This is a genomic window from Falsiroseomonas sp. (genome assembly GCF_041690465.1).
Classification (GTDB): Bacteria; Pseudomonadota; Alphaproteobacteria; order Acetobacterales; family Acetobacteraceae; genus Falsiroseomonas.
Genome location: NZ_JAWLHG010000002.1, coordinates 1 through 53,045, shown reverse-complemented (window position 1 = coordinate 53,045; position 53,045 = coordinate 1). Strand labels below are relative to the sequence as shown.

48 protein-coding genes are annotated in these 53,045 nt (G+C 71.8%); 20 read left to right on the top strand and 28 right to left on the bottom strand.

Going from position 1 to position 53,045, the window contains the following annotated elements:
• Positions 1 to 158: 158 nt before the first annotated feature.
• From ACESM1_RS02465 to ACESM1_RS02435, 7 genes are all read right to left on the bottom strand, one after another.
• On the bottom strand, positions 159 to 1,439 hold the full coding sequence (locus ACESM1_RS02465) for an MFS transporter (protein ID WP_372617410.1): 1,281 nt from the start codon (positions 1,437 to 1,439) through the stop codon (positions 159 to 161).
• A 374-nt stretch (positions 1,440 to 1,813) separates the two neighbouring features.
• Positions 1,814 to 2,929: a YeeE/YedE thiosulfate transporter family protein gene (locus ACESM1_RS02460; protein ID WP_372617409.1), complete on the bottom strand. Its 1,116-nt coding sequence runs from the start codon at positions 2,927 to 2,929 to the stop codon at positions 1,814 to 1,816.
• 262 nt (positions 2,930 to 3,191) lie between these two features.
• Complete coding sequence (locus tag ACESM1_RS02455; RefSeq protein WP_372617407.1) at positions 3,192 to 4,751, bottom strand: Na+/H+ antiporter; 1,560 nt, start codon at positions 4,749 to 4,751, stop codon at positions 3,192 to 3,194.
• 49 nt (positions 4,752 to 4,800) lie between these two features.
• Positions 4,801 to 6,555 (bottom strand): cation:proton antiporter, encoded by a 1,755-nt coding sequence (locus tag ACESM1_RS02450; RefSeq protein WP_372617405.1) that lies wholly within the window; start codon positions 6,553 to 6,555, stop codon positions 4,801 to 4,803.
• Positions 6,556 to 6,608: 53 nt separating this feature from the next.
• The gene (locus ACESM1_RS02445) at positions 6,609 to 7,124 is read right to left on the bottom strand and encodes a VOC family protein (RefSeq protein ID WP_372617403.1); all 516 of its coding nucleotides are present in this window, start codon (positions 7,122 to 7,124) and stop codon (positions 6,609 to 6,611) included.
• A gap of 199 nt (positions 7,125 to 7,323) precedes the next feature.
• Positions 7,324 to 8,208, bottom strand: a complete 885-nt coding sequence (gene rpoH, locus ACESM1_RS02440; protein WP_372617402.1) for an RNA polymerase sigma factor RpoH — start codon at positions 8,206 to 8,208, stop codon at positions 7,324 to 7,326.
• 275 nt (positions 8,209 to 8,483) lie between these two features.
• Positions 8,484 to 9,500 (bottom strand): RluA family pseudouridine synthase, encoded by a 1,017-nt coding sequence (locus tag ACESM1_RS02435; RefSeq protein ID WP_372617400.1) that lies wholly within the window; start codon positions 9,498 to 9,500, stop codon positions 8,484 to 8,486.
• On the opposite strand from ACESM1_RS02435, the gene ACESM1_RS02430 reads away from it, so the two are divergent.
• Together ACESM1_RS02430 and ACESM1_RS02425 are read left to right on the top strand one after the other, a co-directional pair.
• Positions 9,487 to 9,774 carry a DUF6476 family protein gene (locus tag ACESM1_RS02430; protein ID WP_372617399.1) on the top strand — a complete coding sequence of 96 codons (288 nt, stop codon included), beginning with the start codon at positions 9,487 to 9,489 and terminating at the stop codon, positions 9,772 to 9,774. The two genes, ACESM1_RS02435 and ACESM1_RS02430, sit on opposite strands and share 14 nt — an antisense overlap.
• A gap of 876 nt (positions 9,775 to 10,650) precedes the next feature.
• The gene (locus ACESM1_RS02425) at positions 10,651 to 11,187 is read left to right on the top strand and encodes a fasciclin domain-containing protein (RefSeq protein ID WP_372617372.1); all 537 of its coding nucleotides are present in this window, start codon (positions 10,651 to 10,653) and stop codon (positions 11,185 to 11,187) included.
• 266 nt (positions 11,188 to 11,453) lie between these two features.
• Here the strand turns inward: ACESM1_RS02425 and ACESM1_RS02420 are convergent, their stop codons facing one another.
• The 8 genes from ACESM1_RS02420 to ACESM1_RS02385 form a co-directional block, all read right to left on the bottom strand.
• Positions 11,454 to 11,729 (bottom strand): glycine zipper domain-containing protein, encoded by a 276-nt coding sequence (locus tag ACESM1_RS02420; RefSeq protein ID WP_372617397.1) that lies wholly within the window; start codon positions 11,727 to 11,729, stop codon positions 11,454 to 11,456.
• Complete coding sequence (locus ACESM1_RS02415; protein WP_372617396.1) at positions 11,726 to 12,115, bottom strand: Rap1a/Tai family immunity protein; 390 nt, start codon at positions 12,113 to 12,115, stop codon at positions 11,726 to 11,728. The genes ACESM1_RS02420 and ACESM1_RS02415 overlap by 4 nt, the downstream gene beginning before the upstream one ends.
• A 123-nt stretch (positions 12,116 to 12,238) precedes the next feature.
• Positions 12,239 to 13,246, bottom strand: a complete 1,008-nt coding sequence (locus ACESM1_RS02410) for a lipid A deacylase LpxR family protein (protein WP_372617394.1) — start codon at positions 13,244 to 13,246, stop codon at positions 12,239 to 12,241.
• A 3-nt stretch (positions 13,247 to 13,249) separates the two neighbouring features.
• Positions 13,250 to 15,064: an SLC13 family permease gene (locus ACESM1_RS02405; RefSeq protein ID WP_372617393.1), complete on the bottom strand. Its 1,815-nt coding sequence runs from the start codon at positions 15,062 to 15,064 to the stop codon at positions 13,250 to 13,252.
• A gap of 3 nt (positions 15,065 to 15,067) precedes the next feature.
• Entirely contained in the window at positions 15,068 to 16,618 is a 1,551-nt protein-coding gene (locus ACESM1_RS02400; protein WP_372617392.1) for an AbgT family transporter, read from the bottom strand.
• On the bottom strand, positions 16,615 to 17,997 hold the full coding sequence (locus ACESM1_RS02395; RefSeq protein WP_372617390.1) for a M20/M25/M40 family metallo-hydrolase: 1,383 nt from the start codon (positions 17,995 to 17,997) through the stop codon (positions 16,615 to 16,617). Before ACESM1_RS02395 ends, ACESM1_RS02400 begins: the two co-directional genes overlap by 4 nt.
• Positions 17,998 to 18,378: 381 nt before the next feature.
• Positions 18,379 to 18,885 (bottom strand): DUF1269 domain-containing protein, encoded by a 507-nt coding sequence (locus ACESM1_RS02390; protein ID WP_372617388.1) that lies wholly within the window; start codon positions 18,883 to 18,885, stop codon positions 18,379 to 18,381.
• Positions 18,886 to 19,012: 127 nt separating this feature from the next.
• Positions 19,013 to 19,357 carry a hypothetical protein gene (locus ACESM1_RS02385; RefSeq protein WP_372617386.1) on the bottom strand — a complete coding sequence of 115 codons (345 nt, stop codon included), beginning with the start codon at positions 19,355 to 19,357 and terminating at the stop codon, positions 19,013 to 19,015.
• Between the two features lie 189 nt (positions 19,358 to 19,546).
• Between ACESM1_RS02385 and ACESM1_RS02380 the strand changes: the two genes are divergently transcribed.
• Entirely contained in the window at positions 19,547 to 20,569 is a 1,023-nt protein-coding gene (locus tag ACESM1_RS02380) for a helix-turn-helix domain-containing protein (RefSeq protein ID WP_372617385.1), read from the top strand.
• On the opposite strand, the gene ACESM1_RS02375 is transcribed toward ACESM1_RS02380, so the two are convergent.
• From ACESM1_RS02375 to ACESM1_RS02360, 4 genes are all read right to left on the bottom strand, one after another.
• A complete protein-coding gene (locus ACESM1_RS02375) occupies positions 20,556 to 23,642 on the bottom strand; it encodes an efflux RND transporter permease subunit (RefSeq protein WP_372617383.1) in 3,087 nt (1,028 codons plus the stop codon). The genes ACESM1_RS02380 and ACESM1_RS02375 overlap by 14 nt on opposite strands.
• A complete protein-coding gene (locus tag ACESM1_RS02370) occupies positions 23,639 to 24,727 on the bottom strand; it encodes an efflux RND transporter periplasmic adaptor subunit (RefSeq protein WP_372617381.1) in 1,089 nt (362 codons plus the stop codon). Before ACESM1_RS02370 ends, ACESM1_RS02375 begins: the two co-directional genes overlap by 4 nt.
• Positions 24,728 to 24,840: 113 nt before the next feature.
• Complete coding sequence (locus ACESM1_RS02365; RefSeq protein WP_372617379.1) at positions 24,841 to 25,863, bottom strand: patatin-like phospholipase family protein; 1,023 nt, start codon at positions 25,861 to 25,863, stop codon at positions 24,841 to 24,843.
• Positions 25,864 to 25,884: 21 nt separating this feature from the next.
• Positions 25,885 to 26,475, bottom strand: coding sequence for a hypothetical protein (locus ACESM1_RS02360; RefSeq protein ID WP_372617377.1), 591 nt, complete (start codon positions 26,473 to 26,475; stop codon positions 25,885 to 25,887).
• 190 nt (positions 26,476 to 26,665) lie between these two features.
• On the opposite strand from ACESM1_RS02360, the gene ACESM1_RS02355 reads away from it, so the two are divergent.
• Entirely contained in the window at positions 26,666 to 27,844 is a 1,179-nt protein-coding gene (locus ACESM1_RS02355; protein WP_372617375.1) for an AraC family transcriptional regulator, read from the top strand.
• Positions 27,845 to 27,955: 111 nt separating this feature from the next.
• Here the strand turns inward: ACESM1_RS02355 and ACESM1_RS02350 are convergent, their stop codons facing one another.
• Both ACESM1_RS02350 and ACESM1_RS02345 read right to left on the bottom strand, forming a co-directional pair.
• Complete coding sequence (locus tag ACESM1_RS02350; protein ID WP_372617373.1) at positions 27,956 to 28,579, bottom strand: MarC family protein; 624 nt, start codon at positions 28,577 to 28,579, stop codon at positions 27,956 to 27,958.
• A gap of 340 nt (positions 28,580 to 28,919) precedes the next feature.
• Positions 28,920 to 29,456 (bottom strand): fasciclin domain-containing protein, encoded by a 537-nt coding sequence (locus ACESM1_RS02345; protein WP_372617372.1) that lies wholly within the window; start codon positions 29,454 to 29,456, stop codon positions 28,920 to 28,922.
• A gap of 572 nt (positions 29,457 to 30,028) precedes the next feature.
• On the opposite strand from ACESM1_RS02345, the gene ACESM1_RS02340 reads away from it, so the two are divergent.
• The gene (locus ACESM1_RS02340) at positions 30,029 to 30,805 is read left to right on the top strand and encodes a MipA/OmpV family protein (RefSeq protein ID WP_372617370.1); all 777 of its coding nucleotides are present in this window, start codon (positions 30,029 to 30,031) and stop codon (positions 30,803 to 30,805) included.
• A 44-nt stretch (positions 30,806 to 30,849) separates the two neighbouring features.
• On the opposite strand, the gene ACESM1_RS02335 is transcribed toward ACESM1_RS02340, so the two are convergent.
• Complete coding sequence (locus tag ACESM1_RS02335) at positions 30,850 to 32,436, bottom strand: ABC transporter substrate-binding protein (RefSeq protein WP_372617369.1); 1,587 nt, start codon at positions 32,434 to 32,436, stop codon at positions 30,850 to 30,852.
• A gap of 185 nt (positions 32,437 to 32,621) precedes the next feature.
• Complete coding sequence (locus tag ACESM1_RS02330; protein WP_372617367.1) at positions 32,622 to 33,719, bottom strand: helix-turn-helix domain-containing protein; 1,098 nt, start codon at positions 33,717 to 33,719, stop codon at positions 32,622 to 32,624.
• A 301-nt stretch (positions 33,720 to 34,020) separates the two neighbouring features.
• On the opposite strand from ACESM1_RS02330, the gene ACESM1_RS02325 reads away from it, so the two are divergent.
• From ACESM1_RS02325 to ACESM1_RS02305, 5 genes are all read left to right on the top strand, one after another.
• A complete protein-coding gene (locus ACESM1_RS02325; RefSeq protein WP_372617365.1) occupies positions 34,021 to 34,404 on the top strand; it encodes a hypothetical protein in 384 nt (127 codons plus the stop codon).
• A gap of 346 nt (positions 34,405 to 34,750) precedes the next feature.
• Positions 34,751 to 35,722: an asparaginase domain-containing protein gene (locus ACESM1_RS02320; protein ID WP_372617364.1), complete on the top strand. Its 972-nt coding sequence runs from the start codon at positions 34,751 to 34,753 to the stop codon at positions 35,720 to 35,722.
• A 66-nt stretch (positions 35,723 to 35,788) separates the two neighbouring features.
• The gene (locus ACESM1_RS02315) at positions 35,789 to 36,283 is read left to right on the top strand and encodes a DUF1269 domain-containing protein (RefSeq protein WP_372617362.1); all 495 of its coding nucleotides are present in this window, start codon (positions 35,789 to 35,791) and stop codon (positions 36,281 to 36,283) included.
• Positions 36,284 to 36,392: 109 nt separating this feature from the next.
• Positions 36,393 to 37,469 (top strand): AI-2E family transporter, encoded by a 1,077-nt coding sequence (locus ACESM1_RS02310; protein ID WP_372617361.1) that lies wholly within the window; start codon positions 36,393 to 36,395, stop codon positions 37,467 to 37,469.
• A 300-nt stretch (positions 37,470 to 37,769) separates the two neighbouring features.
• Positions 37,770 to 38,999, top strand: coding sequence for a helix-turn-helix domain-containing protein (locus tag ACESM1_RS02305; protein WP_372617359.1), 1,230 nt, complete (start codon positions 37,770 to 37,772; stop codon positions 38,997 to 38,999).
• Positions 39,000 to 39,017: 18 nt separating this feature from the next.
• Here ACESM1_RS02305 and ACESM1_RS02300 read toward each other — a convergent pair whose 3' ends face one another.
• From ACESM1_RS02300 to ACESM1_RS02285, 4 genes are all read right to left on the bottom strand, one after another.
• Positions 39,018 to 40,529 (bottom strand): alpha/beta hydrolase, encoded by a 1,512-nt coding sequence (locus ACESM1_RS02300; protein WP_372617358.1) that lies wholly within the window; start codon positions 40,527 to 40,529, stop codon positions 39,018 to 39,020.
• 101 nt (positions 40,530 to 40,630) lie between these two features.
• On the bottom strand, positions 40,631 to 41,155 hold the full coding sequence (locus tag ACESM1_RS02295; RefSeq protein ID WP_372617356.1) for a hypothetical protein: 525 nt from the start codon (positions 41,153 to 41,155) through the stop codon (positions 40,631 to 40,633).
• Positions 41,156 to 41,465: 310 nt separating this feature from the next.
• On the bottom strand, positions 41,466 to 42,704 hold the full coding sequence (locus ACESM1_RS02290; RefSeq protein ID WP_372617354.1) for a patatin-like phospholipase family protein: 1,239 nt from the start codon (positions 42,702 to 42,704) through the stop codon (positions 41,466 to 41,468).
• 218 nt (positions 42,705 to 42,922) lie between these two features.
• Complete coding sequence (locus ACESM1_RS02285) at positions 42,923 to 43,369, bottom strand: Rap1a/Tai family immunity protein (RefSeq protein WP_372617352.1); 447 nt, start codon at positions 43,367 to 43,369, stop codon at positions 42,923 to 42,925.
• 793 nt (positions 43,370 to 44,162) lie between these two features.
• Here ACESM1_RS02285 and ACESM1_RS02280 point away from each other — a divergent pair.
• The 8 genes from ACESM1_RS02280 to ACESM1_RS02245 all read left to right on the top strand — a co-directional run bounded on the left by ACESM1_RS02280 (position 44,163) and on the right by ACESM1_RS02245 (position 50,254).
• Positions 44,163 to 44,696: a sigma-70 family RNA polymerase sigma factor gene (locus ACESM1_RS02280; protein WP_372617350.1), complete on the top strand. Its 534-nt coding sequence runs from the start codon at positions 44,163 to 44,165 to the stop codon at positions 44,694 to 44,696.
• A 3-nt stretch (positions 44,697 to 44,699) separates the two neighbouring features.
• Positions 44,700 to 45,539: an anti-sigma factor family protein gene (locus tag ACESM1_RS02275; protein WP_372617348.1), complete on the top strand. Its 840-nt coding sequence runs from the start codon at positions 44,700 to 44,702 to the stop codon at positions 45,537 to 45,539.
• 174 nt (positions 45,540 to 45,713) lie between these two features.
• Positions 45,714 to 46,178: a sulfur oxidation c-type cytochrome SoxX gene (soxX, locus tag ACESM1_RS02270; RefSeq protein WP_372617346.1), complete on the top strand. Its 465-nt coding sequence runs from the start codon at positions 45,714 to 45,716 to the stop codon at positions 46,176 to 46,178.
• Between the two features lie 26 nt (positions 46,179 to 46,204).
• Positions 46,205 to 46,663, top strand: a complete 459-nt coding sequence (gene soxY / locus ACESM1_RS02265) for a thiosulfate oxidation carrier protein SoxY (protein WP_372617344.1) — start codon at positions 46,205 to 46,207, stop codon at positions 46,661 to 46,663.
• Between the two features lie 16 nt (positions 46,664 to 46,679).
• On the top strand, positions 46,680 to 47,015 hold the full coding sequence (soxZ, locus tag ACESM1_RS02260) for a thiosulfate oxidation carrier complex protein SoxZ (protein ID WP_372617342.1): 336 nt from the start codon (positions 46,680 to 46,682) through the stop codon (positions 47,013 to 47,015).
• 7 nt (positions 47,016 to 47,022) lie between these two features.
• Positions 47,023 to 47,832 (top strand): sulfur oxidation c-type cytochrome SoxA, encoded by an 810-nt coding sequence (soxA, locus tag ACESM1_RS02255; RefSeq protein ID WP_372617340.1) that lies wholly within the window; start codon positions 47,023 to 47,025, stop codon positions 47,830 to 47,832.
• 13 nt (positions 47,833 to 47,845) lie between these two features.
• A complete protein-coding gene (soxB, locus tag ACESM1_RS02250; RefSeq protein ID WP_372617338.1) occupies positions 47,846 to 49,519 on the top strand; it encodes a thiosulfohydrolase SoxB in 1,674 nt (557 codons plus the stop codon).
• Positions 49,520 to 50,254: a cytochrome c biogenesis CcdA family protein gene (locus ACESM1_RS02245; RefSeq protein WP_372617337.1), complete on the top strand. Its 735-nt coding sequence runs from the start codon at positions 49,520 to 49,522 to the stop codon at positions 50,252 to 50,254.
• A 17-nt stretch (positions 50,255 to 50,271) separates the two neighbouring features.
• Here ACESM1_RS02245 and ACESM1_RS02240 read toward each other — a convergent pair whose 3' ends face one another.
• Positions 50,272 to 50,820: a SoxW family protein gene (locus ACESM1_RS02240; protein ID WP_372617335.1), complete on the bottom strand. Its 549-nt coding sequence runs from the start codon at positions 50,818 to 50,820 to the stop codon at positions 50,272 to 50,274.
• Positions 50,821 to 50,870: 50 nt separating this feature from the next.
• Between ACESM1_RS02240 and ACESM1_RS02235 the strand changes: the two genes are divergently transcribed.
• Positions 50,871 to 52,412 (top strand): fused MFS/spermidine synthase, encoded by a 1,542-nt coding sequence (locus ACESM1_RS02235; protein ID WP_372617334.1) that lies wholly within the window; start codon positions 50,871 to 50,873, stop codon positions 52,410 to 52,412.
• Positions 52,409 to 52,855 (top strand): DsrE family protein, encoded by a 447-nt coding sequence (locus ACESM1_RS02230; RefSeq protein ID WP_372617332.1) that lies wholly within the window; start codon positions 52,409 to 52,411, stop codon positions 52,853 to 52,855. The genes ACESM1_RS02235 and ACESM1_RS02230 overlap by 4 nt, the downstream gene beginning before the upstream one ends.
• The last annotated feature ends 190 nt before the right edge of the window (positions 52,856 to 53,045 follow it).

Below are 53,045 nucleotides of genomic sequence, written 5' to 3'. Positions count from 1 at the left end.
CGGGGGCATAGTGCCCCGGGGGGCGTCGCGCCTGCCCCCCCCCCGGGGCCGCGAAGGCGGCCGGCCGCAAGTGCGTCATGCGGAACGCATGCCGGCGGCATGGTGCAGCCAGGCCGGCGGAGCCGGCGCCCGAGGGCCAGGAAGGCTCATGCCATCGGTCAACGAGGTTGGCCGTCGGTATGGGAGTGGCGCGCATTCGCGGGCGCGTCCTTCGGCCACAGGTGATCGCGCCAGCCGAGCGCGATCGCCAGCGTGACGAGCAGGCCGCTGCCGGCATAGAGCGCCACGGTCCCGGCGAAGCCGATCCAGGCGACCAGCGGCCCGCTCGCCAGCAGGCCGAGCGGCAGGCCGTAGACCGCGAGCATGCGCAGCCCCATCACCCGCCCGCGGAAGCCGGGCCGCGAGACGCGCATCAGCAGCACCGACATCGGCACCATGCAGAAGCTCTGCACCGTTCCGATGAGGAACAGGATCGCCATGCCGGCCACGGGCGAGCGCACCACGGCGAAGGCCAGCAGCAGCGCGAACCAGGCCAGCGCCGCAGCCAGCATCGTCCGCGCCGCGTACAGCTGGCCGCCGCGCGCACCGAGGAAGATCGAGCCGAGCAGCGCCCCGGTGGCGAAGCTCGCCGCCAGCCTGCCGAGCCCGGTCTGGTCCAGCCCGTACACGTCGCGCGCGACATGCGGCAGCAGCCCGCCGGTCAGCGGGTAGGCGACGAGGTTGGCGAAGAAGGCCAGGCACATCGCCGCCAGCAGCGGCGGCGTGCCACGCACATAGGAGACGCCGTCCTTCAGGTCGAACCAGACCGAGCCGATGGGCTGCCCGCCGGCGGCCGCGCGGGACGGGCGGGCATCCTCGACGCCGAGCATCAGGAGCAGGCTGGTGGCGTAGAGCCCGACCACCACGAGGTAGGCGTGGCCGACGCCGAGCCAGGCGACCAGCGCCGTGCCGGTCAGCGCGCCGACGATGCGCGCGGTGTCGGCGCTGGTGCGCTCGATCCCCATCGCGCCGGTCAGGTAGGGCGCGGGCATGGTGGCGCCGATCAGCGCGTTGCGCATGCCGATGTCGGAGGGCCTGACCAGGCCGGAGAGCAGCGCGAGGGCGAAGACCGCGGCGATGCCGAGCGTGCCGGTGAGCGCCAGCGTCGCCATCACCGCCGCCAGCGCCGCGTAGATCGCCCGCATGCCGACCAGCAGGCGGCGATGCCCTAGACGATCGCCGACCACGCCGAACATCGGCGAGATCAGCGTGCCGCCGAATTGCAAGGCGGCGAAGCTGGTGAGCCAGACGACCGAGCCGGTCTCGGTCAGGACGTACCAGCCGAGGATGAGCGTCTCCATCTCGAACGCCCAGGAGGTCGCGAGGTCCGCCGGCCATTGGAACCTGAAGCTGCGCTGGCGGAACGGCCCGAGGACTTGGACGCGCGGTGTCGGACTCAAGCGGCGTGGTCGCCGGCCATGGACTTCATCCCCCCGCGGCGTCGCGCGCCGCCTCTCCGGGGGAGACTAGGACGGCCCGCGCGGGCCGTCATCCGGCACGCGACGGGTTCCGGCAGAGGTCAGCGGGCGCCGCGCATGTAGCGCCGTTCCGGGCGGTAGGCGAACCATGCCGACACGTCACGAAGCCGGAGCCGGACCACGGCCGCCAGACGCCGCATCGCCCCGCCATCGCTCCTCCTGCTGTCCATGACACGCTGCTCCCTCGCCAAGTTGTCGCGACAGAGCTAGCAGCGGCGTGTTTCGGCGTGGTGTCGCCGCGGGTTTCGAGCGTATCGCCGCGCCGAGTCGTCGGGCGGACGGCGGCAGGCGCCTCGTCAGCGCGGCAGGCCGAAGACCGGCCGCAGGCGGATGCCGAGCCAGCAGCCCGGCAGGACCGCCAGGAACCACACCAGCCCGTGCAGGCTCGCCGAGGAGGCACCGCCGAGGAAGGCGCCGACATTGCAGCCGAAGGAGAGCCGCGCGCCGACCCCCATCAGCAGGCCGCCCAGCACCGCCCCCGCCGCGCCACGCCGGCCGAGCGACGTGCCGTGCCGCAGTTGCCCCTTCGCCGCCGCGGCGATCAGCGCACCCAGCAGCAGCCCGACATTCGAGAGCGAGGAATGCGAGGCGAGGACCGGACCATCGAGCGCCGCGCGCGCCCAGGCCTCGGCCCAGAAGGGCTGCGTCGCGAGGTCGAAGCCCACCCCCTGCACCACCTTCGCGGCCCAGAGCGTCAGCCCGGCGGTGATGCCCCACGGCATGCCCGAAGCGAGGAACAGCAGCGCCGCCAGGGCGCCGATCGCGGCCGCGTTGCGCAGCGCGGACCAGGCGGGCCACGCGCCCCGCAGCACGACGAGCGCCGCGACCAGGAGCAGCGCCTCGATCGCCAGCAGCGCGCCCCAGGGCCCCAGCCACGCCACCAGATCGGCCTCGCCGAGGCTCGGCAGGGCCATCGCCGATGGCAGCAGCAGGCTGCCGATCACGCCGCCGACGCAGAAGAAGGGCAGCGTCACCCACATGCGGCGCGAGCCCTGCCCGGCGGCGACGAGCACGCCGGAGCCGCAGCCATTCGCGATCTGCATCCCCAGGCCGAACATCGCCGCGCCGACGACCAGCGACGTCCCGACCGGCGCCACGAAGCGCCCATAGCCCTCCAGCAGGCTGCCCATCGGCACGATCGCCAGGGCGGCGACCGCCGGCATCAGGAAGCTGGCGCCGACCGCACGCCCGTCGCCCCGCTCCAGCAGCGCGCGGAAGCCGCCGACGAAGCCGAAATCAAGCAGCACGAAGGCAGCGCCGAGCAGGAGCGACGCCAGCAGCACGCCGGGCAGCGCGGTGTCCGGCAGTGCAAGGACGGCCAGCAGCGCAAGGCCGGCGCCACCCGAGCCGACCAGCAGCGCCGCGACATGCGGCCGCGGCGCGGCGGGGAGCGAGGCGCCGGCCAGCAACACGCTACTGCGCTGCCTGGCGGACCAGCCGGTCCGGCAGCGCCCCGATGGCGCGACGCTGCTCGGGCGGGAACTCAGGCGGCACGGGCTTGCCTCCGCGATGTGATGCGACTGCGAGGATGTTCGTCCGTCCGCGGGATCGGGTTACGCGCTTCAGCCGGGAAACCGGCCTTGCCGAACGCTCGCTTGCGCCTGCGCCTCGCCTGCGCCCCAGGCGGAGCTGTCGCGGATCGGCGCCTGGAAGCGCGGCAGCGCCTGCCGGTCGTCAGCGCAGCAGGCGCAGGATGCGCAGCTCCTCCAGGTCCAGCTCCTCCTGCAGGCCGGCGAGCACCTCGTCGCCCAGCGCGCCGTCGCGATGGTGGTCGAGCAGCGCCGCCCGCCCGGCACGCAGCGCGGCCAGGCGGATGCGCAGCCGCGCCTCCAGCTCCGCCCGTCCGCCGCCATCGGCGACGCCGAGGAAGACCCGCGCCTTGTCGCGGTACTCGCCGACCAGATCGCGGGCGACGGCGCCCTCCAGCACGTCCTCGGCGCGGCGCTCGACCTCGGCGAGGGTGGCGTGGGCAACCGCGTGGCGCGCGGCGGATTCCTCCGGCGGCATCGCGGCGGCGCGCTTCTCCTCCACGCCCAGCCGGCGGATCACCCAGGCCAGCGTCGTGCCCTGCAACACCAGCGTCGCCAGGATCGCGCAGAAGGAGAGGAACACCAGCAAGTCGCGCTGCGGGAAATCGAGCGGCAGCGCCAGCGCGGCGGCGAGCGAGACCACGCCGCGCATCCCCGACCAGGAGATCACCACCAGGTGCCGCCAGGGCTCCATCGGCTCGCGCCGCCGCACCGAAGGCAGCAGGCAGGAGAGCCAGGCGACCGGGAACACCCAGACGAAGCGCGAGAGGATCAGCACCGCGGAGATGGCGAGCGCCAGCCCCGCCAGCTCCAGCGCGCCCTGCCCGGCCAGGCGCTCCAGTATCCCTTCGAGCTGCAGCCCGACCAGGATGAACACCAGGCTGGTCAGCAGGAATTCGCAGAACTGCCAGACCGCGCGGGCCTCCACCCGCGTGCGGGAGGTCAGCACGCGGTGCTGCAGCTGGCCCATGGTCAGGCCCGTGGTCACCACCGCCACCACGCCGGAAACCTCCAGCGCCTCGGCCAGGAAGAAGGAGGCGAAGCAGGCGATGAAGGAGGCGGCGATCTCCAGCAGGGTGTCGCGCAGCCGCCCGATCGCCCAGATCGCCGCGTGCCCGATCGCCCAGCCGATTGCCGCCGCGCCCGCCGCGACCAGCAGGAAGGAGGCGCCCGCCATGCCCCAGGAGACGGTGCCCGCTGCCGCGGCGGCGATGGCGAAGCGGTAGAGCACCAGGGCCGTCGCATCGTTCACCAGGCTCTCGCCCAGCAGCACCACGACGATGCGGCGGGGGATGGAGAGCGTGTTCAGCACCGCTGCCGCCGCCGGCGCATCGGGCGCGGCGACGATGGCGCCGAGCGCGATCGCCGCCGCCCAGGGCAGGTCCGGCACCAGCCACTTCGCTACCACGCCGACCGCGAAGGCGGAGAACAGCACTGCACCCACCGCCAGCAGCAGGATGGGGCGGAGATTGGCCCTGAAGGCGCGCCAATCCGTCCGCCAGGCGCTGGCCTGCAGCAGTGGCGGGACGAAGAAGGCGAGCGCCAGCTCGGGGTCGAGGGTCACGCTCGGCACGCCCGGCACGAAGGCCAGCGCACTGCCGCCGACCACCAGGATCACCGCATAGGGGAGCTTGAACCGCCGGGCGAGCAGCGCGAAGGCGATGCAGGCCGCGACGAGGGCCAATACGGCCTGCACGATCGCCATGGCGATACCTTACCCGCAACGTCCCGTGGCCCGGCAAGGCCCTCGGGTGTCAGCCCTCGGCTGGCATGGCGGCGGGCGGGAAGGCGTGCTCGATCATCCGATGGGCGATCTCCCGCTCGCCGAGGACGGTCAGCGTGGCGCCGAGGCCGTCCAGATGACGGACGCAATCCTCGGAATGCGCGCGGGCCAGGATCTCGAGGCCGGGATTGATGGCGCGCGCCTGCTCCACCACCTGGCCGGCCTCGAACACCTCCGGGATGGTGACGAAGAGGCGGCGGGCCGCGGCCAGATTGGCCAGCGCCAGCACCTCGGGATCGGCGGCATTGCCGACCACCACCTCGGCGCCGTCGTGCCGCGCCGCCTCAACCGCCTCGTCGCGTTCCTCGAAGACCAGCATGCGCCGGCCGGCGGCGGCGAGGCGCGCGCCGACCAGCGAGCCGACACGGCCATAGCCGACCAGCACGTCGTGGTCGGTGAGGCTCGTCATCACCAGCTCCTGCTCCGGCTCGGGCGGGGCCGGCTCCGCCGGCGCTGCCGGGCCCGCGACCGGTGCCGGCGCGGGTCCCGGTGGCGGCGTCGCGGCGGCGGGCGGGGGCGGCGGGTGCTGCGCCGCCGGGATGGTCCGCGCGCGCCGCCGCTCCACCAGCGCGAAGGCCAGCGGGTTGAGCAGGATCGACAGGATCGCACCGGCCAGCACCAGGTCGCTGCCCTCCGGCGGCAGCATGCCCAGCGCGCCGCCCAGGCCGACCAGGATGAAGGAGAACTCGCCGATCTGCGCCAGGCTCGCCGAGACCGTCAGCGCGGTGCCGGAGGGATGACCGAAGGCGCGGACGATCGCGTAGGCCACGGCCGACTTGCCGACGGTGATGATCAGCACCGTCGCCAGCACCGCCAGCGGCTGCTCCACCAGCACCGCCGGGTCGAGCAGCATGCCGACGGAGACGAAGAACAGCACCGCGAAGGCGTCGCGCAGCGGCATCGCCTCCTCCGTCGCGCGCTGGCTGAGCCGCGTCTCGCCGAGCACCACGCCGGCGAAGAAGGCACCGAGCGCGAAGGATGCGTCGAACAGCTTCGCCGCGGCGAAGGCGACGCCGAGCGCCATCGCGTAGACGGCGAGGCGGAACAGCTCGCGCGAGCCGGTATGCGCGGCATAGTGCATCACCCAGGGGATCAGCCGCCGCCCGGCCAGCAGCATCACCGCGACGAAAGCGGCGACCTTCGCGAGCGTCAGGCCGAGCTTGAGCAGGATCTGCTGCGTCGAGGCGCCTTCCGCCGAGCTCGCCGCCGCGATCGCGGGCAGCAGCACCAGCGCGAGCACCATCGCCAGGTCCTCGACCACCAGCCAACCCACGGCGATGCGGCCGCGATCGGTCTCCAGGATGCGGCGGTCCTGCAGGGCTCGCACCAGCACGACCGTGCTGGCGACCGACAGCGCGAGGCCGAAGACCAGCGCCGCCGGCAACTCCCACCCCATTGCCAGGGCGAGCGCGCCGCCCATCAGGGTCGCCGCGGCGATCTGCCCGACCGCGCCCGGCACCGCGATCCGTGCAACCGAAACCAGGTCCTTGATCGAGAAGTGCAGCCCGACACCGAACATCAGCAGGATCACGCCGATCTCCGCCAGCTCGGCCGCCAGCGCCTGGTCGGCGACGAAGCCCGGCGTGAAGGGGCCGACCGCCACACCCGCCAGCAGGTAGCCGACCAGCGGCTGGATGCGGATCCGGTGCGCCAGCAACCCGAAGATGAAGGCGAGCACGAGGCCGGCGGCGATGGTGGCGATCAGCGGGGTCTGATGGTCGGGCATGCTGCTCCCTTGTTGGTACCTGCAGCCCGGCCATGCAAGCGCCGAAGCGCGCGTCAGTCCGCTTCGGCGAGCAGCGCCTGGAGATCGAGGCGGCGCGTCACCATGGCCAGCTCTCCGGCAGCGTCGCGCGGCCATTCCTCGCGCGGGTGGTCATGATAGAGCTCGACGCCATTGCCGTCCGGATCGCGCAGGTAGAGCGCCTCGGAGACGCCGTGGTCGGAGGCACCCTCGAGCGGATGGCCGGCCTCGACCAGGCGCTTCAGGGCCTGCGCGAGGCTGCGACGGTCGGGATAGAGCAGCGCGACGTGGAACAGCCCCGTGGTGCCGAAGGGGGGTGGGCTGCCGCCGGCGCTCTCCCAGGTGTTGAGGGCGATGTGGTGGTGGTAGCCGCCGGCGGAGAGGAACACCGCCTGGCTGCCCATGCGCTGCTGGACCTCCAGCCCGATCACGTCGCGCCAGAAGGCCAGCGCGCGATCGAGGTCGGCGACCTTGAGATGGACATGGCCGATGCGCAGGCCGGGCGGCGCGGCCGCATGGTCCCGGCGGTCGGCTTCGAGGGTGGCTGACATGGCTGCGGTCTCCCTTTGCTGCCCGCAAGATGGCAGCGAGGGAGGCTTGGTTCCAATCGGCAGGCGCGATGGACGCCATGGGTGCGGCGGATGAGGCGGCGGTCTCCTCCATCCCGACCAGCCCCGGCGTGGCGGCAGTGCCCCCCGCGCAAGCGCGGGGGGGGGGGAGAGCAATCAGCCGGCCGCGAGCCTTCGCCGGTTAGCCGACCGCGAGCCGCCGCTCGACGATCTGCGTCTTCATGCTCTTCTGCAGCTTCTCGAAGGCCCGGACCTCGATCTGGCGGACGCGCTCGCGGCTGATGTTGTACTGCTGCGAGAGCTCCTCCAGCGTCGTCGGCTCGTCCTTCAGGCGCCGTTCGATCAGGATATGGCGCTCACGGTCGTTGAGCGTCTTCAGCGCCTCGCCCAGCAGCTGGCGACGGTTGGACATGTCCTGCCGCTCGGCGAGCTCGCTCTCCTGGCTCTCGCTCTCGTCCACCAGCCAATCCTGCCACTCGCCCTCGCTGTCGGCGCGGACGGGGGCGTTCAGGCTGTTGTCGGGCGAGGCGAGGCGGCGGTTCATGCTCACCACGTCCTGCTCGGGCACCTGCAGCGCCTTGGCGATCTTCTCCACCTGCTCGGGCTTGAGGTCGCCCTCCTCTAGGGCCGACATCTGGCCCTTCAGGCGGCGCAGGTTGAAGAACAGCTTCTTCTGCGCGGCGGTGGTGCCCATCTTCACCAGCGACCAGCTGTGCAGGATGTATTCCTGGATGGCGGCACGGATCCACCACATGGCGTAGGTCGCCAGGCGGAAGCCGCGGTCCGGGTCGAACCGCTTGACCGCCTGCATCATGCCGACATTGCCTTCCGAGATCAGCTCACCGACCGGCAGGCCGTAGCCGCGGTAGCCCATGGCGATCTTGGCGACGAGACGCAGGTGCGACGTGACCAGCTTGTGCGCGGCCTGCTCGTCGCCTTCATCCTTCCACCGCTTCGAGAGGTTGTATTCCTCCTCGGCGGTGAGCATCGGGAATTTCCGAATCTCCTGTAGATAGCGGGCAAGGTTGCCCTCAGGAGCCATCGGGATGGACATGCTGGAAGCCATAAGGGGATCTGCCTCCTGCGCCGCCCTTCACCCCCCGTGACGGCGGGGTCAGGTGCGGCCTTGGTGGTCCGCCAACGCCTTCCGGGCCCTCCCGTGCGCTCTCTGCCCCGGTCACGACGGGGAGAGCGCCACGGGTCCTGGCTTGTCCGCAGGACCGTTTCGGTCCCGGGTCCGCGAGGTGCAAGCGGCACCCGGCCGGCGTCGTCACACGGCTTGTAGCGGATTCGGGGGGCGGGGTCCAGAAAAACCGACCTGCAAAGTCGGTTTACGTCCGGTTACCGTCTTGCAACATGGGCCTCCAGCCGCGCGAGCAGGTCGGCCATGTCGGGCGGCGGCGGGGCGCGGAAGGAAAGCGCCTCGCCCGTCACGGGATGGCGGAATCCCAGGGTCTCCGCGTGCAGGGCCTGGCGCGGGAAGGTCAGCAGCGCGCTGCGCAGGTTCTCCGGCAACAGCCGGGCGGTGGCCGGGATCCGGCGGAGATAGACGGGATCACCAACCACCGGGTGGTTGATATGCGCCAGATGCACGCGGATTTGATGGGTGCGGCCGGTCGCCAGCCGGCAGCGCAGCAGGCCGGCGGCAGCGCCGTAGCCGCGCTCCAGCCGCCAATGCGTGAGCGCGGGCTTGCCGCCGCGGCCGACCACCGCCATCCGCTTGCGGTCGATCGGATGGCGCCCGATCGGCGCCTCCACGGCGCCGCTGGCGGTGGCCGGCAGGCCCCAGACGAGCGCCAGGTACTCCCGGTCCAGGTCCCGGGTGGCGAAGGCGGCCGAGAGCGCCGTATGCGCCCGCTCCGTCTTCGCCACGACCATGACGCCCGAGGTGTCCTTGTCGAGCCGATGCACGATGCCGGGCCGCGCCTGCCCGCCGATGCCCGAGAGGTCGTCACCGGCATGCGCCAGCACGGCGTTGACCAGCGTCCCCTGCTGGTTGCCGGGTGCGGGGTGGACCACCAGGCCTGCCGGCTTGTCGAGCACGATCAGGTCGCGATCCTCGAAGAGGATGGTGAGGGGGATGGCCTCCGCTGCCGGCGTCGCCGGGACCGGCGGTGGGATGGCGAGCGCATAGCGGGCACCGGCGCGCACCGATTCGGCCGGGTCGGTGAGCGGCACGCCATCCCGGCTGGCATGGCCTGCCTCGATCAGCGCCTTGACCCGGGAGCGCGACAGGCCCTCTAGAGCGCTGGCGAGAAAGCGGTCGGCGCGCGTGCCGGCGGCCTCGGGCGGCGCCGTGGCTTCCTGGCTGAGGGGCGACGGCGCGGGATCGGCGGGGGTTTGCGTGGCTGCGCTCAAATGGCTTGTCGTTGTGATGGGGGTGCTGATCGTCGTCGGCACCCTGGGGCTGGCGGTGGCGATCGTCCAGCGTCTGAATGCAGGCGACCCGACGGCGACGGTCGGACCGGCGCATCTCGGCCAACCCGCGGGAACGCGGATCGTCTCGGTGGCCGGCGTTGCCGGGGTGGATGGCCGGCTTGCGGTTCTGGTGACACGCCCGGACGGCGACCGGCTGCTTCTGGTGGATGCCCGCACGGGGCGCGTGGTCGGCGAGTTGCGGGCGGCGGAATGAGCGGCCGCAGCGGACATCGCAGGCCGTTCCTCCCCGGCAAGGCGTGTCGGGTGGGCGCGCAGCTGGGACCGGGTGTTGTCCTGTTCTGAATAGGTCCGGCATCGCTTGCCGGGTGGCCTCGGCGGCGGCCCGGGCATAGCCGGCGTTCCAGGCCGCAGATCAGAGTGCCGTAGCGCCGATCGCGTCGCCACGCCCTGCGGCCGAGGGTGCGGCGGAAGCGGCGCAGTCGCACGCGCAGTGGGCGTTGTGGGCACCCTCGGAACGTTCACCGCAGGCCGGGCAATGCGCAAAGCCCTGCCCATGATGGCAGGCGATGACGATCGTCTCGTCACCGACTCGGCCGCCGCGACCACCAGGCCGGGCGGCGGCAAGGCTTGCGGGTCGAGGCGGGACATCGCTGGCGCTCCGCCGGGATGAGTGTGCGCCACAAGCGTCGATCAAGCACGCAACAGGCGACAGAGCCCCTCCTCGACGGCGAAACACAACCAGGGACGTGACGGCATTCGGCGAGATCGGGCGCATCCCTGGCGATGCTGCCGACAGCCCGCTGGTCGATCTCCGCGGCCGTGCGACCGTGGCGTTGTCCGGCGTCACCCTTGGCTGGCAATCGCTGCCCCTGCGGGCCAGCAGAACGCGCTCCCATGGGGAGCGGGCACGCACCACGTGCACCGCAGCCGTTGCCGGCGCGAGTGGCACCTGCGGGCTGCGCGGCATGACCGCGAAGCGCGTCGGCCGAGGATGGGACGGTTGGCATAGGCATGAGACCCATGCCCATGCCGCCGGCACAGGCGCCGCACTACGGTGGTGTCCGGCGATCCGGCCGAGGCCCTCGCCATCTGCATGCGGGGCTCCGGCCCGTCACAAGGAGAAAATGCCATGACCATCCGATCTTCAAGCCTGCGCGTTGCGGCGCTGGCCGCTCTTGCCGTTGCCGCGGGTGCCGTCGGCGCGCCCGGCGCCTCGGCGCAGCAGCGCAACTGCATCGACACCCTGGCCGGCATGAGCGAATTCTCCCGCTTCGTGAACGGCGTGGTGCGCGCTCGCGCCGTCGGCGACTTCCGCAACGCCAACAGCATCACGATCTTCGCGCCGACCAATGATGCGCTGTCCGGCGGCGCGCGCAGCGCGCTCATCGACCGGCTCTTCCCGCTGGTGGACGGCAACCGCGAGGCCGACCCCGTCCTCGCACCGGCCGCGTTCCAGGCGCATGTGGTGCAGGGGCGCCATGACAGCGCGGCGCTCCGCCAGGGCGGCGAGTTGACGACGGTCGCCGGCACGACGCTGCGGGTCAGCACGGCGAATGGCGCGCTGACGGTGGCGGAGAAGGGCGACGTGATGGCGCGCGTCACACGCGCCGACATCCCCTGCTCCAATGGCGTGATCCATGCCATCGACGCGCCGCTGATCCGCTGAGTGCGGCTGCCGGCAGCGAGCCCGGGCACGGCGTCATCTGCACCGTCGCCGTGACCCCGGGCCCGCAGCGCCGGCTCCCGAACTGCTGGACCGGCATGGTCCTGCGCACACCCGGGGCTATCAGCGCGCACATGGCCGTCGGCGGCCGACAGTTCACCAGCTTCGCCGGCAGACCGCCGCCGGCCGCGTCGCTGGAGCGCACGGCGATATAAGGGCCTCCCGAAGGCGTTCGGGAGGCCCTTGCCGTTTCGGGCCGCAAGCCTGGCTCAGCGCTGTGCGCGGCCCGCCTGCACGCCCTCCTCGAAGGCACGGTCGCGCGCGCGGACGTGACGGTCGTAGACGAAGCCGCCGCCAGCGCCGAGCCCCGCCCCGATCGCAGCGCCAAGCCCCGCATTTCCCGAGAAGGAGCCGACCAGCGCACCAGCGCCGGCTCCGGCCAGGCCACCGGTCATGGCGCGCTGCGTGCCGGGATCGAGATCGGCGCAAGCCGTGAGGGCGAGGAGTGCGGCGCCGCTCAGCGCCAGGGGAAGCTTGCGGATCATCGGGAATTCCTCCGTGCGGCGGGTTGCGAGCTCGCAGGCGTCGGGCAGGGATAGGCGGTGACGGCCCACCGCATCACGCCATCGATCGCGCGCTCCCCGGCATGTTGCGGATTGGCGCGCGCCCAGGCGACGAAGGCGGCCTGCGCCTGTTCCACGGTCGGCATCGGGTCGCTCAGGCAGAACATGGGCGAAAGACCGCCGCGCGCGGTGCTGGCCGCGTGGTACTGCCCGGCGCCGACGAGGAAGCCACGGCAATAGGCGATCGCCGCCGCCTCGGACGACGCGCACAGCTCGGCCAGCGGGCCGGTGCTGACCGGCCCCGTCTGCGCGGCGGCGGCCCCGCCAAGCGCTGACGCCACCATCAATCCTGCGATCAAGCTTCTCATCGAACTCCTGCCCTCCGCCCCCCACGCTTCCCGTGGGCGGTGCGGCCAAGCTTCGCCGCACCGCGCCGACCGGCGCATCGGCAGCTTGTCGCCGGAGTTTGCGCGGCGTCCCGGTCTCTGCGCTCAGAAACGGACGGCAAGGCTGAGCGAACCGAACTGCGAGCCTTCGCGCTGCGTCTCGAACTCCTTGCTGCGCATCGTGTAGGTGAAGGTCAGGCGTGCGCGCGGGAACACCACGGCGATGCCGAGGCTCGCATCGCCGACCAGCGGCTCGCGCTCCACGCTGCGGCTGTCGCGCCAGGTGTTGCCGTCCAAGGTGATGTCCCGGGCGATGGCCCGGCCTTCGACGGCGACGAAGCCGTACCAGCCCCAGCGCTCGGTCGGCTGGAAGAACACCGATCCGGCCGAAACCGGCCGGGCGCGCGGTGGGCCGAAATCCGCTTCCAGCTCCGTGCCGACGCGCAGCATGAGCCCGGCGGCCGCGTAGGTCTGCACATTGCCGAGGCTCGCCGCCAGGCTCGGCACGAACCCGTACTGCAGCCCGCCCTCGCCGAGCGGCCGGTTCAGCCGCCACTGCCGGTTCAGCACGAGGTTGAGCCCCGGCTCGTCCTCGATCTGTGCGTCCCAGCCGAGCGCGCGGTCGATGTTGAGCAGGTCGTGCGTGTTGTTCTGCACCTGCTCGCCGAGCGCGGAGGGTCCGACCACGCCGATCTGCAACTCGAGGCTGCCGAACTCCCGCGGCGTGTAGGAGATCAGCGTCACCGCGCCGTAGAGCCATCCGGCATAGGGCCGGTCGTTCGGGTCGGGGTTGCGCGCCAGCGTGTCCTCGGGCGTGAACTTCTTCTGGCCGAAGGCGAGGCCCCAGCGGGCGATCCCGCCGGCAGGGAACAGCAGCCCGGGCCGGTCCGTCACTGCCGCCAGCCAGTCCGGCGGGTTGTAGGAAGGCGAGCCCCAGGCGAACAGGAACCCGTTGGTGTAGAAGCGATCCCGGCCCGAGAAGGTGTCGTTCTCCAGCAGGAAGACGAAGGTGCCGGCCGGGTCGGCCGGGCGCGCCGGCGGCGTCTGGGCCGCGGCCGGCAGGATCGCCAGCGCCGCGGCGGCGCCAAGAGCGGCACGGGCGATCCGCGACACCGCTCAGAAGCGCCAGACCAGGGGCACGAGGAAGACGCCCACGATGAAGAACCAGATCATCATCGGCAGGCCGAACTTCCAGTACTCGCCGAAGGCGTAGCCGCCGGGGCGCATCACCATCAGGTTGGTCGGCGTCGCGATCGGCGTCAGGAAGGCGGCCGCGGCGGCAATCGCGACGGTCATCAGCACCGGCAACGGCGACACGCCCATCGCCGTCGCGGCCGCGACGCCGACCGGGATGATGATCAGCGCGGTGGCCGTGTTGCTGATCAACTGGCCGAGCACCGCGGTCAACACGAACAGCCCCGCGAGCAGGATGGTGGGGCTGCCGCCGGCGGCCATCGCGACGAGCCCATCCGCCAACAGCTCCGCCGCGCCGGTCTGCACCATGGCGGTGGACAGCGGCATCATGGCCGCGACGAGGATCACCGTGGTCCAGTCCACGGCGCGGTAGCACTGGTCCACGGTCATCACGCGGGTCAGCACCAGCGCGAAGGAGCCGAGAATCCCGACGACCGCCGCCGGCAGCAGGCCGGTGGCCAGGAAGAGGACCATCACGCCGAGCACCGCCAGCGCGCTCCACGCCCCCGCGCCGAGCGGCACCGCCTGGCGGCGCACCAGGTCCGGGGAGTTCACCACCAGCACCTGCGGATCCGCGAGCCGCACGTCGAGCGCCCGCCAGCTGCCCTGCAGCAGCAGCGTGTCGCCAGCCTGCAGCGCCACCGGCTCCGCCCCGACATCCGCTCCGCCACGCTGGATCGCGATGACGACGAGATCCCCGCTGTCGGTGACCATGCCCTGGTAGGCGGTCTGGCCGATCATCGCCGAGCGCGGCGGGATCATCACCTCCGCGAGGCCGGAGCTGCGGTTGAACAGGCTGTCGCGCAGGTCGTCGTCGCTGTTCTCGAGCCGGAATGCCAGGTGCTGCGCGGCGGCGAGGCGCGCAGCCTCCTCGCCCTGGCCGGAGACGAGCAGGAAGTCACCTTCCGCCATGGTCTCGCGCTTCAGGCGCTCGCCGGTCTCGCCGTCATGGATGGCGACCAGCCGCAGTCCCTCCCAGGAAGGGACGTCGAGGGCTGAGGGGGGCTGGCCGATCAGCGGGGAGGTCGCCCGTAGGCGCAGGCGGAACAGGCCCTCCTTCAGTCCGTACTGCTCGACCAGTGTGGTGGCGTGGCGGCTGAAATCCGCGCTCATCGTCTCGCCGGCGCGGTGCGGCAGCAGCTTCTCGCCGAACAGCACGGTGATCGCCATGACACCGAGCAGCAGAGGCACGCCGACGATGGTGAATTCGAAGAAGCCGATGGCGCGGAAGCCGGCCTCGGCCGCCGCCTCGCTCACCAGCACGTTCACCGGCGTGCCGGTCAGCGCGAGCATCGAGCCGGCATGGGCCGAGAAGACCAGCGGCATCAGCAGCTGCGAGGGCGCGCGCCGCAGCCGCAGCGCCATCACCACCACCACCGGCAGCAGCGCCGCGACCGCGCCGTTGACGCTGATCAGTGCGGTGAGCACCGCCACCAGCAGGGAGATCAGCACCATGAGCCGCGTGCGGCTTTCCTCGCCGGCGCCGCGGATCAGCATCTGCCCGGCCCAGGCGGTCACGCCGGTGCGGTCCAGCGCGGCGCTGATGACGAACAGCGTCGCGATGAACATCACCGCCGGGTCGCCGAAGCCGGACAGCGCCTGGTTCAGCGTGACCAGCCCGGTCGCGTAGAGCGCGAGCCCGACGCCCATCGCCACCACGATGACCGGAATGCGGTTCCAGACGAAGAGGACGATGGCCGCCAGGATGATGGCGGCCATCAGCGTGATGTCACCCATGGTCTAGAGCCCCCAGGGCAGGCCGAGCATGTACCAGGCCGCCAGAAGCAGGGTCCACACCACGGAGATGGCAATCACATAGGGCAGCATCAGCGCGATCACCGTGCCCACGCCGGCGTCCTTCTGGTACTTGATCGCGAAGGTCACGATCATGGCGAAGTAGGCGTTGAGCGGCGTGATGGAGTTCATCGGGCTGTCGCCGACGCGGTAGGCCGCCAGCACCGTCTCCGGCTCGACCCCCAGCTGCATCAGCAGGGGCACGAAGACGGGCGCGAAGATCGCCCATTTGGCGATCGCGGCGGTGATGATCAGGTCGATGCCGAAGACGGCGATCACGAAGCCGATCAGCAGCGCGACCGTCGGCAGGTTGAGCCGACCGAGGAACTCGGCGAGCGAGACGGCAGCCAGGGTGGCCATGTTCGAGTAGTTGAAGATGGCGATGAACTGGCTGATCACCAGCAGCAGCAGGATCAGCCCCGCCAGTGCGCCGATGGATTTCTGGATCGCGCCGATCGCATCCGCGGCACTCCGCATGGTGCCCGCCGCGCGGCCATAGGCGATGCCGCAGACCAGGAAGATCAGGGCGATCGAGACGATCAGGCTGCCCATGAAGGGCGAGGCGCCGATGATCGCCCCGGTCTCGGGGTTGCGCAGCGGCGCGCCGGGCGGCAGGACCAGGAGGCCGATGAAGGCCAGCACGCCGAGCAGGGCGAGCCCCGCGGCGCGCAGGCCCTTGTACTCATTCTCCGACAGCACGTTCTCGCCCGGTACGTGATAGTCGCCGGCATAGGCGCCGAGGCGCGGCTCGATCACCCGCTCGGTGATCACCCCGATCAGCACCGTCAGCATCGCGACGGAGGCGATCGAGAACCAGACATTGGCCGCGAGGTCGATCGAGACGTTCGGGTTGACCAGGCGGATGGCGTCGTTGGTGATCTCGGTCAGGATTCCGTCCACCGGCACGATCAGCACGTTCACCATGAAGGCCGAGGCGACCGCGGCGAAGGCCATGGCGAGGCCGGCCAGCGGATGCCGCCCGACGCTGAGGAAGGCCGCCGCGGCGAGCGGGATCAGCACGAGGTAGCCGGCATCCGCCGCGACCGAGGAGACGATGCCGACGAAGACGAGGATGTAGGTCAGCGCCTTCGGGGGCGCCACGATCACCAGCTTGCGGATCAGCGCCTTCACGAGGCCCGACTCCTCCGCCACGCCGACGCCGACCATCGCCACGATGATCACGCCCACCGCGTTGAAGCCCATGAAGTTGGGCACCACGCCGGTGAACATGAAGCGGATGCCCTCGATCGTCAGCAGGCTGCGCGCCGCCGTCATCGCAGGCTCGATGTCGCCGGTGGCCGGATTGTAGGCCTGGTAGGTGACCCGCACCCCGAACGCCGCCAGCAGGGCCGACAGGACCACGACCAGGACGATCAGGTACACGAAGATCATCACCGGATGCGGCACGCGGTTGCCGACGCGCTCGACGGTGTCGAGCAGGCGCTGCATCACGGTCTTCGCCTCGAGCGTCGCCGGCGGGGGGTGGATCGCGCTCATGCTGACAGCGCTCCGAGGATGCGCGCCCAGGAGCGGATGCCCTTCTGGAAGCTGACCAGGTTGTATTTTTCGTTGGGACTGTGGATGCGATCGTCCTCCAGCCCGAAGCCCGCCAGCACCACATCCATGCCGAGCGACGTCTTCAGCATGTGCGTCACCGGGATGGAGCCGCCGGAACCGATGAACACCGCGGGCTTGCCCCATTCGTCGCTCAGCGCCTGGCGCGCCTTGGCGAAGGCGGGGTCGGTGTCGGGGAAGCGGATGGCGCGGCCGGAGCCGTGCTCGATGAACTCCGCGCGGCAATCGGCCGGCAGGCGGGCGCGCACATGCGCGCGGAAGGCCTCGCGGATGCTGTGCGGATCCTGGTCGAACACCAGGCGGAAGGAGACCTTGGCGGAGGCCTGGGCGGGGATCACGGTCTTGAAGCCCTCACCCTGGTAGCCGCCGCCCATGCCGTTGATCTCGCAGGACGGGCGCGACCAGACCATCTCCAGCGCATTGCGACCCTTCTCGCCGGCCGGCACCGAGAGGCCGATGACGCCGAGGAACTTCTCCGCCGTGAAGCCGAGGGTGGCCCACTGCTGCTTCAGGGAGTCCGGCAGTTCCGGGACACCGTCGTAGAAGCCCGGCAGCGTGACGCGGCCCTGGTCGTCGTAGAGCTCCGCGAGGATCTTCGCGAGGATGCGGTTCGGGTTGGCCGCGGCCATGCCGTAGAAGCCGGAATGCAGGTCGCGGTCGGCGGCGTGGATGATCACCTCCTCGCCGCACAGGCCGCGCAGCATGGTGACGATCGCGGGCGTCTCCGGGTCCCACATGTTGGTGTCGCAGATCAGGCCGATGTCGGCCTTCAGCTCGGCCCGGTTGGCCTCGAGGAAGCCCGGCAGGTTGGCGCCGCCCGATTCCTCCTCGCCTTCCAGCAGGATCGTCACCGGGATCGGCAGCTTCCCCGTCACCGCCTTCCAGGCGCGGCAGGCCTCGACGAAGGCCATCAGCTGGCCCTTGTCGTCGGCGCTGCCGCGGCCGCGGATCACCTTCGTGCCGTCCGGCTGCGTCTCGATCGCCGGGTCGAAGGGGTCGCGGTCCCACAGCTCCAGCGGATCCACCGGCTGCACGTCGTAGTGGCCGTAGAACAGCGCCGAGGGGCCGCGGGCGCTGCGGTCATGCGCGACCACGATCGGGTGGCCGGGCGTGGGCCGCGCCGAGGCGTCGAAGCCGATCGAGCGCAGGTCGTCGGCGTGCCATTCGGCATTCGCCGCGCAGTCCCCCGCGAAGGCGGGATCCGTCGAGATGGACTTGATGCGCAGCACGGCGAAGAGCCGCTCCAGGGCCCCCTCCATGTCCCGGTCGATGTGCGCCAGCACGCGGTCGAGTTCGCTCATGGGTTTCCTGCCTGCCGTCGTGGCGCCTGGGCGCGCATGTCGCGTCACCAGGCATTGCCGGTGCCGCCACGCTAGAGGCGTGCGGCACAGGGGCCCACCGCGGCACGTCCCGCCTCTGTGCTGTCTGTTCGCCGCACCGGGAGGCGGCATGCCGGCGCTCGACATCCATCCGGGGCAGGACGTTCCGCAGCGAAAGGCCGGGCGGGCCTCATCGCCGCACCGCCTTTCACACGCATCTCCTCGGACCGGCACCTCTCCGCCACGTCGAGCAGCGAGGGCGGGCAGGCGGCGTCGTCGGCCGGAACCGCGCCTCCGACATGCCAGGCACCGTGAGCTCCACCAGCTGCCCCGGCGGTGGCAGCCGGGCGCTGCCGGCGACGCTCATGCCGCTCCGCTCGCGGCTCCCTCGCCGGCGAGGGCTGCGCGCAGCATGTCCTCCTTCGTCTCGTCGAAGGAGCTGCGCATGATCCGCCCCCCCATGCCCTGCAGCCCCTCCATCACGCGGTCGGCGGTCATCTTCCGCACGAGCAGGAACAAGGCCGCTTCGCCCGCCTCGAGGCTCTGCGCCACCTCCTTCATGAAGGCGTCGTTGATGCCGACATCGCTGAGGCGGCCGGCCACGGCGCCCGTCGCCGCGCCGAGTGCCGCGCCAGCCAGCGGGTTGAGGAACAGCAGGCCGATCAGGGAGCCCCAGAGCGCACCGCCCGCGGCGCCCGCGGCGGTCGGCTGGAGTACCTGGTTGAGCTTGATGCTGCCATCGGGCCGCCGCAGCGCCACCGCGGCATCGCCGACCGCGATCAGGTATTCGCGCTGCATGCCGAAGATGCGCGTCCGCGCCTCTTCCGCCTGCGCTTCGGTCGGGAAGGAGATGACGAGCAGGTCGGCCATCGCGAAAGCTCCAACTGGCGAGCCGCCATGAACAAGGCTGCGCGGCGGGTCGGTGGCGGGCAAGGCCGACCTGCGGGAGGAGGGGACCGCGGCGCGGCGGGGGGGCACTCCGCGCCGCGGGCGGGTTCTACTCGACGACCGTGAGGTTCGCCGGGTTGAACCGCGCGGCACGCAGGGCGCCATCGGGCGCCCTGTAGACGACCGTGGACTTCAAGAAATCCACCGCGATCACCTCGGTCGCGGGCAGCCGGAGCTGCAGGTTGTTCAGCAGGATGGTTTCCAGCACGCCGCGCGGCGTGTTGCCGCCGGTGGCGCGTCGCTCGACCTCGGCGCGCAGGTCGGCGTTGAGGTAGCCGAGCTCGGCACGCTCGAACTCGCGCGAGGGCTGTGCAGCGGCGGCCGCGGCCAGCCCGATGGCCATGGCGGCGCCGAGCGCGAGCCGGCGTGCCGCCCATGGGGCGCTCAGGGACATCTTCTGTTCTCCCGCAGGTGCGAGCGGACCGGGTGCGGCCCGCACGGCAACCGATACCGGGACATGCGGTGGAAGGAATGGGCGCGGCGTCCCCGCCCTGCGCACCGCATTCCTTGGCGCGGGACGACCCTGGAACGCCTCATCGCTTCGCGATAAGCCGAAGACAGGAGCTGGAGGAGTGGACCCCAGGTGCCCGACCCAGGCGTGGCCGATCTGCGGGATCCGGTCCCGGGCAGCGTTTCCGGCCGCGAACGGGCGGGGCGCTTCTCGGTGGACACCCGCGACCTGCCGCCCTCGATCCGCATCGATGCGTGGCGCGCGTTCTGGCAACCGGCGGTGCATGTGACGGCATCCTCCGCCGGCGGCGAGGGTTTCGTGGGCCACGCCACGCTGCGCCGGCTCGGCCACCACGTCCTGCTGGAGATGCAGGCCGCGCCCGCCAGCTACCGCCGGTCCCGCAGCCAGGGGCTGCGCGACGGGCTGGACCATTGGCTGGTCGCATTGCGCATGGGCGAAGACGATCGCACTCCGGTGGCGATCTGGCTCGGTTCGCTCTCACGCGGCCTCGGCCTGCGCAATCTCGGCGGCCGGTGGCTCGGCGTGTTCATCCAGCCCGAGCGCCTCCCGCAGGTCGCGCCGGTCTTCGCCGCGCCGCGCGCCGTCCCGGTGCTCAGTCCGGCGACGCGGATGCTGGCCGGCATGCTGCCGCGCATCGCCGCCTCGGCCGACGAGTTCCCCGCCGGGGAGGCACCGCGGCTGGAGGCCGCCTTGTCCTCCATGCTCGCCGCGTGCCTGCTGGACGACGGGATGCAGCCTGCCTCCACCCGCTTGCAGTTCGAAGCCGCGCGGCGGGCAAGGGTGATCGCACTCGTGGACGCCGCCCTGGGAGACCCCGAGCTGTCGCCGGCGACCCTGGTGCGGCAATCCGGCATCTCGCGCTCCGAGCTGTATCGCTGCTTCGCGCCGGCCGGCGGCATCGCGCGCGTGATCCAGCTGCGCCGGCTGCGGCGCGCCTATACCGAGTTGGCGCGCGCGGATGGGCCGTCCTCGATCAGCCGGATCAAGGAGATGGTCGGGTTCTTCGATTCGTCCAGCTTCACGCGTGCCTTCCGCCGCGAATTCGGCTGCACCCCGAGCGAGGTGCTGGCGCGACGTTCGCCGTTGCCGGCACACCCCTTCCCGGGACTGGCGGCGGCGCTCAGCTTCCGCTGACGGGCACCTCCGGGCGTGTCGCCGGCCGGGTCTCGCGCCGGTCCAGCACCGCCACATAGAGCGCCGGCAGCACGATCAGCGTCAGCAGCGTCGCCACCAGCAGGCCGCCCATGATGGCGAAGGCCATCGGCCCCCAGAACACCGTCGGCGCGATCGGGATCAGGCCGAGCACGGTCGAGAGCGCCGTCAGCATCATCGGCCGGAGGCGCGAGGTGGCGGCGGCCACCACGGCCTCGCGCAGCTCGAGCCCCGATGCGCGGTCCTCGTCGATCTGCACGATCAGGATCACCGCGTTCTTCGCGATCATGCCCAGCAGCGCCAGGATGCCGAGGATGGCGACGAAGCCGAGCGGCCGGTCGAACACCAGCAGCGCCATCACCACGCCGATCAGCCCGAGCGGCAGGATCGCCACCACCAGGCCGAGGCGCGCGAAGCTCTGCAGCTGGAACATCAGCGCGGTCAGCATCACGACGATCATCATCGGCACGACCGCCATGACGGAGGCGCGGCTATCGGCGCTCTCCTCCGCGATGCCGCCAAGCTCGATCGCGTAGCCGGCGGGCAGGCGCGTGCGCAGCTCCGCCAGGCGGGGCTCGACCTCGGCCACCACCAGGTCGGGCAGGACGCCGGGGCGGACATCGGCCTGCACCGTCAGCGAAGGCACGCGGTCGCGGCGCCAGACCAGCGGGTATTCCTGGCCGTACTCGAAGGTGGCGAACTGGCCGAGCGCGACGGTGCGTCCGCCCGGGATCGGCACCTGCATCGTCAGCAGCGTATCGAGCGAGAGGCGCTCGGCCGCGGTGGCGCGGGAAGTCACGTTGATCAGGTAGATGTCGTCGCGGATCTGCGTGACGACGCTGCCGGTGATCACCGCATTCAGCGTGGAAGCGATGGCGGCCGAGGAGAGGCCGAGCTGGCGCGCCTGCTCCTGATCCACCACGACGCGGAGCTGCCGCGCCGGCTCCATCCAGTCGAAGTTCAGGTTGCGCGCCCCGGGGCTCGCCGCGAGCACCTCCGCCACGTCGAAGGCGATGGCGCGGATCCTCTCGGTGTCGGGGCCGACCACGCGCCATTGCAGCGGCCAGCCGACGGGCGGGCCGAGTTCGAGCGGGGAGACGCGGGCGACGGCGCCGGGAAACTGCTCGGCCAGCAGCGCCTCGAGGCGCGGCTGCAGGCGCAGGCGCGCCTCGAGATCCTTCGCCACCACGACGGCCTGGGCGAAGAACGGGTTCGCGAGCTGGGCGTTGAGCGGCAGGTAGAAGCGGATCGCGCCGCGGCCGACATAGCTGCTCCAATGCGCTACGTCCGGATCCGCGGCGAGCGCCGTGTCCAGCTGCTCGGCCGCCTCCTGGCTGGCGAAGATCGAGGCGTTCTGGGGCAGCGTGATGTCCACCAGCAGCTCCGGCCGGTCGGAGGAGGGGAAGAACTGCTGCGGGACGAAACGCACGGCGTAGAGCGAGACGGCGAAGGCCGCGAGCGCGACCGCGATGGTCACCCAGCGCAGCCGGATCGCGAGCCGCAGGAAGCCGGCATAGGCGCGCAGCAGCGCGCCCGGCGCCGGCGCAGGGGTGCCGGCGGCAGCGGCCTTCGGCGCCTTCAGGATCACCATGCCCAGCAGCGGCGCGAAGATCACGGCGACCAGCCAGGAAACGACAAGCGCGATGCCGACAACGGCGAAGATGGAGAAGGTGTACTCGCCGGCCGAGCTCGCCGCGAAACCGATCGGCAGGAAGCCGGCGATGGTGACGAGCGTGCCGGTCAGCATCGGCGCGGCCAGTGTGCGGTAGGCGAAGGTCGCCGCCTGGTCCTTGCGGTCGCCGAGCGAGAGGCGACGGATCATGGCGTCGATCGTGGTCATCGCGTCGTCCACCAGCAACGTCAGCGCGATGATCAGCGCGCCGAGCGAGATGCGTTGCAGGTCCAGCCCGGCCAGCAGCATCAGCGGGAAGACGATGGCCAGCGTGAGCGGGATGGAGAGCGCGACCACCGCGCCGGCGCGCATGCCGAGCGCGACGAAGCTCACCGCCATGATGATCAGGATGGCCTGCCAGAGGCTTTCGGTGAAATCGCCGATCGCGGTGTCCACCGTCGTGGCCTGGTCGGCGACCAGGAAGGGCTCGATGCCGATCGGCAGGTCGTTCTCGATGAGCCGCATCTCGCGCCGGAGGTTCTCGCCCAGCGCCAGGATGTCGCCGCCCTGGCGCATCGCCACCGCAAGCCCGATCGCAGGCTGGCCGTTCACGCGGAACATCGGCTGCGGCGGGTCGGCGAAGCCGCGACGGATCTCGGCGATGTCGGTCAGGCGCACCAGCCGGTCGCCGGCGAGGAAGGAGACGGCGGCGAGGTCGGCCTCGGTCTGGAAGGCGCCGGAGACACGCAGCGCGAGCCGCTCCTGTCCGGTCTGGACGAGGCCGGCGGGGCTGACTGCGTTCTGCGCCTGGAGTGCCGCGATGAGCGAGGGGTAGTTCAGCCCGAGCCCGGCCAGGCGTTCGAGCGAGAACTCGACGAAGATCACCTCGTCCTGCGCGCCGAGGATCTCGACCTTGGTCACGTCCGGCACGCGCAGCAGGCGCGAGCGCGCATCCTCCACCTTGTCGCGCAGCTCGCGGCGGCTGAAGCCGTCGGCGGTGAAGCCGAAGATGATGCCGAAGGTGTCGCCGAAATCGTCGTTGAAGCCGGGGCCCACCACGCCCTGCGGCAGGGTGTGGCGCATGTCGCCGACGCGTTTCCTCACCTCGTACCACATGTCGGGCACCACCTCTGGCGGAGTCGAGCCCTTGAGGTCCACGAAGATCGTGGTCTGGCCGGCGATGGTGTAGCTGCGCAGCCGGTCGAGGTTCGGCGTCTCCTGCAGCGTGCGCTCGAGGCGCTCGGTCACCTGCAGCAGCGTCTCCTCGATCGTCGCACCCGGCCAGGCGGCGGAGACGACCATGGTGCGGAAGGTGAAGGCCGGGTCCTCGTTGCGGCCGAGGCGCATGAAGACCAGCGCGCCGGCGATGATCGCGACGAGCATGAAGTAGAAGACGAGCTGCGGCCGCCTGATCGACCACTCGGAGAGGTTGGGTCCGATCACGGGGCGGCATCCAGCAGCCGCACCTGTTGCCCGGGCCTGAGCGCCTGGACGCCTGCGGTGACGACCACCTCCCCGCCCGAGAGGCCGGAGGAGATGACCGCGCGCGCCGGGTCGTGGCGCAGAACCTCGACCGCGCGAAGCGCTACGGTGCGGCTGGCCGGGTCCACCACCCAGACGGCCGGAGAGGCGCCCTGGCGGGTCAGTGCGCCGGCCGGGATGGCGTAGCCCGCCCCGCCCGAGACCTCCATCCGCCCGGTGACCGTCGAGCCGAGGCGCAGCGCGGGCGGCGGGTCGGTGAGGCCGATGCGCACGCGGAAGGTGCCGGTCACCGGGTCGGCGCTCGGCGAGACCTCGCGCACGCGGCCGGTGGTGCGCACCGTGGGGTCGAGGGTCAGCGCGACCCCGATCACCACGTCGGGCGGCGCGATGTCCCTGACCACGGGAGGCACGTCGAAGACCGCGTCGAGCCCCTCCTGCCGGGCGAGGCGCACGATCATCCGCCCTGGCGCCACCACCTCCCCGGGCTCGGCGCCGCGGGCCGTGACGATGCCGGCCGCATCGGCGAGCAGCTCGGTGTAGCCCACGCGGTTCTCGGCGATGTTCACCTGGGCCTGGGCGGAATCCACGGCGCTGGTCGCTGTCTGCAGCTGCTGGGCCGCCTGATCGTAGCGCTGGCGCGTGCCGAAGCCGGTGCGCAGCAGCTCCGACGCGCGGCCGTAATTCGCCCGCGCCTCCCTCAGCTGGGCCTCCGCTGCCGCCAGCGCGGCGCGCGCCGAGCGCAGCGTGTTCTCCTCGTTCGTGCGGTCCAGCCGCGCGACCACCTGGCCCGCCTCGACGCGGTCGCCGACATTGACCAGCCGTTCGATCATCCGCCCGTCAATGCGGAAGCCGAGATTGACCTCGGTTTCGGCCTGGATCGTGCCGGTCAGGCTGATCACGGTGGGCTCGCCGCGCGCTTCCACGGTGGTGACGCGCACGGGGCGCGGCTGCGGGGGCGGTGGCTCCGGCGGCTGACCACAGGCCGACAGCGCCGCCAGCGCGAGCAACAGGCACGACAGCGGCGCGCCGCCCGGAACTCTAGACATGCTCGTGATCCCCGCACAGGTGGGCAAGGCGAACCTAGCGTCCCGCCGGTATCCCTTGATCGGCGGCACGTCCCGGCCCTGCGCCGAACGTCCCGGAGCCGCGGCCGGCGGTCCTAGACGCCCGCGAGCATCGCATCGAGGTCGATCGACGAGCGGACTCCGATGGCCTGCGCATGATCGCGCAGGAAGTCCTCCGCCGCCCGCCGCCCGGCGTCGCGCAGCCAATCGAGGAAGGCCCATTCGGCGTTGAGCTTCGAGGAATAGCCGAGCGCCGCCATCACCTCGTTGCGCACCACGTGCAGCCGCATGCGCGCCCAGGCCGCGCCCTCGCTGTTGCCGGGGTCGGCGACCTTGCGCAGCAGCGCCATCATCTTCAGCTCCTTCAGCGCCACCGCGTTGAAGGAGATCTCGTTCACCCGGTCCAGGATGTCGCGCGCGCTGCGCGGCGTGCCGGGGCGCTCGATCGGGTTGATCGGGACGAGGATGGTGTCGTCGGATTCGAGCTCCGTCACCAACGGCATCAGCGTCGGGTTGCCGGCGAAGCCGCCATCCCAGTAGGGCTCGCCGTCGATCTCCACGGCCTGGAACAGCTGCGGCAGGCAGGCGGAGGCCAGCAGCGCCTCGACGCCGAGATCCGCGTTGCGGAAGAGCCGCGCGCGGCCGGTGCGCACGCTGGTGGCAGTGACGAAGACCTTGATCGGCCCGTCGCGCAGCGCGGCGAAGTCCACGCTCTCGCGCAGCACCTCGGCCAGCGGGTTGCTGGCCACGCCTGGCAGGTCATAGGGCGAGACGACCCGGGCCAGCAGGTCCATCAGCAGGAAGGCGGGCGAGTTGTCGAGCGTCCAGCGGCCGAGCATCACGTCCACCGGGCCGCGTTGGAAGGGGCTGAAGGTGGCGGCGCGGGACACACGGCGCCAGAAGGCCTCCAGCGCCTCGCGCGCGCCCTGCCGGCCGCCAAGCGCAAGGCCGCTGGCCATCACGGCGGCATTCATCGCACCGGCGGAGGTGCCGGAGATGCCCTCCACCTCCAGCCATGGCTCCTCCAGCAGCCGGTCGAGCACGCCCCAGGTGAAGGCGCCATGTGCGCCGCCGCCCTGCAGGGCGAGGTCCACCCGCACGGGATCACGTCGTCGCATCACGTCCTCCGGCCTTGGTGTTCACCGCCGCACGGCCGGGGCGACGCGCACCGAGGCCTCGGCCAGCCGGCGCAGCAGGCGAAGGCGGCGCAGGATCGGCCGGCGTTCGTGCACCAGCATCTCCAGCGGCTTCCATGCCGCGATCCAGCCGATGATGCTGAGGGTTTCGCGGATCGCGCGCGCAGTCGTCGAGCCCTGGTAGCTCGCATAAAGCGTCCAGACGGCGAGGAGGGAGGCGGCAAAGACGGCGAAGCCGACGGCCGCACTCAGCCGCGCATCGGCCAGGAAGACCCTGGCCGTGTAGGCCTGCTCCTCGGCCATGCGCCCGAAATGCGCGCTGACCCTCTCGGCAAGCTCGAGCTTCGCGGCCTCCGCCATGGCAGATGGCGGCAGCCGGACCAGGATGGAGAGCGGGGCGTCTTTCGGCTGCCGGCGCGCCCAGTCGATGATCGCCGCCTCGGCCGCCGGCCGCAGGCAGCCGGGAAGGGAGGGCCACTCGGCCTCGGGGTCGATGAGCCGGCCGGCATCCCTGAGGTCGAGTTCGAGGCACGCCCCGGTCACCGGTGCAGTTGGCGCGTCGGCCGGTGGCGCAGCCAATACGGCGTCGGACATGAGGCCTCCGGCTCAAACGTGGCCCGACCCTAGGCTGGAGCCCCGCTCCGGACACTGTCCTGCCGTCCCGACGCTTGGCCGCACGTCTCCGCTGCAAGCCCGGACGTGTCCGGCCATTCCGAGGGTGGACAGTCCGTCCCGGCGGCGGACGCAGCATCCCGACGCTTGGCGCACCGTCCCAGCGGGCAGCGTGGTCGCCACATGTTGCGTTGCTTTCGCAGGTGTCTGGCGCTTCATTACTCGTTCAACTAGCGAAACAAGATTGTTTATGCTCGAAGAACCGGCCGGCCCGCATGCAGACGCGCATGGGATCGTTGTTCCTGGCGCCGCGTCGGAGGACGCACGCTCTCGCCTGCTGAAGCCCCTGCGCCAGACCACGCAGGAGTTGCCGGCGCGCGTGCAGTTCGACGCCTGGCGAGACGTCAACGCAGGACTGGTCGATTACCTGACGCCCGCGACCACGCCCGCTTCCTATGAGGTGAACGCAAGCACCTTCCGCTTCGGCCGGCTGGCGCTGCTCGCGGCCGAGACGCCGGCCGGGACCTACCGGCGCTCGGCCACCAATTTGCGCCGCGACGGCATTGACCTCTTGTCCTTGTCGTTGGCCACGCATGGCCAGCGCGTCTACCGCACGCGCGACCAGATCACCGTGATGCGGCCGGGGCAGCTCGTCCTCCATTCGCTCGCGCAGCCCTTCGAGGCGGCACGCACCCGCTCGGGCTGGCTGCACCTGTATCTCCCGCGCGACGACCTGCCCCCCGCCGCCATCTCCGCGGGGTCGGGCTGCCAGGTTCTGGACACGCCGAGCGGCCTTCTCCTGCGCGACTACCTGCTGCTGCTAGCGGAAGAACTTCCCCGCATGACGGTCGCGGATTCCGAGCGCATGGCGGAAGCCACCAGGGCCATGATCGCACTTGCCGTCGCGCCCGACCCGGCGCGGCAGGAGGCGGCTGCGGTGCCCCTCTGTGCGGTGCAGATGGTGCGCCTGCGCAACCTGATCCGCGCCAACCTCGGATCGGCGAGGCTCGGGCCGGAGCGGCTGTGCGAGATGGCCGGCGTTTCGCGCTCGCAGCTCTACCGATTGCTCGAGCCGTATGGCGGCGTGGCGCTGTTCATCCAGCGGGAGCGGCTGAACGCCGCCTACCGGGCGCTGGCAGATCCGAATGATGCACGCAGCATCTCCGAGGTCGCGGAGGCGAACGGGCTTTTCGATCCCTCGAGCTTCAGCCGCATGTTCCGCCGCACCTTCGGCTTCTCACCGCGAGAGCTGCGCACGGCGCGGAGGGCGGGCGCGCTTGCCGCCGGCCAGCGCCAGCCTGTGCTCCGCGGCGGCTCCGGCTCCCTGCAGGACCTGTTGCGGGCCCTGTAGGCAGCTGGCGGGGGCGAGGCGCGGCTGAGGGTCGGCGGTGCCGGCCGGGCGGGGCTGCGCTGCGGCGCCGCGGATCGGCACGACCGGCCACCTGGCCCGGTCGTTGGCCGCTCATGCGGCCGCAAGGCTCTCGCGCACGCCTTCGAGCGCGATCTGCGCAGCGAGCGCTGCCAGCAGCACGCCGAGTACGCGGCCGATCACATGGCTGCCGGTGGTGCCGAGCAGCCTTGCCACCGTGCCGGCGGCCAGCAGGCAGATGAGCGCCAGCACCAGCACCACGATCAGCGCGGCGAAGACGGCGGCCAATCGCCCCCAGTCACCGCCCGTCTGCTGCACCATCAGGACCATGCTGGTCATGCCGCCCGGTCCGGCGAGCAGCGGGATGGCAAGGGGGAAGACGGAGATGTCGTGCGCTTCGGCGCCAGCCTTCTGTTCCTCCGGCGTCGCGCGCAGGAAGGTCTGGCCCATCACCATGTCGGCCGCGAGCAGGAACAGCAGCAACCCGCCGGCCACCTTCATGGCTGCCATGCCGATGCCCAGCGTGCGCAGCAGCCAGCCGCCGAGCACGGCGAAGGCCAGCAGCACGACCGTGGCGATGATGGTGGCGCGGATCGCCTGCCTGCGCTTTTCAGCCGCGGTGTTGTTCGCGCTCATGGAGGCGAAGATGACCGACGTGCCGACCGGATCGACGATCACCAGCAGCGCGACGAGAGTGAAGCCGAAGGTCTCGAGCATGTCGGCCAGCACCTCAGCGCCGGGAACCGGCCGTGACAAGGAATGCGAACCCAACCGGGGCGTCGCGCCGACGCGCGGATCCCGCGGTCCGCCGGAGGGCTCGGCCTGGCACCTGACGAGTCGGCAACCCTGGCACGCGCGTCTACCCCTTCCGCGCACCGGTGGCGCCGTCGTCTGTCGATGTCGTGGCAATCATGCTGCGGCGACGCCGAGGGCAACCCGCAGCCCAGGCGCGTGCCGGCGTTTCGGCATGGTCGCGCGCCATGGCCGGCGTTGCGAACCCGGGTCACGGCGGCGGTGCAGATGACGCCGTGCCCGGGCTCGCTGCCGGCAGCCGCACTCAGCGGATCAGCGGCGCGTCGATGGCATGGATCACGCCATTGGAGCAGGGGATGTCGGCGCGTGTGACGCGCGCCATCACGTCGCCCTTCTCCGCCACCGTCAGCGCGCCATTCGCCGTGCTGACCCGCAGCGTCGTGCCGGCGACCGTCGTCAACTCGCCGCCCTGGCGGAGCGCCGCGCTGTCATGGCGCCCCTGCACCACATGCGCCTGGAACGCGGCCGGTGCGAGGACGGGGTCGGCCTCGCGGTTGCCGTCCACCAGCGGGAAGAGCCGGTCGATGAGCGCGCTGCGCGCGCCGCCGGACAGCGCATCATTGGTCGGCGCGAAGATCGTGATGCTGTTGGCGTTGCGGAAGTCGCCGACGGCGCGAGCGCGCACCACGCCGTTCACGAAGCGGGAGAATTCGCTCATGCCGGCCAGGGTGTCGATGCAGTTGCGCTGCTGCGCCGAGGCGCCGGGCGCGCCGACGGCACCCGCGGCAACGGCAAGAGCGGCCAGCGCCGCAACGCGCAGGCTTGAGGATCGGATGGTCATGGCATTTTCTCCTTGTGACGGGCCGGAGCCCCGCATGCAGGTGGCGAGGGCCTCGGCCGGATCGCCGGTCACCACCGTAGTGCGACGCCTGTGCCGGCGGCATGGGCATGGGTCTCATGCCTATGCCAACCGTCCCATCCTCGGCCGACACGCTTCGCGGTCATGCTGTCCAGGCGCAGCCACCCGCCTTGATGCTTCGAACCCGGTTGCCAGGCGGCCTCCAATGTCCGAGCCCGGATTGCGCGGATTCGACGCCGATCCGCTCGTTCGGATCGGCGGCACGGCTGCGGCGACATTGGAACATGCCGCGCATCCGACGGATGCAACGCCCATCAACCGCCCGCGGCGGACCGCTAGCTTTGCCCGCAGTTGCAGCCGGCGGCGGCGAGCGCGCCGTCACGAGCCAGTCGTGGACCTGGCATCCATCGCTTGGGGGGATTCCGATGGGACAGGTTGGTGCATGGCCTTCTGCTCGGCTTTGGGGTGCGCGTCCGATGCTTGCTGCTGCCAGAAGGATCGCGTGGAACCTGGGAAGCCGTCGCGCTGCGCCTGCAGTCTTGCTGATCGCGTCTGTGCTGGCCATCGCGTCCCCGTCGGCGGCGCAGACCGAGCTCGCGCCGCAGGCGCTCCCGCCTGCGCCGGCACCTGCCGGCGAATGGCGGGTGTCCATCGGCGCGGGGGCCCTGGTCTCGCCTGACTACCTGGGTTCCGACAGCTTCACCCTGTCGCCGCTCGCCAGCCCGGAGATCCGCTGGCGGGAGGACACGCTGTTCCTGTCGCTGCGGGATGGGCTGGGGGCCACGCTCCTGCGCCACGGCAATGTCTACATGGGTGCCATATTGCGGGCCCGCTTCGGCCGCGACCAGGACGACAACGATGCCTTGCGCGGCATGGGCGACATCCGCCCCGCCGGCGAGGGCGGCCTCTTCCTGCGCTATGCCGACGCGGCATGGCGCGGGGCCCTCGAGCTTCGCCAGGGCTTCGGCGGGCATTCGGGCCTCGTCGCGGACGCTCGCCTCGACCGTGTCCTGCGCCTGCGCCAGGATCTCATCCTGAGTGCCGGCCCAAGGCTGAGCTGGGGCAGCGAGGATTTCGCCGAGACCTATTTCGGCGTGGACACGGAACAGGCACGTCGCAGCGGCTACGCGCGCTTCACGCCGCAGGACTACTGGTTCGCCGGTGTTGCGGCGAGCGTGACCTATGTCCTCGACGACCGCTGGAGCGTGACGGCGTTCGGTGAGGTCGGGCGCATCCTTGGCGATGCTGCCGACAGCCCGTTGGTCGACGGCCGCGGCAGCGCGACCCAGGCGTTGTTCGGCCTCGTGCTTGGCTGGCGATTCCTGCCCTGACGCCCGGGCGGGGTGACAGCATGCCGCCGGAGCCGATATCCAGCCTAGCGCCGCACGTTCCAGAAGAGCGGCGGCCCGCGAAGCACGCCCGTGAGCGAGCCGCGATAGGCGGTTGGCAGGAAATACCGACCGAGGGGAATATAGGGCACCTCGTCGAAGGCCAGGCGCTGCATCTCGGTGGCGATCGCACGCTGCGCGCCGAGGTCGGGGGCGTCGAGCCATGCGCCGGCGAGCTCCTCCATGCGGGGGATGGACGGCCATCCGAACCAGGCACGCTCGCCGCCGCCGCGGACAAGCTGGTGAACGCCCGGATTCAGCAGGTCCAGCGTCGCAAAGCCCGTGTAGAAGCAGGACCAGCCGCCGCGCTCGACAGGCTCGCGGCTGGCTCGCCGCTGCACCACAGTGGCCCAGTCCGTCGCCACATGGTCCAGGTTGAGCCCCAGGCGCCGGAACAGGTCGGCGCCGACCTCGCCCGCCGCCTTGCCGGTCGGGAAATCCGTCGAGACGAGCGAAACCACGCGCTCCCCGCGGTAGCCGGCCTTGCGGATGTCCTCGCGGGCCCGCTCGATGTCGTGCGGGGCGACGATCGCCTCCATCCCGGCGTCGGTCGCAAGCGGCGTGCCGGGCGGCCATATGCCGATGCCGTCCTGCCACGCGCCGGGCTCGGTGCCCGCGACCGCGTTCATGAAATCCGCCTGCGTCACGGCGCTCAGCACCGCGCGACGGATCGCGGGGTTGTCGAAGGGCGGATGCAGGTGGTTCAGCCGGCAGATGCTGACGCTGCCGAGCTGCGGCGTCGTCTCGATGACCAGGTCGCGACTCCGGCGCAGCAACGGCAGCAGGTCGAAGTCGGGCCGCTCCCACCAGTCCACCTCGCCGCGCAGCAGCGCCGCTGCCGCGGTGGAAGGGTCCGGGATGGTGTGCCATTCGACGCGGTCGAGATGCGTCACTTTCGGCCCGGCCGTCCATGCCGGTGTCCCGCCCTCGCGCGGCCGGTAGGCGGCGAAGCGTTCGTAGACGGCGCGCGAGCCAGCGACCCACTGGTCGGCGCGGAAGCGGAAGGGCCCGGAGCCGACCACCTCCGCGACGGCCCGCGCCGGGCCGGTCAGCGCGAGGCGCTCGGGCATGATGGCGCAGATCGGCGACGCCAGCTTGCCGAGCGCGTCGAGCATCGGGGCGAAGGGGCGGGAGAGGCGAATCACGAAGCAGCGGTCGTCGGTTGCCGCCATGTGCTCGGTCCGCGCCGCCATCAGCTGGCCCAGCGGATCGCGCATCGACCAGCGGCGTATCGAGGCCACGCAGTCGCGTGCGCGTACCGGCTCGCCGTCGTGGAACAGCAGGCCCTCGCGCAGGCGGAAGGTCCAGCGCCGGCCGTCATCCTCGACCAGATGTTCCTCGACCATCTGCGGCGATGGCCGCAGCGATTCGTCGAGGCCGTAGAGCGTGTCGTAGACCATCAACGCATGGTTGCGCACGACATAGGCCGTGGTGACCAGCGGATCGAGCACCGAGAGATCCGCCTGCGGGACGAAGCGCAGGGTGCGTGCGGCCGCGCCCTGCGCCAGGACGGTCGGCGCGGGTAGTGCCGTTGCTGCTGCGATGGCGGCGAGAAGGCCTCTGCGACTTGGCACGGCGTTGCTCCAGAAAACTCAGTCAGCCGATCCGACTTCACGTGCATGCATGGACAGGTGGGGTGGCGCAGCATCGGCGCGAGGCCCGGCAGGCAGAGGATCGGCGCCCGCCCGCCAGGGCGCGTCATCCCGGCAGGTGCTGCCCGGCGGCGACGAGGACGCCGCGGCGCCAGCCGCGCGCTTCCTCAGCCCCCGTCACCCGTGGCCACGCCGATCTCGGCGACATCACGCGGTGCCGAGGCGCCGGCGTGCGGAAGGGAAAGCCGCTCGGGCGGTGCCACGCGCCGAAGCGCACCCGGCGCGTAGCCGAATTCCCGGCGGAAGGCGCGGCTGAAGGTCGTCGGCTCGAGGAAGCCGAGCTCCTCGCTGATCTCCTGGATCGTGCGGCCGTCGGCCGGATCCGCGATCGCCCGGTGCGCCTGGCGCAGCCGCTCGCGCTGAATGTCCCGCACGACGCCACCGACCGGCTCGAACAGGCGATAGAGCCGGGAACGGGATATGCCCACCAGCCGGCACAGCCAGTCGGGGGTGAGGTCCGGCGACCGCAGGTGCTGGCGGATGATGGCGCGCACGCGGGCGAGCTGCGCAGCGCGCACGACGGCGTCGTCCACGAGCCCCGGCGTCGCGCCGGCCGAGACCGCCGCGGCCACCAGCGCGCGCGTCGCCTCCACGGCGCGCGGGATCTCGGCCTCGCGCATGCACGGCAGCTCGGCGGCGATCCGCTGCAGGAAGCCGCCCAGCAGGCGGCCGGGCGCCGAGGCGAGCGGCGCGGCGCGGCAGCGGTCGATCGCCGGGCCGAGCTCGGGGCAGCTGTCGCGCGGCATGACCAGGCAGAGCCACTCCGCGCCGCGGAGCTCCGTCTCGAACGGCTCGCCGAGCGAGAGGATGACGGGCACGAAGGGTGGCACCGCCGAGTGGGCATCGCCGCTGCGCACGCTGTGAATGCCGCGGGTCGCGACGCATACGAGCCAGTCGTCGAGAAGGTCACGACGGATCTGCGTGGTCGTGCGGCCACAGCGCGCGGCGTGCGTGACCACGCGGCACAGCTTGAAGGTGCCGAGCTTCCAGATGCCGTGTTGCGTGTCATCGCGCTCCGCGGGCGCGAGGCCCTCGAGCAGTCCGGCGAAGTCGAGCGCCGGAGCGCGGCTCGCGATTGCGCCGGCGGGGCGTTCATCGCCGTGCAGCCGCAGTCCCGCCTCGGCGGATGCCGGCGCGCTATGCGCAGGCGCGGCGTCACTGCGCTCCGCATTCCACTGCTGGCGCAGCATCATGGTCGCCACCATGCCCACCTCCGATATTCAGCCCTGTAACATGCAGTCGGGCGTGGCCCATCATAGGGCGAGCCACGCATCCGCGAACGCGGCCGGAAGGCTGTGCACAGTCCTGGGACACCGTGCACAAGCGGGGGCGGCGCGGTGGCCGCGGCTGGTATGTGCTGCGCACTGCGGGGATTCCAAACCCATCGCTGCGAACCTGTCGCCCGGTAGACTGCGTCCGGCAGGCGTTGCTCCGCGCTGCGTCGCCGGGCTCGGCGGCACCAGCGATGGAGACGGTTCCGGCCGACTCAATTCAGAGGAGAGACGCATGATGACGAACCTGCGACGCGCTCGGCAGTGCGCGGTCCTCACGGCTGCCGCACTCGCGGTGGCGATCCCGCTGCCATCGGTGGCGCAGTCCTCCACGGGCTCACGCGAATACCAGCAGGCCGAGTTGAGCGAGCTGTCCCCCGCCATCCGCAGCGAGGTGGAGCGCCGTGTGGCCCAGGGTCCGGGCAACACGCCACGCGGCGTGCTGGAGGCGATGCTGCTCAACGAGCTTCAGCTGCGCGAACCCGCGAGCCGCATCGTCGGCGTGGACATGGGCCGCGGCGTGGTCGTGATCCAGCAGCCGGGCGGCGCCATGAAGGCCTACACCTTCAACAAGCAGGAGGGCCTGCGCGTCGTCGGCGAGGTTACGCTGTCCCGCTGACCGCTGGCGCTTCGCGCCGGGTGCGGTGGCGGGTGCGGTGCACGGCCGTCCCGGCGTCCGGAGCCGTCAGGAGGGCGGGCATGCGCTTCGGCGGGCAGGGTGAATTCGTTTCGCCCGGCCGGCCGCCCGGCCCGGAGGAGGTCCGGGCCCTGGTCCATGCCGCGCATGCACGCATCGCCGGGAACACGGAGGGTAAGGTGCCGCGTGTCTACTCCGCCCTCGCTCGCATGGGGGCGAAGCCGTCGGGCATCGGCCGGGGTGCTTTGCTCCCGCCGGCTCACCCTGTCTCATGCGTGGAGCGCCGCCGCGGCGTGGAGGGGGACAACGTCTCCGCCGGCGCGCGGCCATGAAGCGTCCGCGCCTCATCATCATCTCGCTCGGCGGCACGGAAGCCGGGATGCCGCCAGGGCGGGGCGGCCCGGCGCCCGACTCCGACCTGCTGTCGGCCGCCGTCCCGACGCTTGCCTCGGTCGTGGATATCGTGTCGCTCGCGCTGCTGCACGTACCGAGCGCCTCGCTCTCGCCTGCGCATCTCGTGGACGTCGCCCAGCGGATCGAGGATGCGCTGGCCAACGGATGCGATGGCGCGGTGGTCGTGCATGGTGCGGACACGATCGAAGAGTCCGCCTTCATCCTCGATCTTCTGGTTGGCAGCGAGAATCCCGTGGTGGTCGCGGCCATGTCCTGCGGCGGCGCCGCGCCCGGTCCGCATTATGCGGCCCGGCTGGCGGCCGCCGTCGCCGTCGCCGCGGCGCCCGAAGCCCGGGGCCTGGGCGCGCTGGTGGTGGCGAAGGACGAGATCCATGCTGCGCGCTTCGTCCAGCTTTCGCATGCCAGGCAGGGAGCCACCTTCGTCTCCCCGCTGGCGGGACCAATCGGCGCCGTGGTCGAGGGGCGGCCCCGGTTCTGGGCGCGCGTGACGCGCCTGCCGTGCTTTCCCGCATATGGCGGGCCGCCGCGCCAGGTGGCGCTGCTGCGCTGGGCGATGGGCGACGACGGGCGGTGGCTCGGCTCCCTGCCGATGCTCGGCTACGCCGGCGCGGTCATCGAGGGCATGGGCGCAGGCAATGTTCCGATGGAGGCCACGCCGCCACTCGGCGAGCTCGCGGCGCGCATGCCGGTGGTGCTGGCCTCGCGCAGCACGACGGGCCTCGTCGTGGCGCGCAGGTGGCCCGGCGCCGACATGGACCTCCTCCGCCTGGGGCTCATTCCGGCCGGATGGCTTTCCGGGCTGAAGGCCCGTCTGCTTCTCGGCATCGCGCTGCGCGGCGGCGCCGGGCACGCGGCAGCCGCCGCCGCCTTCGCGCACTACCAGTGACAAGGGGCGCACGGTGTCCAGCGTGCCCGTCCTTTCCCGCCCGTTCTTTCCCGAAGGAGAAGTAACATGGCCGACCTGCTCGTCATCGCCTATCCCACCGAGGCCGAGGCAGAGGAGATCCGGAACAGGCTCTTCGAGATGCAGAAGGAGTACCTGATCGAGCTCGGCGATGCCGCCATCGCGGTCAAGCGGCCCGACGGCAGCGTCAAGCTCAACCAGGTGTTCAACACCACCGCGGCCGGTGCCGCGAAGGGCGCGCTCTGGGGCACGCTGGTTGGCATGCTGTTCCTCAACCCGTTCGCCGGCGCGGCGATCGGCGCCGGCGCGGGCGCGCTCTCCGGGCGGCTCACCGATGTCGGCATCAACGACGCCTTCATGAAGGAGGTCGCAGCCAGCATCGACAGCGGGAACGCCGCGCTGTTCCTGCTGATCCGCAAGGTGACGCCGGACAAGGTGCTCGCACGCCTCGGGGGCACGGGCGGCAAGGTCATGCACAGCTCCTTCGACGAGACGAAGGAAGCCGCGCTGCGCGCCGCGCTCTCCGGCAACGAGGCGGCCTGAGCATCCCGCGGATCGGACGGATCGCCGCATCCACGCCAGCGCGGCCCGTGCGCATCGAGGGCCTGGACGACGCACGCACCGCGCCGAGGCCCGCCGGAAGAATGCCACGGTGAGCGACCACGCGCTGCGCACGATGATCGGCCTGTGCACGGTGATCCTGGTCGCCGCGGCGCTGCGTGCCGCCGACGCGGTGTTTGCGCCCATCGCCGTCGCGCTCTTCGTCATCGCCCTCGTGCGGCCGGTCCAGCGTGGCATCCGGCCGCGGGCGGGCGCGGCCGTCGCGGCGCTCGCCACCATGCTCCTGGCGCTGGTCGCGGTGGGCGCGCTCGCGGTGATGAGCGCCTGGGCCTTCGGCCGGGTCGGCCAGTGGACGATCGCGAACGGTGCCGCGCTGCAGGCGCTCTACGCGCAGAAGGTCGCGCTGCTCGAGGACGCCGGCGTGCCGGCCGAGGCCCTGGCCGGCCATTTCGACATGCGCTTCCTGGTGCGGCTCGCCCAGCAGGTGACCTCCCAGCTGCAGGGCGTGCTGAGCTTCACCGTGGTCACCCTGGTCTTCGTCATCCTCGGCCTGCTCGAGGTGGACGTCGCGCGCCGCCAGCTCGAGGCGCTGCGCGGAGCACCGGGCGCGGCCGCGCTGCTGCGCGCCGCATCGCGCACCGGCCAGAAACTGCGTACCTACATGGCCGTACGGACCGCGATGAGCGTCCTGACCGGCCTCGCCGTCTGGGCCTTCGCCAGGGCGATGGGCCTCCAGCTGGCGGAGGAGTGGGGCCTCATCGCCTTCGTGCTGAACTACATCCCCTTCATCGGGCCGCTCGTCGCGACCGTGTTCCCCACGGCATTCGCCGCGCTGCAGTTCGGCACCTGGCAGGTCGCCGTCACCGTGTTCGCCGCGCTGCAGGTGATCCAGTTCCTCTCGGGCAGCTACATCGAGCCGCGGCTGGCCGGAAGGCGGCTTGCGGTCTCGCCCTTCCTGGTGCTGGCAGCGGTGTTCCTGGGCGCTTTCCTGTGGGGCATCATCGGTGCCTTCATCGGCGTGCCGGTCCTGATCGCGATCCTCTGCGTCTGCGAGGAATTCGAGGAAACCCGCTGGGCCGCGCGGCTGCTGTCCGGCCGTGAGGCCGATGCCGAAGCCGCCGTCGCCCCCGCCGCCCGTGACACCGTCCGGCTGGGTCAGATGCCGTGAGGCGACGATCAGCCGGATGCCCGGAGAACCGCACCCTGGCGCCGCTGGATGGCGTCGGGCGACACGGCCCCTGCCCTGCCGCGCGCAGTGCCGCCACGACGCCGGGCGACCCACCTTCCTCCAATGGGAAACTGTGCCGGGCATCTCGGGAATGGGCATGGCATTCACATTTGCTGCCGTGCAGCAATCTTCACAATTGACGGGCTGCCCGGAGGCCTAAGGTTCCCGCCAGCAACGCGTCGGCTCGCGAAAGACCTCGGCGCGCTGTTCTGGTCCGGCGGGCGGGAGGAGAGACACACAGTGGTTGCAGCACCCTCCGATGCGGTTGCGGACAGCATCCAGGCGCCGGAAACCCCGGAGGCAGGGGCCGCACCCCATTGTTCGGCCATTGCCGTGCGTCCCGCGCGGGCGCGGGCGCGGCCACAGGCAGCGCGGCAGGGCAGCGAAGACGGGGATCAGGACCTGGGCGCGCCAGCCGCTACGGGCGGCACCGACGGGCAGGCCGCGGCCCGTCGCAGGCAGCCGCTGGCGTTCTCGACCCTGGACCTGCCCACGCGGCAGCAGTTCGAGGCATGGCACGAGTCCAGCGCAGGGACCGTGGATGTGACGCCCACGGCTGACCCGGCCGCCGGCTTCCCTGCCGAGCGGGAGCTTTGGGCGCTGGGTCCCATGGCGCTCATGACGATGCGGGCGCCGGCCGCGCGGCTTTCGCGAAGCGCCGCCGCTGCCCGCCGGAGTTCGCTCGACCATTGGATGATCAGCATCGCGCGGCGCGGCGAGCGGCGGATCCGCACGGATGAATCGTGCCTGACCATTCCCGCTGGCGTGGCCACCATCTCTCCGTTGAACGAGGTCTTCGAGTCGGAGCGCTCGGACATCGACTGGCTCTGCCTCTATCTTCCGCGCGACCTCGTGCCCGAGATCGCCACGGCGCTCAGCGCGTCCCGCGGGAGTCCGCTCGATTCCTCGATGGGTCGCGTCCTTTCGGCCTTCCTCGTCCAGCTCGCAGCCGAGGTGCCGTACTTGGGTGAGACGGAGCAGGCGCGCGTCGTCGAGTCCACGCGCGCGATCATCGCAGCCTCGATCTCCCCCTCGGCCGAAGCCATGGCAGCCGCGCAGGCGCAGCTCGAACTCGTCCAGCTTTCGCGCGTGAAGGTCATCATCCGCCAGCATCTGCGGTCCGCCATCCTGACGGCGGAGCGCCTCAGCCGCCTGGCCGGCGTCTCGCGCTCGCAGCTCTACCGTCTGTTCGAGCATCAGGGCGGCGTCGCGCGCTACATCCAGTCCGAGCGGCTGCGGGCGGCGTGCCGTGCGCTCGCTGCGCCGGAGGGCGGACGCGACATCTCGGCGATCGCAGAAGACGTCGGCTTCTTCGACCCATCGGCCTTCAGCCGCGCCTTCCGGCGGGAGTTCGGGGTCTCACCTCGAGAGTTCCGGGCCGCGGCTCTGGCGGGGCAGGCCGTCGTGCTGCGGCGCGGCGCCACGAAGCCGGCCGCGACGGACCTCGCGGACTTTCTCGGCCGGCTCTAGGCCGCAATCGCGCCTGCCTCAGCGATCCGCGTGCGCGGCGCGATCTGCGCTGCGTCGCGGCGGCGCATCTTCCGCGGCGGCGATCCCCTCCTCGATCCGGGCGAGCAGGTAGGGGAAGAAGGGGTTGGAGGAGAGTCGAAGCAGCGCATCCGGGTCGATGGAGAGCACCCCGCGCTCCCCGCGCGGCGCGAGGGCGCCGAGCTGGACGCCGAAATCCTCGCCCGGGTCGGGATCGAGGCCGTACAGGCCGTCCGTCACCGGGAAGGGCAGCGCGACGTGGGAGAGCGAATACACCTCCCGCGGCCAGGCGAGCCCGATCGGCCGCACCTGCTCCTGCGTGGCGCCGGCCTCGGTCGCACGCTCCACCACCTCGGCCTCGTCAGGGCCGGCATTGGTGATGACCGCTGCGCGCCAGGCGCGGGCGCCGGGCGGCAGCAGGCGGTCCAGCGCCGCCTCCGTCGCCGGCGTCAGCAGCGGCCCGAGCTTGGCGTTGCGGTTGATGTCGAACAGCACCAGCTCGCTGCCCTGCGCCGGCAGGTGGTCGTACAGCGCCGAGATGACCGCGCGCGTGCTGACCGTGGAGTCCACCACCGACTGGAAGGTCAGGATCGGCGGCAGCGCCGCGAGCCGGCCCGCAGCCGCCTGACGCCGTATCTGCGCCTGCACCGCCATGGTCAGGCGATGCGACTGCCGTGCGCCGTTCACCGGGAAGGAGTTGTACTTGAAGGGGATGAACTCCGGCACGATGCCGAGCCAGGCAGCCTTGGCGAAGCGCGGGAGGAAGGCGGGCAGCGCCGTCAGCCCGGCGAAACGGGCGAAGGCGGTGATGCCGATCATGGGGGAGACCAGCACGAGCCGATCCGGCCGGGCCAGCCCTTCGTTGTCGAGGGCATCCAGTGCATACATCAGCGCCAGCGCCGCGCCGTTCGAGAAGCCGACGAGATGCAGTGGCCGATCCGGGCCGACCCGTGCCCGCGCCTCGCGCACCGCGAGCCGCGTGGCGGCCAGCCAATCCTCCCACGTCACCCGCGTCAGCGCCGCCGGCACCGTGCCATGCGCCGGCAGCCGGATGCCGATCGCCAGCCAGCCGCGCTGTCGGTAATGGTCGCCGACGTGGCGCAGGCTGTAGGGGGCGTCCGTCAGCCCGTGCAGCAGGACGACGACGCCCCGCGGCTCGCCTTCGGGCTCGAGCACGAAGGAGCGGTTCCAGTCCGACGCGAAGCGCCCGGGATGAAGCGGGCTGCCGGCGTAGTAGCGGTTGGCGCGGAGGCGGGCCTGCGGCTCCAGCGCTCCGGTCACGTCCGTCCGGACCGTGGCGAAGGCGGCCTCCTCGGCGGCGAGGTAGCCGGCCCAGTCGGCGGCATCGATTTCGTCGGCGCGCAGCTCCTCCGGCACCACCAGGTGCCAGGCCTCGAGTGGTGGGCCTCGCTGGACGTCCCAGACGCGCAGGACCAGCAGCGCGACCAGCAGCGTGGCAGCGAGAAGAGCGATCCGTCGCGGCAGGCGCCGGGCCCATCGAGGCATGCTCATAGCCGGATCCGCCGGGATCCGCGGCCGTTCCGCCCGGAAGCCGGCTTACGCGGCGGCACCGGCTGCCTGCCGCCGGCCGCTGCGGCTGTCGCCGGCCGCCGTCATGCGCGCGCGTCCCGCCTGGCCTGGGCCACCCGGCCGCCCTGGGAGACGCTGCCGATGCGCGCGCCCTGGATGGTCGGGCGCCGCGCACGGCTGGGCAGGCTCGCCTGGCCGCCGCCCGGCGTCCAGCCGGCGTGCGGGTGGCGCGGCGCCTCGCCATGCCTGCGCTTGAGCGCCGCGCGCAAGGCGGCCTGGTGGCGGGTGCGGCGCGCTTCGGCCAGCACCGCCTCGAGCCGTGCGTTCACACGCTTCAGCGCGCGCGAGAAGACCTGCTTCTTGGCCGTCAGCCCGCGTTCGCCGCCCTCCGCCGGCGTTGCGCCGCGCGCCTCGGCCTTGCCGCGGCCGACCCGGCGCCGATCCCGCAGGAGGTCGCGCGCCCGCGCGCGGCGCGACCGCAACCAGCGTGCGAGTTCCACCAGATCCTCCCGCGACAGACCTTCGAGGAGCGGGAAGTGGCTGCGCTGGATCGGCTCGATTTCTTCCTCGGCGAGCAGGCGCCGTTCGGATGCGTAGGCGACACTCAAGGTCCTGTGCCTTCCCTGTTGCTGAAGGAATCGAGCCGCGCCGGCGCGCCTGGCGACCGTTCGACGAGGATGGTCCCGGGGGCGATCACCGCGGCACTCCTCGGCGCAGATCTCTCGTTGGCGTGGCCGCCTGGCGCTGCGGCGCCCGGAACCCACCGCCACCCCGGGCGGCGGAGCCACACGTAGCCATGCGCCCCGCGCCCCGGCATCGGCGCCGGGTCCGGTCCCTGTGCCAGGCGTCCCCTCCCCTGGCGCCGGGGTGATGGCGGGCGTCCCGCGCCGGCCGGGCGCCGCGGGACGCGCATTCCGGTCATCGCTGCGTTGCCGGGCTCGCCGGTTCGGGCTGCGGGGCGGCAGACCGGGTGGTGACGAGCGGCGGCGCCGTCTCCCAGGCCGCGCCACTCAGGCCTACGGCTCGGCCGTGGGCGAAGAGCGCCCGCATGAAATCGGGATCGAACGGCCCGCTGCGCTCCGCCCTGAAGTCGGCGCCGATATAGGCCACGCGGAATTCCAGCCCGTCGCGCAGCGCGGTCAGATAGATCCGGTTGATGTCGTTGATGCCGCTGAAGTGCAGCAGGGTGGAGGCCGATCGGCCGGCGATGCTCACCACGCCGCGGGAGACAGTCGCGCCCTCCAGGTCGATGCGCCCGTTGCGCACCACGTGAATCACCCGCCGCCGCGGTGCCAGCCGGGCCCTGTCCATCTCGCGCAGCTGCAGCGCGGGCGGATAGAGGAAGACCTGCACGGATGCGCCGCCATCCACATGCATTTCCTGGTAGGCGCGGCCCTCATGGTCGATGTCAACCAGCACCGGCGGAAAGGCGCCGGGAATCGAGGCTGACGCCAGCAGGATGCGGCGGAACAGATTCAGCGCTTCCGGCCGGCCGCTGGCCGCGATCGCGCCGATGTTCCACACCACCGGACGCTGCAGGTCGAGATTGGTGGTGCCGATCAGCAGCAGCCGCCCGCGCGCGTACTCGCGGGCGATCGAGGCCAGCATCGTCTCGTCCGCGTACCGCTCGATCAGGCGATAGAGCGGCGATGTGTCGGCGACCGCCTCGCCGAACACCAGGGAGAAGGCGGTGGAGAGCCACCCGCCGAGGCGCAGAACGTCGCCCTGGCCGGCGGGGGTGAAGACGTCGCGGAGTTGCCGATCGTAGTCAGGGCCGAGGAAGGCGAAGGGCGCGATCAGCGCGCCGGCGGAGATGCCGGTGACGATGGCGAATTCCGGCCGGGTGCCCGCCTCCGTCCAGCCGTTCATCAGCCCCGCCCCGAAGGCGCCGTTGTCCCCGCCGCCGGACAGCGCGAGGAAGTGCGCCTCCGATGGGCTGTCGCGACGCGCGCCCTGCGCCGCCCTGCCCCGCTCGGCCATCAGCACCCCCTCGCGCCCGAGCGCATCGGGCGGGCCATCCGGCCAGAAGCGTGCATTGGGGATCCCGAGCACTGGCAGATCCGCCGTGATGCCGGGTGGCGGCGGATCGAGCCGGACGACGCTCGCGCAACCGCCGAGGAGGCCTGCCGCGAGGATCAGCAGGACGGCGAGCGCCATGCCGCCCTTCGGGCGCGCACGGCCGCCGCGACAGGCAACGGGCCTGCTAGGCATCAGACCAGCGCGATCGCGCCGAAGCGGGCGCGGTTGGCGCCGTTGTGGCCGACCCCGCCCGCCCCGCCACCGGGGGGCATCGCAAGCGACGCCCGGCGCCACATCAGCGCAGTTCCTTGAGAGTCGTGGTGGCGATGGAACGGGTCACTGTCGTTCCTCCAGGGTCAACGGCGGCCGCTGGCCGCGGCGGACGGCGCGCGCGCCGGCGTCGCCGCGCAGGGAAAGGTCGCTGCCGCCCAGCGCATGAGGCCGATGACGGCCTTTTCCCCCGCGTGTTGCGGGTTGGCCCGCGACCAGGCGACGAAGGACGCCTGCGCCGCATCGAAGGTCGGCGAGGGTTCCGGCAGGCAGAAGACCGGAGGGCGGCCGGCGGCTGCCGTGGTGAGTTCGGCATGGTACTGGCCGACGCCGACCATGAAGCCGCGGCAGGCGCCGACCGCGACGGCGCTGGCAGCGTCGGTGCCGCCGCCTGCCGCGCAGAGCTGGGCGAGTTCCGCCGTGGTCACGCCGATGCCGCCGGGCGCAGGGCCGCCCTGCGCCAAGGCCAGCCCCGGGCCGAGGACCAGCGGCGCAGCCACCGTGCACGCGACGATCCGTCTGGCACACCGCATCAACGCTCTCCTCTCCTCGGCCGATGCTCGCGCTCGCACTGCAGCCTTGCCGACCGGCGCAGCGCTGCCTCGACAGGCGATCGGGCGACCTGCGGAGCCTTGCGCATGCGCAGTTCGCCGGGGCCTGAACGAAGTGCCCAATTCTTGTGGAGCTCGCACCGGCGCGGTTCGACCATGGCGAGTCTACGGACCAGCTTGCCGGCGACAAATGGCACCGCGTGCCGTCGCTGTGGCCAGCATCCCAGGCGCGGCGAAGGCGCCACCGGACCATCAGGCCGGCGACAGGGCTGACCTTGGTCGCCGTGGGGGTGGTGCACCTACGACGGGTGCAGGATCGCCGATCCTCGGGCGGCTCGAGGCTGCCCAGGCGACCGCAGGGGGCAGCCTCACACTGTCCCTCGTCAGGTGCTGTGGGACAGGCGGGATCCTGGCCCAACGGAGGGTGTGGCCCACCTGGGTTGCAGGGCTACGGCTTGATGCACACCCGCCAGGATGCACCGCGTCACGCGCTGGGAGCACCAGGGCGTGCTGGACATCATGCAGCGCGCGCTGGGCAAGCGACCAGATGCCACGCGGGTGCGGCAGCAGACGGCCGAGCACCCTTCGGCACGCTCAAGGCGGGCGCTCCGGGCCGGACCTGCTCGCCAGAAAGGCGGCGACGGCCCCACGCGCGACACTCCAGGCAGGCCGCTGCGCGGGCGGGCGGCGAAAAATCAGCCTGTCGGCGGGAATACGCGGCACGGCCCGCGCGTCTCACGATCGAACACGGCATCGCGGCGAAGCGGATGCAACGATGGGGAGGCAGGCGGTGAAGGACCGGGACAGGCGCATGGAGGCGCTGGTGCCTGCCCTGCGCCGCTTTGCCTGGTCGCTGACCCGCAACGCCGACGAGGCCGACGATCTGGTTCAGGACTGCCTGGAACATGCCCTGGGCGCCTGGCAGCGGCGGCATGGGGACGGGAACCTTCGGGCTTGGCTCTTCGCGATCCTCTACAACCTCTACGTCTCGGGCCGGCGCCGTTTGGCGCGGCGCGCGCGGCTGCTCGAGCAGGTGGCCCAGTTCGGGGAAGTGGCGACGCCGGCGGGCGGCCCGGATTCAACGGTGCAATGCGCGGAGGTCCTCGGCCAGGTGGACACGCTGCCGGAGGAGCAGCGCGCGGTGCTGCTGCTGGTGGGCGTCGAGGGCCTGTCCTACGAGGAGACGGCCGAAGTGCTCGACGTGCCGGTCGGCACCGTGATGTCGCGCCTCTCCCGCGGGCGGGAACGGTTGCGGCGGATGGCCGAGGAGCAGCAGGCCCCCGTCGCCGCCTTGCGCCGGGTGGTGTGATCCATGGCCACTGACCCCCAGGCGCCGATCGGCGAGGACGACCTGCACGCATTCGTGGACGGAAGGCTCGATCCCGCGCGCGCCCCGGCGGTCGAACGCTACCTGGCCGGACGGCCGGAGGAGGCCGCCCGCGTGCGCGCCTTCGCCGCGCAGCGCGATGCGCTGCGCGAGGCGCTGGCCTTCAAGGCTGCGGAGCCCATCCCCGCGCGCCTGCGGATCGAGAGCCTGCACGCGGCGCGGCGCCGTGCCATGCTGGCCCGCGGCCGGGCCGCCGCGGCGGCGGCCCTGTTGCTGCTGACGGGCGCCGGGCTCGGCTGGGCGGCGCGCGGCACGCTGCAGGCCCAGGTGGCGCCGGCGGCGCTGCCCTCGGCGCCGGCCACGCTGCACCGCCTGCTGGCGCAGGCGCCGCTCCGGCTCGAGGTCTCCGCGCGCGAGACGGACATCGCCGGCTGGCTGCGGCAGCACCTCGGAGAGGAGATGCCGCTGCCCGACCTGGCCGGCTTCGGCTTCGCGCTTGACTCGGCCTGGGTGCTGCCCGCGGCGGCGGGCGCCTCCGCGATGCTGCGGTTCGTGGACACTGACGGCATTGCGGTCTCCGTCTGGCGGAGGCCGACGCATGATCCGGTGCCGCGCCCGTTGCGCTGCGCCGATGAGCCGGGCGGCCTCGTCACCTACAGCTGGTCGGATGGCAGGCAGTTGCACGCGGTCACCGCGCCCCTGCCACGCGAGCGGCTGCGCCCCATCGCGCAGGCGGTGGAACGCGCGATGGAGGCGCCCTCGTCTGCACCCGTCGGCGCGATGGCCGGGCTTGTCCGGCAGCCATGCAGGGTGGGACTGGGATGATCGGGACGCATGCGCGCCACCGCGCCCGCAGCTTGCGGCCGGTGACGGGCGAAAAGCTGTCGGATGCGAGGCCGAGGTGCCGTGGCGCTCTTGTTCCTTGGCCGCGGTGCTGCGTGAGCGGGTCGGCTCGAAACGAAAGATGACGGCGGATGCACCGCCGGGAAGGAGGATGCCTTGAGAGGCAATATGCTGCTGGTGGCGGCCATCGCATGCGCCGGCCCGCTCGCCGGGGGCGCGGCGCAGACGGCGACGCCGCAGCCCGTGCGGCTCGTTCCGTTCGAGGTGGTGGAGCAGGCGATCCCCCGCCCGCTGACCGACACGCCCGGCAACGTCGAGCGCGGCCGGCGGCTTGCGCTCAACCGCTCCAAGGGCAATTGCGTCACCTGCCACGAACTGCCGCTGCGGGCTGACTTCCAGGGCAACCTCGGCCCGCCGCTCGCCGGCGTCGCCGACCGCTACGCGCCGGGCGAGCTGCGCCTGCGCATCGTGGATTCCAAGCTGATCAATCCCGAGAGCAACATGCCCTCGTACTACCGCGTCGAGGGCCTGAACCGCGTCCGCCGCGACTGGGCGGGCCGCCCCATGCTGGAGCCACAGGAGGTCGAGGACATCCTCGCCTTCCTGCTGACGCTGCGATGACCACACACCGGACAGGAGAGACCATCATGCAGGCGACGACACTCGGTCGCCGCGGTGCGCTCGCTGCGGCGGCGGGCCTTGTCGGCCTGTCGCTGCTGCCGAAGGCGGCTGCGGCACAGATGGAGGCGGCGACCGCGGCCGCGATCCGCAGGATCATCGGAGAGCGCACGCCGGAGGAAGGGCGCGTCGCGCTCCGCCTTCCGCCCATCGCGGAGAACGGCAACACCGTCCCGCTGACGGTGACGGTCGAAAGCCCGATGACGGCGGCCGACCACGTGAAGGCCGTGCACGTCTTCGCCGACAAGAACCCCACCCCCGACGTCGCGACCTTCCACCTCACGCCGGCGATGGGCCGCGCGCAGGCCGACACGCGCATCCGCCTCGGCCAGACGCAGGATGTCATCGCCGTCGCCGAGATGAGCGACGGCAAGCTCTACATCGGGCGCGCCGAGGTGAAGGTCACCATCGGCGGCTGCGGCGGTTGAGAAGGAGGAGCGTTTCATGGCAGCCCCTATCGGACAGCCCCGCGTGCGGCTTCCCTCGCAGGTCAAGGCCGGCGAGGTGATCGAGATCCGCACCCTGATTTCCCACATCATGGAGACCGGCCAGCGCCGGAACCAGGAAGGCCAGATCATCCCGCGCGACATCATCAAGAGCTTCCGGTGCAGCTTCGAAGGTCAGCCGGTGTTCTCGATGGACCTGCACCCGGCGATCTCCGCCAACCCCTACATCGCCTTCCCGTTCAAGGTGGAGCGCGCGGGGAACCTGGAGTTCACCTGGACCAACGACGCCGGGGAGGAGCGCAAGCTCACCCAGGCGATCCGCCTGGCCGCGTAGGCGCGACATGGCGCGCCGCGCGGCTTGGCTGATCGGTGCGGGCGCGGCGGCGGTGGTCGCCGGGCTCGCGGTGGCGCAGGCGCCGGGCTCGGCCCCGGAACCACAGCGCGCAATCCCGAACCCGGAGAGCGGGCGCAACTACGCCACGCCCGAGACGCTCGCCATCCAGGACGACGACTTCCAGAACCCCGCCTTCCTGTGGGTCGAGGAGGGCGAGCAGGCCTGGAACCACCCGACCGGCACGGCAGGGCAGTCCTGCGCCTCCTGCCACCAGGACGCGACGGTCTCGATGCGCGGCGTGCGCGCGCGCTACCCGGCCTACAACGCGGCGAAGGGACGCGTCGTGACGCTCGAGCAGCAGGTGAACATCTGCCGCACGGAGCGGATGGGCGCGCCGGAGCTGCGCGTCGACAGCCGCGAGCTCAACGCGATGACCTCCTTCATCGGGCTGCAGTCGCGCGGCATGCCGATGAACGTGGACATCTCCGGCCCCGCCCGGCCCTTCTTCGACCGCGGCGAGGAGTTCTACAACACGCGCCGCGGCCAGCTCGACATGCGCTGCGGCTCCTGCCACGAGGACAACTACGGCCGCAGCCTGCGCGCGGACCTGCTGAGCCAGGGCATGAGCAACGGCTTCCCGACCTATCGCCTGAAGGAGCAGCGGGTGATCAGCCTGCAGTTCCGCCTGCGCGGCTGCGTCAACGACGTGCGCGGCGAGCCGCCGGCGATGGGCAGCGAGGAGTTCACCAACCTCGAATTCTATCTGGCCTGGCGGGCACAGGGCCTGCCGGTGGAGACGCCGTCGGTCCGGCGCTGAGAGGGGTTCCGCGATGCTCACACGCCGCGATCTGATGGCCGCCGGCGCCGCGCTGGCGGCGCTGGGCGCGCATGGGCCGGCGCGTGGCCAGGCCCGGCCGACGCAGGCCGACCTGCTGCGCTTCGAGCCGGTGGGGCAGGTGACGCTGGTGCATGTGACCGACCTGCATGCCCAGCTCGTGCCGATGTTCTTCCGGGAGGCGACGACGAATGTCGGCGTCGGCGAGGCGCGCGGCGTGGTGCCGCACCTGACGGGGCAGGCGCTGCTCGACCGCTACCGCGTCCCGCCAGGCAGCCCGATGGCATACGCGCTGGCCGATGCGGATTTCGACCGGCTGGCGCGGCTGTATGGCCCGATGGGCGGGCTCGATCGCATCGTCGCGCTGATCAAGGCGATCCGCGCGGAGCGGCCGGGCAACACGCTGGTGCTGGATGGCGGCGACACGCTGCAGGGGTCCTGGACCGCGCTGCAAACGAAGGGCGGCGACATGGTGGAGGCGCTGAAGGCGCTGACCGCCGACGCCACGACAGGCCACTGGGAATTCACCTACGGCGCCGAGCGCGTGAAGGAGCTGGTGGCCGCCATGTCCTGCGCCTTCCTGGCCGGGAACGTGCAGGACACCGAGTGGAACGAGGACGTCTTCGACCACACGAAGACTTTCGAGCGCGGCGGGGTGAAGGTCGCCGTCATCGGCCAGGCCTTCCCCTACACGCCGATCGCCAATCCGCGCTGGATGATCCCGGACTGGTCCTTCGGCATCAAGGAGGAGAAGATCCGCGAGCGGGTCGAGGCGGCGCGCGCCGACGGCGCCGAGGTGGTGGTGCTGCTCTCCCACAACGGCTTCGACGTGGACCGCAAGCTCGCCTCGCGCGTGGACGGAATCGACGTGATCCTGACGGGCCACACGCATGACGCGCTGCCGGAGGCGCTGCGCGTCGGCCGCACGCTGCTGGTCGCCTCGGGCTGCCATGGCAAGTTCATCTCGCGCCTCGATCTTCGCGTCGAGGGCGGGCGCGTGGTGGAGCACCGGCACGCGCTGATCCCGGTCTTCGCGAACGCCATCGCGCCGGATGCCGAGACCACGGCGCTGGTCCAGCGCCTGCGTGCGCCCTATGCCGCCGATCTCGCCCGAATCGTCGGGCGCACCGAGACGACGCTGTGGCGGCGCGGCAACCTCAACGGCACGATGGACGACGTGATCCTGGCGGCGCTGATGCAGGGCCAGGACGCCGAGATCGCGCTCTCGCCCGCCTTCCGCTGGGGCTATGCACTGCTGGCCGGCAGCGACATTACCGCCGAGGACGTCTGGGCGCACACCGCCATGACCTACCCGGCCGTCTGGCGCCAGCGCCTGACGGGGGCGCAGCTCAAGACCATCCTCGAGGACGTGGCCGACAACCTCTACAATCCCGATCCCTACTTCCAGCAGGGCGGCGACATGGTGCGGGTGGGCGGCATCGGCTGGACGCTGGATGTCTCCGCGCCCGCGGGGCGGCGCATCTCCGACCTCGTGCTGCTGCGCACCGGCCAGCCCATCGAGGCGACGCGCGAATACACCGTCGCCGGCTGGGCCTCCGTCGCGGAGGGGATGCAGGGCCCGCCGGTGTGGGAGGTGCTGATGGCGCATCTGGCGAAGGGGCCGGTCCGCCCCGTGCCGCACGAACATCTCCGTCTGCGCGGCGCGTGAATGGAGGTCGGGCTCGGCGCGGCGCTGCTCGGAGGGACGCTCTCCTTCCTCAGCCCCTGCGTGCTGCCGCTGATCGTGCCCTATCTCGGCTTCCTCGGCGGCGTGACGCTGCGGGCGGCGCCGGGCGGACCGGTGGTGGTCATCGCCGACCGCGGCCGCGTGATGCTGGCCGCGCTGTTCTTCGTGCTCGGCTTCGCGACCGTCTTCACCCTGCTCGGCGCGACGGCAAGCGCGCTGTCGCAGCTCTTCGCCGATCACATGGACACGCTCGCGAAGGTCGCGGGCGTGGTGCTGATCCTCTTCGGGCTGCACTTCGCCGGCGTGCTGCGCATCGGCGTGCTGAATTACGAGAAGCGGATGCATGTGGAGCGGCGGCCGGTCACGCTGGGCGGCGCCTATGCAGTCGGGCTGGCCTTCGCATTCGGCTGGACGCCCTGCGTGGGCCCCGTCCTGGCGGGCGTGCTGACCATAGCCGCCGCGCAGGACAGCGTGGTGGAGGGCGCATTGCTGCTTTTTGCCTACGCACTCGGAATCGGCATCCCGTTCCTGCTGGCCGCTGCCTTCGTCACGCCTTTCCTGCGCTTCGTCGGGCGCTTCCGGCGCCACTTCCGCGCCGTGGAGATCGCGGTGGGCGGCCTGCTCGTGCTGACCGGCGTGATGGTGCTGACCGGCACCTTCCAGGAAATCGGCGGCTGGATGCTGGAGCGTTGGCCCGACCTGGGACGCTTCGGATGAGCGCGACCGCGGCCGGCTCAGCCGCGGCGCTGCCACCAGGCGCGGAACTGCGTGCCGTCCGCATAGCCGCGCTCGGCGACGAAGGTGAACAGGCCGAGGAATTCCGGCTTGCGCATCAGCCCGTGCATGCGCGCGACCTCCACCTCCCGCCCCAGACGGCGAGGCGCCTCCTCGGGGAAGAAGACGACGGTGGGCGTGAAGGTCACGCGCCACCGGCGAGCCAGCGCACGTTCCTCCAGCACCTCGCCATCGAAGTCGGTGACGGGCCGCGCACCGTGCAGGTCGAGCTGGAGGATGCGGAAGCGCGGGCGGATGAAGCCCTCGATCTCCGCCTGCGCCAGGTGGTCGGTGTGCATCTCGACGCAGTAGGGGCAGCCGCGCTGCTCGAACACCACGGCGAAGCGCTGGCCCGCGGCTGTCGCCTCCGCCAGATCCTCCGGCAGGTTCAGGAAGCTTTCGAGGAACCAGTCCTGCGTGAAGCCATGGTCCGTGCGCACCGGCGCGGCGCGCGCGACGGTGGGCGGGGCGAGGCCGGCGGCGATCAGGTGGTGGCGCTTGAGCAGCATGCGCATGTCCTCCCGGGGATGCTCCATCGCGCCGCCGGAGCGAGGCGTCAATGAGAATCCGCGCGCTCGGCGATGCGACGACGATCCTGCTGTCCTCCGCACTCGGGCTGGTGGTGGAGATCGTCGCGGGACGACTTCTCGCGCCGCATGTCGGCATGTCGCTGCACAGCTGGACGGCGATCATCGCGGTGGTGCTGGGCGGCTTCTCGCTCGGCCACTGGTGGGGCGGCAGGTTGGCCGAGGGCGACCGGCGCGCCGGGCACCGGCGGCTCGCCTGGCTGCTCGCGGGCTGCGCGGGCGCGTGCCTGCTCGCGATCCCGGCGCTGCGCCTCGCCGCGCCGGTCTTCGATGCGGAGGGCGTGCATCCGCTCATCGCGATCCTGGGGCTTGCCGTCGCCGGGTTCTTCCTGCCGAGCCTTCTGGTCGGCGCCGTCTCCCCGATCGTGACGAAGCTGGCGGTGGAGGAGGCGCGCGCGGGCGAGGTCGGGCGCGTGCTCGGCCGGCTCTTCGCGCTCTCCGCGCTCGGCGCCATCGCGGGCACGCTGCTCGCGGGCTTCGTCTTCGTCGCCTGGATCGGCTCGACCGGCACAATGCTGGCCTGCGCGGCTGGCTACGGGTTGATGGCGGCTGGCCATGCCGCGGCGGCCGCACGACGCGCACGGGTTGTTGCCGCAGCGGCCGGTATCGCGGCCGCGCTGCTGATCCCGCTCTGCATCGGCCGACTCCCCGCGCTCGCCAGCGCCTGCGACACGGAGAGCGCCTATTTCTGCATCCGCGTCGTGGACATCGCACCCGTCGTGGGCCAGCCGGCGCGGCTGATGGTGCTGGATCACCTGGCGCATGGCGCCAATGTGCGCGACGAGCCGGGGCTGCTGGTGCAGCCCTACCTGCACCTGGTGGACGAGATCGCCGCGAGCCGCGGGCTGCCTGCGGACGCGTCCGCCTTCTTCGTCGGCGGCGGCGCCTTCACCCTGCCGCGCGCCTGGGCCGCCGCTCATCCGCGGGGCCGCTTCACCGTCGCCGAGATCGACCCCGCCGTCACGGCCGCCGCGCGGCGCGACTTCTGGCTGGCGGACAGCGAGGCGCTGCGCGTCGTCACAGCCGATGGACGCGTCGCGCTCCAGGCCACGCCGGCGGCGCCGGCCTATGACGTGATCCTCGCGGACGCCTTCCTCGACATCGCCATGCCCGTGCATCTCGCCACGCGCGAGTGGCACCGGGCGGTGCGCGCGCGCCTCAGGCCCGGCGGCGCCTACCTCGCCAACGTCATGGAGGACAAGCGCGAGCCGCGCTTCCTCTTTGCGCTCGCGGCCACGCTGATGCGCGACTTCCCGGTGGTGGAGATCTGGGTGGAAATGGCGGAGGCGGAGGGGCGGCGCGTGACGTACCTGCTCCTCGCCTCGGACACGCCCACCGCCGCGCCGCGCATCATGGCCCGCAACGGTCCGCCGCGGGCCTGGGCGCGGCTGCCGGACGGTATCGTGCGGCAGCGCATCGCGGCCTCGGGCGTGCCGGTGCTGACGGACGATTTCGCGCCGGTGGACAGGCTGATGGCGCATCTGGTCTGGAGCAGGGAGGGAAGCGGACGATGAGACGACGCAGGCTTCTCGCGGCCGCGGCCGCGCTGCCGCTGATCGCGGCCGGGCGGCGGGAGACGGAGTTGTCGGACCCGAAGCCTTCGATCGACGCGCCGCGCCGCATCGTGGTGTCGATCAGCGAGCGGGACGCGGAGCGCGCCAACGCCGTCTTCTCCAACATCATCAACATCCAGGGCTTCTACGGCCCGGACATGGTGGAGATGGTGGTCGTCGCCTACGGCCCGGGCGTGCGCCACCTGCTGAAGGAGGACAGCCAGGTCGCCGAGCGCGTCGCCAGCCTGCAGGCCTATGGCATCGAGTTCCTCGCCTGCGGCGCCACCCTCGACACGCTCGGCCTCGGGCCGGAGGCCGTGCTGCCCGACATCCCCATCGTGCAGAACGGCCTGCCGGAGATCGTGGAGCGCCAGCTGCGCGGCTGGGTGTACCTCCGGCCCTAGCCGCGCATGGCCCGGACTGTGTCGGGGCCATCCGGGCCCGGCCTTCGTGGGACCAGCGATTCACGCCCTGGCGTGCACGCCAGGGCGGCCGCAGGCTAGACCATTATTGGCCTGACTGTGCATAGCCGCAGTGTCGCAGGTAGTCGGTGCATTCTTCGGGGCTGAAGCGGTCAAGGAGGTTGCCGATGGC

Excerpts from the sequence above, each read along its gene's own strand:
- ACESM1_RS02455 (WP_372617407.1), bottom strand. The coding sequence starts at position 4,751 with ATGGCGATCGTGCAGGCCGTATTGGCCCTCGTCGCGGCCTGCATCGCC.
- ACESM1_RS02450 (WP_372617405.1), bottom strand. The coding sequence starts at position 6,555 with ATGCCCGACCATCAGACCCCGCTGATCGCCACCATCGCCGCCGGCCTC.
- ACESM1_RS02445 (WP_372617403.1), bottom strand. The coding sequence starts at position 7,124 with ATGTCAGCCACCCTCGAAGCCGACCGCCGGGACCATGCGGCCGCGCCG.
- rpoH (WP_372617402.1), bottom strand. The coding sequence starts at position 8,208 with ATGGCTTCCAGCATGTCCATCCCGATGGCTCCTGAGGGCAACCTTGCC.
- ACESM1_RS02425 (WP_372617372.1), top strand. The coding sequence starts at position 10,651 with ATGACCATCCGATCTTCAAGCCTGCGCGTTGCGGCGCTGGCCGCTCTT.
- ACESM1_RS02420 (WP_372617397.1), bottom strand. The coding sequence starts at position 11,729 with ATGATCCGCAAGCTTCCCCTGGCGCTGAGCGGCGCCGCACTCCTCGCC.
- ACESM1_RS02415 (WP_372617396.1), bottom strand. The coding sequence starts at position 12,115 with ATGAGAAGCTTGATCGCAGGATTGATGGTGGCGTCAGCGCTTGGCGGG.
- ACESM1_RS02405 (WP_372617393.1), bottom strand. The coding sequence starts at position 15,064 with ATGGGTGACATCACGCTGATGGCCGCCATCATCCTGGCGGCCATCGTC.
- ACESM1_RS02400 (WP_372617392.1), bottom strand. The coding sequence starts at position 16,618 with ATGAGCGCGATCCACCCCCCGCCGGCGACGCTCGAGGCGAAGACCGTG.
- ACESM1_RS02395 (WP_372617390.1), bottom strand. The coding sequence starts at position 17,997 with ATGAGCGAACTCGACCGCGTGCTGGCGCACATCGACCGGGACATGGAG.
- ACESM1_RS02390 (WP_372617388.1), bottom strand. The coding sequence starts at position 18,885 with ATGGCCGACCTGCTCGTCATCTCCTTCCCGACCGAAGCGCAGGCGGAA.
- ACESM1_RS02385 (WP_372617386.1), bottom strand. The coding sequence starts at position 19,357 with ATGTCCCTGAGCGCCCCATGGGCGGCACGCCGGCTCGCGCTCGGCGCC.
- ACESM1_RS02370 (WP_372617381.1), bottom strand. The coding sequence starts at position 24,727 with ATGTCTAGAGTTCCGGGCGGCGCGCCGCTGTCGTGCCTGTTGCTCGCG.
- ACESM1_RS02365 (WP_372617379.1), bottom strand. The coding sequence starts at position 25,863 with ATGCGACGACGTGATCCCGTGCGGGTGGACCTCGCCCTGCAGGGCGGC.
- ACESM1_RS02360 (WP_372617377.1), bottom strand. The coding sequence starts at position 26,475 with ATGTCCGACGCCGTATTGGCTGCGCCACCGGCCGACGCGCCAACTGCA.
- ACESM1_RS02350 (WP_372617373.1), bottom strand. The coding sequence starts at position 28,579 with ATGCTCGAGACCTTCGGCTTCACTCTCGTCGCGCTGCTGGTGATCGTC.
- ACESM1_RS02345 (WP_372617372.1), bottom strand. The coding sequence starts at position 29,456 with ATGACCATCCGATCCTCAAGCCTGCGCGTTGCGGCGCTGGCCGCTCTT.
- ACESM1_RS02330 (WP_372617367.1), bottom strand. The coding sequence starts at position 33,719 with ATGGTGGCGACCATGATGCTGCGCCAGCAGTGGAATGCGGAGCGCAGT.
- ACESM1_RS02325 (WP_372617365.1), top strand. The coding sequence starts at position 34,021 with ATGATGACGAACCTGCGACGCGCTCGGCAGTGCGCGGTCCTCACGGCT.
- ACESM1_RS02320 (WP_372617364.1), top strand. The coding sequence starts at position 34,751 with ATGAAGCGTCCGCGCCTCATCATCATCTCGCTCGGCGGCACGGAAGCC.
- ACESM1_RS02315 (WP_372617362.1), top strand. The coding sequence starts at position 35,789 with ATGGCCGACCTGCTCGTCATCGCCTATCCCACCGAGGCCGAGGCAGAG.
- ACESM1_RS02300 (WP_372617358.1), bottom strand. The coding sequence starts at position 40,529 with ATGAGCATGCCTCGATGGGCCCGGCGCCTGCCGCGACGGATCGCTCTT.
- ACESM1_RS02290 (WP_372617354.1), bottom strand. The coding sequence starts at position 42,704 with ATGGCGCTCGCCGTCCTGCTGATCCTCGCGGCAGGCCTCCTCGGCGGT.
- ACESM1_RS02285 (WP_372617352.1), bottom strand. The coding sequence starts at position 43,369 with ATGCGGTGTGCCAGACGGATCGTCGCGTGCACGGTGGCTGCGCCGCTG.
- ACESM1_RS02280 (WP_372617350.1), top strand. The coding sequence starts at position 44,163 with ATGGGGAGGCAGGCGGTGAAGGACCGGGACAGGCGCATGGAGGCGCTG.
- ACESM1_RS02275 (WP_372617348.1), top strand. The coding sequence starts at position 44,700 with ATGGCCACTGACCCCCAGGCGCCGATCGGCGAGGACGACCTGCACGCA.
- soxY (WP_372617344.1), top strand. The coding sequence starts at position 46,205 with ATGCAGGCGACGACACTCGGTCGCCGCGGTGCGCTCGCTGCGGCGGCG.
- soxZ (WP_372617342.1), top strand. The coding sequence starts at position 46,680 with ATGGCAGCCCCTATCGGACAGCCCCGCGTGCGGCTTCCCTCGCAGGTC.
- soxA (WP_372617340.1), top strand. The coding sequence starts at position 47,023 with ATGGCGCGCCGCGCGGCTTGGCTGATCGGTGCGGGCGCGGCGGCGGTG.
- soxB (WP_372617338.1), top strand. The coding sequence starts at position 47,846 with ATGCTCACACGCCGCGATCTGATGGCCGCCGGCGCCGCGCTGGCGGCG.
- ACESM1_RS02245 (WP_372617337.1), top strand. The coding sequence starts at position 49,520 with ATGGAGGTCGGGCTCGGCGCGGCGCTGCTCGGAGGGACGCTCTCCTTC.
- ACESM1_RS02240 (WP_372617335.1), bottom strand. The coding sequence starts at position 50,820 with ATGCTGCTCAAGCGCCACCACCTGATCGCCGCCGGCCTCGCCCCGCCC.
- ACESM1_RS02235 (WP_372617334.1), top strand. The coding sequence starts at position 50,871 with ATGAGAATCCGCGCGCTCGGCGATGCGACGACGATCCTGCTGTCCTCC.
- ACESM1_RS02230 (WP_372617332.1), top strand. The coding sequence starts at position 52,409 with ATGAGACGACGCAGGCTTCTCGCGGCCGCGGCCGCGCTGCCGCTGATC.